Source organism: Acinetobacter sp. GRABPA_MV_2, assembly GCF_056725885.1.
Genome location: NZ_JBWZNA010000025.1, coordinates 1 through 40,813, shown reverse-complemented (window position 1 = coordinate 40,813; position 40,813 = coordinate 1). Strand labels below are relative to the sequence as shown.

The 40,813-nt window shown below is 39.9% G+C and carries 39 protein-coding genes; 32 read left to right on the top strand and 7 right to left on the bottom strand.

Annotation, left to right across the window (positions count from 1 at the left end):
• The 15 genes from ACXM0J_RS16995 to ACXM0J_RS16925 form a co-directional block, all read left to right on the top strand.
• A partial coding sequence (locus ACXM0J_RS16995; RefSeq protein WP_304457339.1) for an acetyl-CoA C-acyltransferase occupies window positions 1–724 on the top strand: 724 nt, incomplete at its 5' end.
• Between the two features lie 2 nt (window positions 725–726).
• Complete coding sequence (locus ACXM0J_RS16990; RefSeq protein ID WP_086265688.1) at window positions 727–2,082, top strand: 3-carboxy-cis,cis-muconate cycloisomerase; 1,356 nt, start codon at window positions 727–729, stop codon at window positions 2,080–2,082.
• Window positions 2,079–2,864: a 3-oxoadipate enol-lactonase gene (pcaD, locus tag ACXM0J_RS16985; RefSeq protein ID WP_086265687.1), complete on the top strand. Its 786-nt coding sequence runs from the start codon at window positions 2,079–2,081 to the stop codon at window positions 2,862–2,864. The genes ACXM0J_RS16990 and pcaD (ACXM0J_RS16985) overlap by 4 nt, the downstream gene beginning before the upstream one ends.
• A gap of 42 nt (window positions 2,865–2,906) precedes the next feature.
• The gene (gene pcaK / locus ACXM0J_RS16980; protein WP_032006318.1) at window positions 2,907–4,262 is read left to right on the top strand and encodes a 4-hydroxybenzoate transporter PcaK; all 1,356 of its coding nucleotides are present in this window, start codon (window positions 2,907–2,909) and stop codon (window positions 4,260–4,262) included.
• A gap of 15 nt (window positions 4,263–4,277) precedes the next feature.
• A complete protein-coding gene (gene pcaC / locus ACXM0J_RS16975) occupies window positions 4,278–4,691 on the top strand; it encodes a 4-carboxymuconolactone decarboxylase (protein ID WP_086265686.1) in 414 nt (137 codons plus the stop codon).
• Window positions 4,692–4,701: 10 nt separating this feature from the next.
• Window positions 4,702–5,427, top strand: coding sequence for a protocatechuate 3,4-dioxygenase subunit beta (pcaH, locus tag ACXM0J_RS16970; RefSeq protein WP_086265685.1), 726 nt, complete (start codon window positions 4,702–4,704; stop codon window positions 5,425–5,427).
• A 14-nt stretch (window positions 5,428–5,441) separates the two neighbouring features.
• A complete protein-coding gene (gene pcaG, locus ACXM0J_RS16965; RefSeq protein ID WP_002121089.1) occupies window positions 5,442–6,071 on the top strand; it encodes a protocatechuate 3,4-dioxygenase subunit alpha in 630 nt (209 codons plus the stop codon).
• Window positions 6,072–6,140: 69 nt separating this feature from the next.
• Window positions 6,141–6,968, top strand: coding sequence for a type I 3-dehydroquinate dehydratase (aroD, locus tag ACXM0J_RS16960; protein WP_086265692.1), 828 nt, complete (start codon window positions 6,141–6,143; stop codon window positions 6,966–6,968).
• Between the two features lie 19 nt (window positions 6,969–6,987).
• Complete coding sequence (locus ACXM0J_RS16955; RefSeq protein WP_086265684.1) at window positions 6,988–8,439, top strand: right-handed parallel beta-helix repeat-containing protein; 1,452 nt, start codon at window positions 6,988–6,990, stop codon at window positions 8,437–8,439.
• A 65-nt stretch (window positions 8,440–8,504) separates the two neighbouring features.
• Entirely contained in the window at window positions 8,505–9,824 is a 1,320-nt protein-coding gene (locus ACXM0J_RS16950) for a carbohydrate porin (RefSeq protein ID WP_086265683.1), read from the top strand.
• 82 nt (window positions 9,825–9,906) lie between these two features.
• Complete coding sequence (locus tag ACXM0J_RS16945) at window positions 9,907–12,336, top strand: glucose/quinate/shikimate family membrane-bound PQQ-dependent dehydrogenase (protein ID WP_086265682.1); 2,430 nt, start codon at window positions 9,907–9,909, stop codon at window positions 12,334–12,336.
• Between the two features lie 621 nt (window positions 12,337–12,957).
• Window positions 12,958–13,416, top strand: coding sequence for a DUF6438 domain-containing protein (locus tag ACXM0J_RS16940; RefSeq protein ID WP_080759698.1), 459 nt, complete (start codon window positions 12,958–12,960; stop codon window positions 13,414–13,416).
• Window positions 13,417–13,551: 135 nt separating this feature from the next.
• Complete coding sequence (locus ACXM0J_RS16935; protein WP_086265681.1) at window positions 13,552–13,965, top strand: YeeE/YedE family protein; 414 nt, start codon at window positions 13,552–13,554, stop codon at window positions 13,963–13,965.
• A 4-nt stretch (window positions 13,966–13,969) separates the two neighbouring features.
• Window positions 13,970–14,383: a DUF6691 family protein gene (locus ACXM0J_RS16930; RefSeq protein WP_086265680.1), complete on the top strand. Its 414-nt coding sequence runs from the start codon at window positions 13,970–13,972 to the stop codon at window positions 14,381–14,383.
• A 4-nt stretch (window positions 14,384–14,387) separates the two neighbouring features.
• Entirely contained in the window at window positions 14,388–15,254 is an 867-nt protein-coding gene (locus ACXM0J_RS16925) for an MBL fold metallo-hydrolase (RefSeq protein ID WP_086265679.1), read from the top strand.
• A 94-nt stretch (window positions 15,255–15,348) separates the two neighbouring features.
• Here ACXM0J_RS16925 and pcaU read toward each other — a convergent pair whose 3' ends face one another.
• Window positions 15,349–16,161, bottom strand: coding sequence for an IclR family transcriptional regulator PcaU (gene pcaU / locus ACXM0J_RS16920; RefSeq protein ID WP_086265678.1), 813 nt, complete (start codon window positions 16,159–16,161; stop codon window positions 15,349–15,351).
• A 42-nt stretch (window positions 16,162–16,203) separates the two neighbouring features.
• Window positions 16,204–17,124, bottom strand: a complete 921-nt coding sequence (locus ACXM0J_RS16915; protein ID WP_017481013.1) for a LysR family transcriptional regulator — start codon at window positions 17,122–17,124, stop codon at window positions 16,204–16,206.
• 89 nt (window positions 17,125–17,213) lie between these two features.
• Between ACXM0J_RS16915 and ACXM0J_RS16910 the strand changes: the two genes are divergently transcribed.
• The 4 genes from ACXM0J_RS16910 to ACXM0J_RS16895 are packed head-to-tail and all read left to right on the top strand — an operon-like array spanning window position 17,214 to window position 21,049.
• A complete protein-coding gene (locus ACXM0J_RS16910; protein WP_086265677.1) occupies window positions 17,214–18,455 on the top strand; it encodes an acyl-CoA dehydrogenase family protein in 1,242 nt (413 codons plus the stop codon).
• Between the two features lie 17 nt (window positions 18,456–18,472).
• Window positions 18,473–19,594, top strand: a complete 1,122-nt coding sequence (locus ACXM0J_RS16905) for a phosphotransferase family protein (protein WP_086265676.1) — start codon at window positions 18,473–18,475, stop codon at window positions 19,592–19,594.
• Entirely contained in the window at window positions 19,591–20,289 is a 699-nt protein-coding gene (locus ACXM0J_RS16900) for a histidine phosphatase family protein (protein ID WP_086265675.1), read from the top strand. The genes ACXM0J_RS16905 and ACXM0J_RS16900 overlap by 4 nt, the downstream gene beginning before the upstream one ends.
• A 16-nt stretch (window positions 20,290–20,305) precedes the next feature.
• Window positions 20,306–21,049 carry an SDR family oxidoreductase gene (locus tag ACXM0J_RS16895; RefSeq protein ID WP_086265674.1) on the top strand — a complete coding sequence of 248 codons (744 nt, stop codon included), beginning with the start codon at window positions 20,306–20,308 and terminating at the stop codon, window positions 21,047–21,049.
• Window positions 21,050–21,083: 34 nt separating this feature from the next.
• Here ACXM0J_RS16895 and ACXM0J_RS16890 read toward each other — a convergent pair whose 3' ends face one another.
• The 3 genes from ACXM0J_RS16890 to ACXM0J_RS16880 all read right to left on the bottom strand — a co-directional run bounded on the left by ACXM0J_RS16890 (window position 21,084) and on the right by ACXM0J_RS16880 (window position 24,667).
• Window positions 21,084–22,340, bottom strand: a complete 1,257-nt coding sequence (locus ACXM0J_RS16890; protein ID WP_086265673.1) for an OprD family outer membrane porin — start codon at window positions 22,338–22,340, stop codon at window positions 21,084–21,086.
• Between the two features lie 109 nt (window positions 22,341–22,449).
• On the bottom strand, window positions 22,450–23,799 hold the full coding sequence (locus ACXM0J_RS16885) for a spinster family MFS transporter (protein WP_086265672.1): 1,350 nt from the start codon (window positions 23,797–23,799) through the stop codon (window positions 22,450–22,452).
• 400 nt (window positions 23,800–24,199) lie between these two features.
• A complete protein-coding gene (locus tag ACXM0J_RS16880; RefSeq protein WP_017481020.1) occupies window positions 24,200–24,667 on the bottom strand; it encodes a MarR family winged helix-turn-helix transcriptional regulator in 468 nt (155 codons plus the stop codon).
• Between the two features lie 150 nt (window positions 24,668–24,817).
• Between ACXM0J_RS16880 and ACXM0J_RS16875 the strand changes: the two genes are divergently transcribed.
• From ACXM0J_RS16875 to ACXM0J_RS16815, 13 genes are all read left to right on the top strand, one after another.
• Entirely contained in the window at window positions 24,818–25,927 is a 1,110-nt protein-coding gene (locus ACXM0J_RS16875; protein WP_017481021.1) for an amidase, read from the top strand.
• A 36-nt stretch (window positions 25,928–25,963) separates the two neighbouring features.
• On the top strand, window positions 25,964–27,112 hold the full coding sequence (locus tag ACXM0J_RS16870) for an acyl-CoA dehydrogenase family protein (RefSeq protein WP_086265691.1): 1,149 nt from the start codon (window positions 25,964–25,966) through the stop codon (window positions 27,110–27,112).
• A gap of 25 nt (window positions 27,113–27,137) precedes the next feature.
• Window positions 27,138–27,497: a hypothetical protein gene (locus ACXM0J_RS16865; protein WP_017481023.1), complete on the top strand. Its 360-nt coding sequence runs from the start codon at window positions 27,138–27,140 to the stop codon at window positions 27,495–27,497.
• 4 nt (window positions 27,498–27,501) lie between these two features.
• Window positions 27,502–28,035, top strand: coding sequence for a nuclear transport factor 2 family protein (locus tag ACXM0J_RS16860; protein WP_086265671.1), 534 nt, complete (start codon window positions 27,502–27,504; stop codon window positions 28,033–28,035).
• Between the two features lie 29 nt (window positions 28,036–28,064).
• A complete protein-coding gene (locus tag ACXM0J_RS16855) occupies window positions 28,065–29,342 on the top strand; it encodes an aromatic ring-hydroxylating oxygenase subunit alpha (protein WP_005069110.1) in 1,278 nt (425 codons plus the stop codon).
• A 10-nt stretch (window positions 29,343–29,352) separates the two neighbouring features.
• Complete coding sequence (locus tag ACXM0J_RS16850; RefSeq protein WP_002120925.1) at window positions 29,353–29,838, top strand: aromatic-ring-hydroxylating dioxygenase subunit beta; 486 nt, start codon at window positions 29,353–29,355, stop codon at window positions 29,836–29,838.
• 10 nt (window positions 29,839–29,848) lie between these two features.
• Complete coding sequence (locus tag ACXM0J_RS16845) at window positions 29,849–30,586, top strand: SDR family NAD(P)-dependent oxidoreductase (RefSeq protein ID WP_086265670.1); 738 nt, start codon at window positions 29,849–29,851, stop codon at window positions 30,584–30,586.
• Window positions 30,587–30,620: 34 nt separating this feature from the next.
• Window positions 30,621–31,574: a PDR/VanB family oxidoreductase gene (locus tag ACXM0J_RS16840; protein WP_086265669.1), complete on the top strand. Its 954-nt coding sequence runs from the start codon at window positions 30,621–30,623 to the stop codon at window positions 31,572–31,574.
• 45 nt (window positions 31,575–31,619) lie between these two features.
• On the top strand, window positions 31,620–32,576 hold the full coding sequence (locus tag ACXM0J_RS16835; RefSeq protein ID WP_086265668.1) for a p-hydroxyphenylacetate 3-hydroxylase reductase component: 957 nt from the start codon (window positions 31,620–31,622) through the stop codon (window positions 32,574–32,576).
• A 194-nt stretch (window positions 32,577–32,770) separates the two neighbouring features.
• Window positions 32,771–33,685, top strand: a complete 915-nt coding sequence (feaR, locus tag ACXM0J_RS16830) for a transcriptional regulator FeaR (protein ID WP_086265667.1) — start codon at window positions 32,771–32,773, stop codon at window positions 33,683–33,685.
• A gap of 209 nt (window positions 33,686–33,894) precedes the next feature.
• Window positions 33,895–36,210, top strand: a complete 2,316-nt coding sequence (tynA, locus tag ACXM0J_RS16825; protein ID WP_086265666.1) for a primary-amine oxidase — start codon at window positions 33,895–33,897, stop codon at window positions 36,208–36,210.
• A 144-nt stretch (window positions 36,211–36,354) separates the two neighbouring features.
• Window positions 36,355–37,572, top strand: a complete 1,218-nt coding sequence (locus ACXM0J_RS16820; protein ID WP_086265690.1) for a hypothetical protein — start codon at window positions 36,355–36,357, stop codon at window positions 37,570–37,572.
• 33 nt (window positions 37,573–37,605) lie between these two features.
• Window positions 37,606–39,093 (top strand): NAD-dependent phenylacetaldehyde dehydrogenase, encoded by a 1,488-nt coding sequence (locus ACXM0J_RS16815; RefSeq protein WP_086265665.1) that lies wholly within the window; start codon window positions 37,606–37,608, stop codon window positions 39,091–39,093.
• Between the two features lie 56 nt (window positions 39,094–39,149).
• Here ACXM0J_RS16815 and pcaD (ACXM0J_RS16810) read toward each other — a convergent pair whose 3' ends face one another.
• Both pcaD (ACXM0J_RS16810) and ACXM0J_RS16805 read right to left on the bottom strand, forming a co-directional pair.
• The gene (gene pcaD / locus ACXM0J_RS16810) at window positions 39,150–39,929 is read right to left on the bottom strand and encodes a 3-oxoadipate enol-lactonase (protein ID WP_086265664.1); all 780 of its coding nucleotides are present in this window, start codon (window positions 39,927–39,929) and stop codon (window positions 39,150–39,152) included.
• Window positions 39,930–39,939: 10 nt separating this feature from the next.
• The coding region (locus tag ACXM0J_RS16805) for an acetyl-CoA C-acyltransferase (protein ID WP_304457341.1) at window positions 39,940–40,813 on the bottom strand (874 nt) is incomplete at its 5' end.

The window sequence follows — 40,813 nt, the reverse complement described above, 5'->3', positions numbered from 1 at the left end:
CACCATGCCCCAGACTGCCGAAAACGTCGCTGAACAGTTTAACGTCAATCGTGCAGATCAGGACCAGTTTGCCTTGGTGAGCCAACAACGCACCGCAAGCGCGCAAGCCAAAGGCTTTTTTTCTAAAGAAATCGTGGCAGTTGAAGTCCCTCAGCGTAAGGGTGATGCTGTTGTGATTGATACCGATGAACATCCTCGTGCATCAACCACCCTTGAAGGTTTGAGCAAACTTAAACCTGTGGTTAAAGCAGATGGCACGGTCACTGCGGGTAATGCTTCAGGCATTAACGATGGTGCAGCAGCTCTACTGATTGCTTCTGATGAGGCAGTTCAAGCTTACAACTTAAAACCACGTGCCAAAATCATTGCTTCAACAGCAGTGGGTGTAGAACCACGTATTATGGGCTTTGCTCCAGCACCAGCGATTAAGAAATTACTTAAACAAGCCAACCTGACTTTAGATCAGATGGATGTGATTGAGCTTAACGAAGCGTTTGCTGCACAGGCTTTGGCCGTGACCCGTGATTTAGGTTTACCAGATGATTCTGACAAGGTAAATCCAAATGGTGGTGCAATTGCATTAGGTCATCCACTTGGTGCATCAGGTGCACGCTTAGTCACGACAGCCTTAAACCAGCTTGAACAGACAGGTGGTCGTTATGCGTTGTGTTCAATGTGTATTGGTGTGGGCCAAGGCATTGCTTTGATTATTGAGAGAGTCTAATCATGAGCCAGTTATATGCCAGCTTGTTTTACCAAAAAGACGTCACTGACATCTTTAGTGACTCATCTTTAATCACATACATGATTGAGGTTGAAGTTGCGTTAGCTCAAGCACAGGCACAAGTTGGTGTGATTCCTCAAAATGCGGCTAATAGCATTGCCCAAGTTGCTGAGCAGGCATTAGACAAGTTTGATTTTTCCGCTTTGGCTGTAGCAACAGGCTTAGCTGGTAATATCGCAATTCCATTTGTAAAGCAGCTTACGGCAATTGTTAAAGATGTTGATGAAGATGCTTCGCGTTATGTGCATTGGGGTGCAACGAGTCAGGATATTTTAGACACAGCTTGTATTTTGCAATGTCGTGATGCGTTGAACATTGTGGAAGCTCAACTTCAACAATGCTATGCGACTGCATTACAGCAAGCCAAGCAATATCGCCATCAAGTCATGATTGGGCGTACATGGTTACAGCAAGCTTTACCCATTACTTTGGGGCATAAACTTGCTCGTTGGGCTTCTGCATTTAAACGTGATTTAGACCGTATTCAAGCTATGAAGTCACGTGTACTGACTGCTCAGTTAGGTGGTGCTGTGGGTTCATTAGCTTCTTTGCAAGATCAAGGTTCACTTGTGGTTAATGCATTTGCGAAGCAACTGAATCTGACTGTACCGACAAGCACATGGCATGGTGAGCGTGATCGTATTGTAGAAATTGCAAGTGTGCTTGGCATGATTGTCGGGAATACGGGCAAGATGGCACGGGATTGGTCACTCATGATGCAAACTGAAATTGCAGAGTTGTTTGAGCCAACCGCCAAGGGGCGTGGTGGTTCATCAACCATGCCTCATAAGCGTAATCCAGTTGCGGCGGCATCCGTATTAGCCGCGGCGAATCGTGTACCGGCACTTATGTCTAGCATCTATCAAAGTATGGTGCAGGAACATGAGCGTAGCTTAGGTGCATGGCATGCAGAATGGTTAGCAGTTCCAGAAATCTTTCAGCTTTGTGCTGGAGCATTAAGTCGTACTGGTGAAGTCTTACAAGGTTTTGAAGTTAATGCTCAGCATATGCAACAGAATCTTGAATGTACGAATGGATTGATTATGGCAGAAGCTGTAATGATGGCACTTGCTCCTAAAATTGGACGTTTAAATGCTCATCATTTAGTTGAAGCTGCATGTAAAACAGCGGTAGCACAAAACCAGCATTTGTTTAATGTTGTTAGCCAACTAGAAGAAGTGAAAGGACAGTTTAGCCAAGCAGAAATACGGGATATTTTCAAACCGGAAAACTATTTGGGCAATATTCAGCAACAGATTGATGCAGTTTTGCAAGAAGCACAAGGAGAGTCAAAGTGAATCAGACTATTAGCAATCGCCAAGGAAAACAGCTAGCTGTTTATATTGACGGTTTAAAAGATGCTCCTGTGCTTGTGTTCTCTAATTCATTAGGCACAGACCATGGTATGTGGCAGTCACAGGTAAGTGAATTAAAAAGTCATTTTAATGTCATTACATACGACACACGTGGTCATGGTGAAAGTGGTGTAATTAGTGACACCACATTGCAAAACTTAGCTGAAGATGTGGTTGATATTTTAGATGCCTTGAGTGTTGAAAAAGCTCATTTTTGTGGCATTTCAATGGGTGGAATTACTGGGCTTTGGTTGGGTATTCATCATCCAGAGCGCTTTTTAAGTATTACTGTTGCGAACTCGGCAGCCAAAATTGGTCAGGCGGAGGCTTGGTTGAGTCGTGCTGACTCGGTAGAACAAAATGGTTTAGCTGAGTTAGTTAAAACCACGCATACCCGCTGGTTCAGTGAAAAATTCGACTATCAACATAATGTTGTTGCGCAGACGACGATTCAAAGTCTTGCAAACACACCAGCACAAGGTTATGCAAATGCATGTCGTGCTTTAGCGTATGCCGATTTAAGAGATGAAATCGCACAAATCCAAATTCCGGTATTGCTCATTGCAGGAACGGCAGATCCAGTGACAACAGTAGCGGATGCTGAGTTTATGCAGAATGCTATTAAGAACAGTCAAGTTGCTAAATTGGAAGCATCTCATCTTTCTAATATTGAGCAACCGCAAAGATTTACTCAGGAATTGACTAGGTTTATTCAGCAAATCTAATAGCTTAGTAGTTTAAAAGGAATTGGCCTTAAGGAGGCAAATATGGCGTCTCAGGATTACGCTGCACCAAATAAAAGTATCGATGCTCAAGCATTAATTAATGATGCTCCACTCAGTAAGTATCAATGGATGATTGCAATCATCTGTTTCTTAATTATTTTTACTGATGGTATCGATACTGCTGCAATGGGTTTTATCGCTCCAGCTTTGGCTCAAGATTGGGGTGTTGATCGCTCTCAGTTAGGCCCAGTGATGAGTGCTGCACTTGGTGGAATGATTATTGGAGCTTTGGTTTCTGGCCCAACAGCTGACCGTTTTGGTCGAAAAATCGTTTTAGCTTTTTCGATGCTTGTATTTGGTGGTTTTACTTTAGCATCTGCTTATGCAACCAACTTAGATAGTCTTGTCGTTTTACGCTTTTTGACAGGTATTGGTTTGGGTGCAGCTATGCCAAATGCCACTACATTATTTTCTGAATACTGCCCAACACGCATTCGTTCATTACTCGTGACCTGTATGTTCTGTGGTTACAACTTAGGTATGGCAACAGGTGGTTTTATCAGTAGTTGGCTGATCCCGACTTATGGTTGGCACAGTCTGTTTTTACTTGGCGGCTGGTCACCTTTGATCTTAATGATTTTAGTGATTTTAGTTTTACCTGAGTCTTACCGCTTTTTAATTGTAAAAGGTAAGAACCCAGAGAAAGTACGCAAAATCTTAAATCATATTGCACCAGCTCAGATCCAAAATGCGACTGCATTTCACGTACCTGAAGAGAAAACCGAGACAGCTCAAAAGAAAAATGTCTTTGGAATTATGTTTTCTAAACCATATGCAAAAGGAACACTTTTGCTTTGGTTGACCTATTTCATGGGGCTCGTGGTTGTTTACTTGCTTACAAGCTGGTTACCAACGCTTATGCGTGAAACAGGTGCCTCAATGGAGCGTGCTGCATTTATCGGTGGATTGTTCCAGTTTGGTGGTGTGGTAAGTGCTTTGTTTATTGGTTGGGCGATGGACAAATTCAACCCGAACCGAGTGATTGCTATTTTCTACTTTGCTGCAGGTCTATTTGCGATTGCTGTTGGTCAAAGCTTAGGAAATTCAACATTACTTGCAGTATTGGTGCTTTGTGCGGGTATCGCAATTAACGGTGCGCAATCTTCAATGCCTGCGTTAAGCGCTCGTTTCTATCCAACGCAGTGCCGTGCAACTGGCGTGTCTTGGATGACTGGTATTGGACGCTTCGGTGCGGTATTTGGTGCTTGGATTGGTGCTGTACTACTCGGCAATGATTGGTCGTTTACCGCCATTCTTAGTTTATTACTAATTCCAGCGACTGCTGCGGCTGTTGCTGTATTTGTTAAATCAATTGTTGCGCATACCGATGCAACTTAATAGAGGTCTATCACAATGAATGATGAACAACGCTATAAACAAGGCATTGAGGTGCGGACTGAAGTTTTGGGCGAAAAGCATGTTGGTCGGTCTTTGCAGAACTTAAATGACTTTAACCAAGATTTTCAAAATTTTATTAGCCGTTACGCATGGGGTGAGGTGTGGTCTCGTCCGGGCTTACCGCGTCATACACGTAGTTTAGTCACTATCGCAATTTTATTGGCGCTTGGTCGTGAAGACGAACTACGCATGCATTTACGTGCTTGCTTTAACAATGGCGTAACTAAAGAAGATTTAAAAGAGCTGATCTTACATAGTTCACTCTATGCAGGTTTACCTGCTGCAAATGCTGCAATGCATATGACTGAAGAAGTCTTTAAAGAGTTGGGGATAGAGGTAAACCCAATTGCAGCGAAAGAACAGGATTAAGGAGATAAAGATGTCACAACATAGCTGGGGTGCTTACGCCCAACGTAATACAGATGACCATCCACCAGCGTATACGCCAGGTTATAAAACAAGTGTATTACGTTCGCCAAAAAATGCATTGATCTCAATTAATGAGACTTTAACTGAAGTTACTGCACCGCATTTTTCTTCAAATCTGTTTGGCTCAAAAGATAACGATTTGATTTTGAACTATGCCAAAGATGGTTTACCAATTGGTGAGCGTGTCATTGTCCATGGCTATGTTCGTGACCAATTTGGTCGTCCTGTAAAAAATGCACTTCTAGAAGTATGGCAAGCCAATGCTTCTGGTCGTTACCGTCATCCAAACGACAAGTTTATTGGTGCAATGGATCCTAACTTTGGTGGTTGTGGTCGTACCTTAACTGATGAAAACGGTTTTTATATTTTCCGTACCATTAAACCGGGTCCGTACCCATGGCGTAACCGCATTAATGAATGGCGTCCTGCACATATTCATTTTTCTTTAATTGCTGATGGTTGGGCTCAGCGCCTGATTTCGCAGTTTTATTTTGAAGGCGATACGCTCATTGATACTTGTCCGATCTTAAAAACGATTCCTTCTGAAGATCAACGTCGTGCATTGATTGCACTAGAAGATAAAAACAACTTTATCGAAGCTGATAGCCGTTGTTACCGTTTTGACATCACTTTACGTGGCCGTCGAGCGACTTACTTCGAAAACGAATTGACTTAATCGGGAGCACGAGCATGAATAACTGGAATTTTCAGGAACTAAAAGAAACTCCATCTCAAACAGGTGGTCCTTATGTTCACATTGGCCTATTGCCACAACAAGCAAATATTGAAGTGTTCGAAAACAACTTTAATAACCAGTTAGTACAAGACCAAACCAAAGGCGAGCGTATTCGTCTTGAAGGCCAAGTGTTTGACGGATTGGGTTTACCGCTGCGCGACGTGCTGATCGAAATTTGGCAGGCCGATGCGAACGGTATTTATCCAAGTCAGGCAGATACGCGTGAGCAAAAAGCTGATCCGGCCTTTCAAGGTTGGGGCCGTACAGGTGCCGATTTTGAAACAGGCGTTTGGAGTTTCAATACGATTAAACCGGGCGCGACAGCAGGCCGTAAAGGTTCAACTCAAGCACCTCATATTGCATTAGTCATTTTCGCTCGCGGTATTAACTTAGGTCTTCATACACGTGTTTATTTTGACGATGAAGCTGAGGCAAATGCTAACGACCCAATTCTAAATAGCATTGAATGGGCACCACGTCGCCAAACACTTATTGCAAAACGTTTTGAAGAAAATGGTGAAGTTGTTTACCGCTTTGATATTCGCATTCAAGGCGATGACGAAACTGTATTTTTTGATATTTAAGAAACACTTAAGGCTACACCTGATTATTCAAGGATGCGTGTAGCCTTTTTAAGGATGAACGATATGAACATGAAAACATTATTAAGCCTCAGTTTGCTTGCACTCCCATTTTTTACAGCACAGGTGAATGCTGAACCTGTTGCTTTAGCCGCTCAAACACAACCTGCCGCTACAGCCGTTAAAACGATTGTTCCGATTACCGCAAAAACTAAAGAACAAGCATTGGCACAAGCTCAAGTTATTGCAAATACAGCAGATGCTGATTTGGCAGAGTTTCGTATCGATTTACTCAGTTTTGCGAGAGATACAAAACAAGTGATTGCTTTGGGGCATGAGTTAAAAAAGATTTTAGGCAATAAGCCAATGATCGCCACAATTCGTACCAAAAACGAGGGTGGCCAGCTTGAAATTAGTGATGTGGATTATGGTAAGACTTATCAGGCTTACTTAAAGAATCCGTTCATGGACTGGTTAGATGTTGAAATGTTCCGTGATCAAAAAGTAGTTTCAGACATTGTTCAAAAAGCACATCAAAAGAAAGTGCTCGTTGTCATGTCTAATCATGACTTCCAAAAAACACCAAGCCAAGATGAAATTGAAAAACGCTTGTTAAAACAAGATCAAATGGGCGCAGATATTCTCAAAATTGCTGTAATGCCTAAATCTAAACAAGACGTTTTCACCTTAATGAACGCAACTTTAAAGGTAAGCCAGCAAACCACTAAACCTTTATTGACGATGTCAATGGGACAATTAGGTACGATTTCTCGTGTTGCGACTGCCAACATGGGCGGAAGTTATAGCTTTGGCATGATTGGTCAGGCTTCTGCACCGGGTCAAATTGATGTGACCAAGCTCAAACAGATTTTACAAACCGTTCAACCAACAAACCCATAAATCATAAGGATATGATGAAATGAATACATTACGTTTAACTACTCTTGCATTAGGTTTGATGGTTTCAGGAATAGCTGCGGCTCAAACTTATGTGGTTGATCGTTATCAAGACGATAGCAATAAAGGCTCTTTACGCTGGGCCATTGAACAAGCCAATGCAAACCCAAGCGAAGCTAGCGACATTTTGATTCAAGCAGTAGGCAAAGCACCTTATGCAATTAAATTAAACAGCGCACTTCCTGAAATTAAAGCTCCAGTTAAAATCATTGGTACACAGTGGGATAAAACTGGTGAATACATCGCGATAGATGGTTCAAACTATATTAAAGGCGAAGGGGCGAAAGCTTGCCCAGGTGCAAACCCTGGGCAGTATGGCACCAATGTACGTACTATGACTTTACCGGGGTTAGTACTACGTGACGTCAACAACGTTACTTTAAAAGGTTTAGACATCCATCGCTTCTGTATTGGTGTATTGATTAACCGCTCGAGTAATAACCTGATTCAACATAACCGTATTAGTAATAACTACGGCGGTGCTGGTGTCATGCTTACTGGTGATGATGGTCAAGGTAACCCAACCGCAACCACCACCAATAACAACAAAGTTTTAGACAATATTTTCCAAGACAATGGTGATGGTCTAGAGCTGACACGTGGTGCTGCGTTTAACTTAATTGCGAATAACCATTTTGTTTCAACCAAAGCAAACCCAGAACCATCACAAGGTATTGAAATTTTGTGGGGTAATGATAATGCGGTAGTTGGTAATAAATTCGAAAACTATTCAGATGGCTTACAGATCAACTGGGGTAAGCGTAACTATATTGCCTACAACGAAATGACCAATAACTCGATTGGTTTCAACATGACGGGTGATGGCAATATTCTTGATAGCAATAAAGTACATGGTAATCGTATTGGTGTAGCCATCCGTTCTGAAAAAGATGCAAATGCAAAAATTACATTGACTAAAAACCTGATTTGGGACAATGGTAAAGATATTAAACGCTGTGAAGCGGGTGGTTCATGTGTACCAGATCAGCGTTTGGGTGCAATTGTATTTGCTGTGCCTGCACTTGAGCATGCCGGATTTGTAGGTTCTCGTGGTGGCGGTGTGGTTGTTGACCCATCTAAACAACAAAAAACATGTACTCAGCCAAATGAACAAGGCTGTAATGCTCAACCTAATCAGGGTATTAAAGCTCCTAAATTAACTGCAAATAAAGGTTCAGTTGCTGTAGAAGTCAATGGCTTGCCAAATCAACGCTATCAAGTTGAATTTTTTGGTAATCAAAATGCGTCATCAAAAGAAGCTGAGCAATATTTAGGAGCAATAACTGTTGCTACAGATGCACAAGGGATCGCAAAAGCGAATTGGAAGCCGACTGTAAAAGTTGCCTCAATTACAGCGAATATTACTGATCGTTTTGGCGCAACTTCTGAGCTTGGTTTTACAAGTGTTAAATAACAATAAGGAAAGCGCCTCATATGAGGCGCAGCATAGAAATATAGAAATGATAAAAGGGACTTGAAATGCCAAATTTAATGAAATTGAGTGTTTTAACGCTCGCTGTATTAGGTAGCCAATTTGCGCTCGCGAATGAGCCTTGGTCACAAGACCGTCAATGGTTGCTAGGTGACTGGAATGGAAAACGCCAGCAATTAGAGCAGCAGGGCTATAAATTTACAGCTTCTATTATGAGCCAAAGTGCTACAAATTTAGATGGTGGTTACAACGACAGCAATACTTTTGAAAATGCTGCACAACTTTCTTTAGGTGCAAACCTAGATTTAGAAAAAATTGCTGGATGGAAAGATACAACAGCGAGCCTAGTCGTGACCAAACGTGACGGAAATGCGCTTACTTTGGAGCGTATTAAAGACCCACGTTCTAGCCAATTGGGCAATGCTCAAGAAATTTATGGTCGCGGTAAAATCTGGCGTCTGTCTCAAGCATGGGTGAAAAAGGGCTTTGTTGATAATACTGTACAGGTCAAATTTGGTCGTATGGGAATGTCAGAGGACTTTAATAGTTCTCAATGTGAATTTCAGAACTTATTGCTCTGCGGTGGGCAGTTAGGAAAATCAATCGGTTCAATTTGGTATAACTCACCAGTAGGTGTTTGGGCGACAAACGTTAAATATCAGTTTGCGCCTGAATGGACTTTGGGATTGGGTGTGTATGAGGTCAATCCAGACAACATTAAAACCGAATCAAATAGTGATGGTTTTAATCTGGATATGAACAATGTGAAGGGCGCCTCCATACCAGTTGAACTTGCATGGAAACCAAAACTTGCTGTCTTTAATGGCTTGCCGGGTGAATATAAAGTAGGTGCACTGTATTCAACCGCCGAAGCAAATGATATTAAAACTGCCGGTAAAGTGCATGACGGGAAACAAAGTTTCTGGATTAATGCACAACAACAACTGACGAATAAAGGCGAAGATCCGAAACGCGGTTTATATGTAAGTTTTAATGGCGTTGTAAATGATAAGGCAACGACTTTTGTTCAAAGTACGCAACAACTTGCTCTTTGGTATAAGGGGCCATTTGATAGCCGTCCAAATGATTCGATTGGTTTTGGTATAGCCAATTATGTAGTTAATGACCGTGCTAAAGATAAACAGATCGCAACAAATGAAAGTCGTGGATATTACAGCTATGATCCGTTTGCATCTGACTATATTCCAATTCAAGACGACGAGCTAAATGTCGAGTTGAACTATACCTATCAATGGTCTCCGGCCGTCATGTTACGTCCAAACATTCAATATATTCATCAACCTGCTGGTGTAAAAGAAGTTGATGATGCTTGGGTGGCTGGTCTTAGTGTGAAAGTCAATTTTTAACAATATTGATGGCTGGTTAGACATAGTTTAACTGGCCCAAATGCTTGAACTATTCGGGTTCAGTATATGTGGAGTAGGATCTATGTCTGAGTCAGATTCTAAGTTTCATATCTTATTCAAAATATGGTGTTTTATATTAGGTCTAGTTTTATTGGCTACTGGTGTTTTTTATATCGTAGGTGGTGGAAAACTAGTATCACTCGGCGGTTCTTGGTATTTCCTTATCTCAGGACTGTTTATAACCATTTCGGCAATTAGTATTTTCCGTAAAAAAGCACTGGGTGTCTGGATTTTTGCGGCTGTTTTTGTTGGTACCGTAATTTGGTCATTTGTTGATGCTGGATGGGAATTTTGGCCGTTATTTTCGCGCTTAATGTTTCCTGCTGGTCTTTTTGCTGCCTTGCTATTTACTTTGCCTTCAATTCGACGTTACCAATTTCAAACGAGCTTGGCATCTTCATCCTATGCGGTAGGTGGATTAGTTGTTGTAGGTATGTTGATTGCGCTCTATCAAATGTTCCAACCGCATCCAACAGTAGCAAGTTCAGGTGAAAAACTACCTCTAGTACCAGTTGATCCTGCAAAAAAACAGGTAAATTGGGAAAATTATGGTAATGATGCAGGTGGTAGCCGCTTTGTTGCTCTCGATCAAATTAACCGAGATAACGTTCATAAATTAAAAGAAGCTTGGCGCTTTAGAACGGGCGACTTTACAACGGGTAGCGGTAATGGGGCTGAAGACCAAATGACCCCGCTACAAGTGGGAAATAAAGTGTTTTTATGTACACCACATAACAACATTTTTGCCATAGATGCCGACTCGGGCAAACAACTCTGGAAAGCTGAGGTGAACTCTACAGCCGATGCTTGGGAACGTTGCCGTGGTGTTGCATACTTTGATTCAACAAAACCGCTTGTACAACCAACTTTAGCTGGTGCAAATGCAGTAACTGCGGTTGCAACCAATACGGTATGTCCACGCCGTATATATACCAATACACCTGATGGTCGTTTAATTGCAGTGAATGCAGATAACGGTCAGCGCTGTGCTGATTTTGGTGTAAATGGAACGGTTGATTTGCTAGAAGGTCTTGGTGCTGGAACAAAAGCTCCGCGTTTTGAAGTGACTTCTGCACCGACTATTGCTGGAACAACCATTGTGGTGGGTAGTCGTATTGCCGACAACGTGGCCGCAGATATGCCGGGTGGTGTTATCCGTGGTTATGACGTGATTACGGGTAAACTTCGCTGGGCATTTGACCCGCGTAATCCAAACCCGAACTATGTTCTTAAACCGGGTGAAACCTATAAACGTAGTTCTGCAAACTCATGGGCTGCAATGTCATATGATCCACAAATGAATACGGTGTTCTTACCTATGGGTAGTTCATCTGTCGACATTTGGGGTGGTAACCGTAATCCATTAGATCACAAATACAATACTTCTGTGTTAGCACTTGATGCGACAACAGGTAAAGAGAAGTGGGTATATCAAACTGTTCATAACGATTTATGGGACTTTGACTTACCAATGCAACCGAGTTTGGTTGACTTCCCATTAAAAGATGGTACGACTAAACCAGCTGTTGTCATTGGAACCAAATCAGGCCAATTCTTTGTTCTTGACCGAGTAACGGGTAAACCGCTGACTAAAGTAATTGAACAACAAGTTAAACCTGCCAATATTCCGGGTGAACAATACAGCTTAACTCAACCACGTTCTGTTGAAATGCCTCAAATTGGTAATCAGACTTTAACTGAGTCGGATATGTGGGGTGCAACGCCGTTCGATCAACTGATGTGTCGTATTAACTTCAAGTCAATGCGTTACGAAGGCCTATTTACTGCACCGGGTACTGATGTTTCATTAAGCTTCCCAGGTTCTTTAGGTGGTATGAACTGGGGTAGTATTGCTTTTGACCCGACTCATCGTTATATGTTCGTGAACGATATGCGCCTTGGCTTATGGATTCAATTGATGGAGCAAACTCCTGAAGATATTAAGATTCAGGCGAATGGTGGAGAGAAGGTAAATACAGGTATGGGTGCTGTACCAATGAAAGGTACACCATATAAAGTGAATAAAAACCGCTTTATGTCAGCACTAAGTATTCCTTGTCAAAAACCGCCATTTGGTACCATGACTGCGATTGATTTGAAAACTCGTCAGGTTGCATGGCAGGTACCATTAGGTACAGTAGAAGATACTGGGCCTATGGGAATTAAGATGGGCTTAAAAGCACCGATCGGTATGCCAACAATTGGCGGGCCGATGGCAACTCAAGGTGGTTTGGTTTTCTTTGCTGCTACACAAGATTACTACTTACGTGCATTTGATTCATCTACAGGTAAAGAACTGTGGAAATCACGCATGCCAGTAGGTAGCCAAGGAACACCTATAAGCTATGTTTCACCTAAAACAGGTAAACAGTATGTGGTTGTTACCGCAGGTGGAGCACGCCAATCACCTGATCATGGTGATTATGTGATCGCTTATAGTTTAGAACAATAATTAAGTTAGGCAAAAGAGAGTATTTCTCTTTTGCCTTTATATTTAATATATTTTTTGTATAAAACGATAAAAGTAATTTCTATATTTTTAACTAGATAGCTTTACCAAATAGTAAAAAAGTGCTTGATGTTGTTGCTAAACTTAAAATAGCTTTATGGTCATTTCATCCTGAACGCTAGATGTAGCTTAACTATTGATCAGTTTCTTAGGATGTTTTACCTATAAATAAAAGCTTAACTTTTATTAAGTTTTGTTTAACTTAACATTGTGAATTTTAATTAAAAATAAACATTATTGAGCTTTTAATCTTGTAAATCACGTTTTTTTTGTTGGAAAAACGAGCGTAAATATATACTTATATTATATTTATATAATTTATGGTGTTGCGCTAGAATGGTCGACGCAGGTTATTACTACCCAGTAATAATTTGTATTTCAGGAATTTAAGCTCTTATGGCTTAAGGCTCATCGCAAGATGGGCCTTTTTTTATATGTTTATATAAAATAGCCTAAGTAGAAATAAGGCCCAAGAAAATCACAAAAAATAGTGTTTAATGACAAGAAGTGTATGATTTGATAAATTAAAGCCACTTGATAATAATAGGTGATACGATGAGATTTTTGGTTCTTGCAACTTTATCTAGTTTAGCTTTGATGGGTTGTGCTTCTGTTCAGCAAGCACCGAATACACAAGAGACAATACGCTATGCTTCTAGCCCATGCTTTGGTGCATGTCCAATTTATTCGGTAGAAGTGGCGCCTACAGGGTTAATTCGTTTTGAAGGCAAGCAATATACAAAAACAGTTGGTGTTAAAGAGATTCAAGGTAGCGTAAAAGATTATCAAAAACTTGCAAAGGATTTAAAAACTTATCGTCCTGAGACAGGTACTCAATCGAAAACTGCTGGTTGTCAGCAAACAGCGACCGACATGTCTAGCTATTACATTACTTGGATTCAACCAAATGGTACTGAAACAAAATTAAGCCATTACACAGGTTGTATCTCTCCAGCAAATAATAGATTGAATAAAGTTATGGAAAAGTTACCTGAACAGTTAGGCATTAAAGATCTAATTTAATGATAAAAGCCCCAAAATCTTGGGGCTTTTTCTTGTTAAGAAGAATTATATACTTAAGAGTTTTATTTTAAGTATTTCTAAAAAAATCAGCGTATAATACATATTATAAAAACATATATTGTTGAGAGTGGTTATATGTCAAATATTGTCTATGCCTTTTTGGGTGGTTTATTACTAGGCATCGCAACGGTTGGGTATTTATATGTAAATGGCCGTATAGCCGGAATTAGTGGTTTGCTTGCTCAAGTCATCAATCCTACTAAAGACACCTTTAAGAGTTCGGCATTCTGGTTTATTGCGGGACTCGTGATTACACCTTTCATATATGGTTATTTTTATCAGCCTGAAATTGAAATCAAAGCTAACACATTTGCACTTATTCTAGCAGGTGTACTTGTAGGCTTTGGAACACGGTTAGGGTCGGGTTGTACAAGCGGTCATGGTATTTGTGGTATGAGCAGGTTATCAAAACGCTCGATGATTGCGACAGCAGTTTTTATGTTTGCTGGCATGTTAACGGTTTATATCATTCGTCATGTGTTGGGGTAATCTTATGAAAAATATTTTTGCTTTTTTATTTGGTAGCTTATTTTCATTGGGTTTAATGATCTCTGGCATGTCTAATCCAGAAAAGGTATTAGGTTTTCTAGATATCTTTGGGCAATGGGATATCAGCTTAATGTTTGTAATGTTGGGGGCTATTGCTGTGGCATTTATCCCTTTTCAAAAGGCTATAAAAAGCCCTAAAACACTCTTTAATGAACAAATTCAATTACCAACGAATACACAGATTGACCAAAGGTTAATTGTAGGCGCTTTTATTTTTGGTATAGGCTGGGGAATAGTAGGTATATGTCCAGCACCCGCTTTAACACTTATAGGATTAGGACATTTTGAAGCGCTTTATTTTATTGTCGCAATGTTATTAGGAATGTTTATTTATCGAATTTTAAATAAAGGAAATTAAGCCTATGCAACAACCTCTAGTAAAAGATTTTTTTGATGAAAATACTAATACTTTTAGCTATGTTGTCGCGGATTTAGCGACTCGTCAATGCGCTATTATTGATAGCGTGCTTGACTACGATCCCGCATCGGCCACTACAAAAACAACTCATGCTGATCTGATTATTGATTATATCTTGGCTCAAAACTTCAAAGTACAATGGATTTTAGAAACCCACGTACATGCCGACCATATGACTGCGGCTCAATATTTAAAATCTAAATTGGGCGGTACAATTGCAATTAGTCAAAAAATTTCAGTAGTACAAGAAACATTTTCTGCTATCTATAATTTTGATTTTAAGAAATTTAATGAAAATCAGCCTTTTGATTATTTATTTGAAGATTATGAACAATTCAAAATAGGGGAGATAGAAGCTTATAACATTCCTACACCAGGGCATACACCCGCTTGCTTAAGCTATGTGATCGCTGATGCTGTTTTTGTAGGTGATACTTTATTTATGCCCGATTATGGCTCGGCCAGATGCGACTTTCCTAAAGGTAGTGCTGCTGAGCTGTATGATTCGGTACAAAAACTTTATACACTTCCTGACCACATGCGCATGTTCTTATGCCATGACTATAAGCCCGAAGGCCGTGATGAATATATCTGTCAAACAGATATAAAAACTCAAAAGCAAAGCAATATTCATTTAAATCGACGAGTTTCCAAGGACTCATTCATCAAAATGCGTCAAGAAAGAGATGCTACTTTGGCAATGCCAAAATTAATTTTGCCTTCAATTCAAATTAATATGAATGGTGGAAATTTTCCGGAACCTGAAGCGAATGACATCCGTTATTTGAAAATCCCTTTCAATTACTTTTAGAAATAGCCTAAGCATTTATTCAGGAGCGTTCAATCTATTCAAATAGCCTAAGTAAATAATAAAATTGATCCTATCAAAATAGCCTAAGCAAGATTTAAAGAACTTGTCTTAAATCGCGCGCGGTTTCTTGCAATAGCGGCAGAATGTGTTGAACTAAATATTCTTCAGTTGTTTTCATGGTCGGAGAAACAATATTAAGAGCTGCAACCACTTTAAAGTCTTGCCCATAAATCGGTACGGCGAGCGCATGAACGCCTAATTCGTGTTCTTCACGCGAATAACACCAATCTTGTTCTCGAATTTCTTTTAATAACTCTAAAAATTTATCATTTTCCACATGCGTATATTTAGTTAGACGCTGAAGTGGATATTTTTGGAGCCAGTCTAATTGTTCTTCTTGGCTTAAATGTGCCAGCAAAATTTTACCCGCCGAGGTTGCATGTGCAGGTAAGCGGTTACCCAAGTGCAAACCATATGGATTTACACGGTCAGTTTGTTGGTGGGCAGCACTACGGGCAATGGTAATGGCTTCATAACCATCAAGTACCATCACCGAATAAATGAGAGAGGTTTGGTTAGTTAACAGATTTAATAAAGGCTGGGACACTTTCGGAAGCTGAGCTGCACCTAAATAAGCTCCTGAAAATTTGAGAACTTTTGGGGTTAAATAATAATAGTGGCCATCTGATTCAAGATATCCTAAATATTCTAATGTTAATAAATGACGTCTTGCTGCCGCTCGGGTGAGTCCAGTTTTTTCGGCTGCCATAGAAATGTTTAAACGATGTTGATTACTACTAAAGCTATCTAAAATCGCCATGCCTTTACCAATGCCAGCAATGTAATCTTCATGACGAATCGTTTTTTTGTTGTCCTGATTCTGGATTATACGTTCATCTTTACTCATTACTGATCCTTGTACGATAGAAGCTTAGTAGATCAATTTGCTTTACTGAAAAAGTTTAATAATTTCATGTCGCAAAAATTGATGCCTTAAATTATCCCTTAAATCTTCATGCCAAAACATACCCATTTTAATATTGGTTATCTCAAAAGGCAGAGAATGTAAGCGAATTGCAGCACTATAAGACAAATGCTGCAAAATCATTCGAGGCATAGTAAGTATTGCGTCGGCTTGAGCTCCCAAAACTTGTAACGCTGTTGAGTAGTTTTGACAGCGCATAAATACATTTCTTGAAATTTTTTGGTGTTGATTTAAATAAATATCTTCAAGTAAAGCGCCCGTACGGCGTGAGGAAACACCAATATGCCGACCACTGATGTAAGTAGATAAATCGACTTCTTTAAGTTGACTGCAAATGACGAACTCGTCTGTTACCAAATGATCAAAGATAATTTTGGGTGATAAATATTGTTCTAGGTCAATCACGAAATCGAGCTGCTGTGTCGCTAAGTCAGTCATAATATGTTTTCGATCTAGCTTCATGCTCACAAACTGCAAATCTAAATTAAGATTTTGAAAATGTTGAGCCAGTCTTGGAAGAATAATCGGCTCAATTTCATCATGCACGGCGATTTTTAAGTTTTTTAAGCTTATTGGATCGAACACATGCTTCTGCTGGCTAATATTTTGAATGGTTAAAAGTGCTTGCTTCACAGTTGGGTAAATCTGCTCAGCAAAAGGAGTGGCAGACATTTTATTGCCTACTCGTATAAATACATCATCTTCAAGTTGCTGACGTAAACGCTGCAAAGCATGACTTGCCGCTGACTGCGTAATATTAAGGCTACTTGCGGCATTCGAAATGCTTTTTTGTTCATAAATCGCGATAAAAAGCGGATATAAATTGATATCAATCCGGTGGAAAAAACTTAGGTCTAGGCCATGTAAGTTATGAATATTATTCATGAGGTATTATTTAATAAAATCATTTCATTCATATTAAGTTTCAAGTTATGTTGATGTAAAGACCAGATAATGATGTGAAGGAAAAAAGAATGTTTGAACTTTCAAAGAAAGCTCAAGATTTTGCTGAGCGAACAAGAAAATTTATTTTAGAAGAAATAGAACCTGTCGAAGCAAAATTTTGGGAAGAGGTTCATGAGTTAAATCCAGATGGAAACTGGAAAAAATGGCAGTGGCCTGAACTGTTAGAAACTCTGAAAACTAAAGCTAAACAAGCTGGTCTTTGGAATATGTTTTTACCCGATGAAAAGTTGGGTGCTGGGTTAACTGTTCAGCAATATGCGCATATTGCTGAATTGACTGGCCGCAGCTTATTGGCACCTACCGTTTTTAACTGTAATGCACCGGATACCGGAAATATGGAGGTGTTATGGCGCTATGGTAATGAACAGCAAAAACAACAATGGTTACAGCCTTTATTGGACGGAAAAATTCGCTCTGTTTTTTGTATGACTGAACCAGATGTTGCGTCAAGCGATGCAACCAATATGCAAGCGACTGCACTCATCGACGGTAATGAAATTGTTTTAAATGGCAAAAAATGGTGGTCGTCTGGTTTAGGTGATCCAAATGCTAAAGTCATTATTTTTATGGCGCATACCCCAGATGAAACCAAAGACCGCCACCATCAACACTCTATGGTTTTAGTACCGATTGATACGGCAGGTGTTGAAATTCAACGTATGTTACCTGTGTTTGGTGACTACGATGCACCGCATGGACACGGAGAAGTTCACTTTAATAATGTTCGAGTGCCTCTTGAAAACTTTATTGGTGGTGCGGGGCAAGGTTTTGAAATTGCCCAAGGTCGTCTAGGACCAGGGCGTATTCATCATTGCATGCGCTGTATCGGAGCTGCTGAAAAAGCGCTAGAACTCATGATTGATAGAGGCATGTCTAGAACGGCGTTTGGCAAAGAAATTTTAAAACTTGGTGGAAACCTCGAACGCGTAGCCGATGCACGGGTAGCCATAGATCAAGCTAGACTTTTAACCTTGTATGCTGCTTATAAAATGGATACTTTAGGAAATATGGCTGCTTTAACAGAAATATCTGCAATTAAAGTAGTCGCTCCAAGCGTTTTAGAAAAAGTAGTCGATATGGCGATTCAGCTACATGGTGGTGCAGGTGTTTCAAGAGATACGCCATTAACGGGTTTCTTTGCCCAAGCACGCAGTTTACGTTTAGCTGATGGTCCGGATGAAGTGCATAAAGGCATGATTGCCAAATTAGAGTTAGCCAAACGTGGTTATGGTCGTCATAAGAAAGTATAAGTTTAAAGGAAATAAATATGTCGGTAATTGATGTAGGCGGTGAAGTACGTGAAGGTGAAGAACTTGATATTGGGGCAGTTGAAAATTGGTTAAAGAACCAAGATGTTGAGCTGGTTGGTCCAGCAGTTGTTACTCAATATACGGGCGGTGCGTCGAATTGGACTTATCGTTTAAAATATGAAAATACCGATTTAATTTTACGACGTCCTCCTAAAGGAACAAAAGCGAAGTCGGCCCACGATATGGCCCGTGAATATATGGTGCAGAAAAACCTTGCACCGTATTATCCGGTGCTTCCTAAAATGGTGGCACTTTGTCAGGATGAGTCGGTCATTGGCTGTGATTTTTATGTCATGGAACGCATTGAAGGTATTATTCCTCGTGCAAAATTACCGCCTGAGCTTGGTTTTAATGAAGAAGATGTTCATCAACTTTGTGTAAACGTTATTGATAAGCTCATTGAGCTGCATCAAGTTCCATATGAGAACACCCCTTTAGCTGAACTAGGCAAAGGTACAGGATATTGCCGTAGACAAGTTGAAGGTTGGGATAAACGCTATGAAAAAGTCCGTACTATTAACGTTCCTTCATTTAAATATGTTCGAAAATGGCTAAACGATAATATCCCTCAAGACTCTACGACTTGTATTATTCACAATGATTGGCGTTTTGATAATGTGATTTTAGATCCAGAGCACCCAACAGAAGTGATTGGTGTGTTGGATTGGGAAATGGCGACTTTGGGTGATCCATTAATGGATTTGGGTAGCGCTTTGGCCTATTGGGTGGAACCTACGGATAATATGATTTTTAGATCGACGCGCCGTCAGCCTACTCATCTAAAGGGAATGTTCTCTCGTAAAGAAGTCGTTGAATATTATTTGCAAAAAACAGGTCTGGAGCCTCAAAACTGGGCTTTTTATGAAGTCTTCGGTGTATTCCGTTTAGCAGTGATTGCCCAGCAAATCTATTATCGCTATTACCATAAACAAACTCGAAATCCTGCTTTTAAAGATTTCTGGATTGTCATTCATGCGCTACATATTCGAGCTTTAAAACTTATCGCGCAACAAAAATTGCAAGAATCTGAATTTGCTCAGCAATCTCTACAGAAAATACAGGGTATTTTAAGAAAATGACCACAATTTATCTGGTAAGACATGGACAGGCATCATTTGGTAAAAGTAACTATGATGAACTGTCTGAAAATGGTGAGGCTCAAGCGACGTTATTAGGACAATATTTTAAGCAAATATTGAAAGAACAACCTTATGTGATTGCAGGAACCATGCAGCGTCATGAACAAACCGCACAACTTGCACTTAATGAATGCTTCCCAGATACAGTAATTCATCATAATAATTTATGGAATGAGTTTAACCACCAACAGGTTTTTGCACGTTATGAGCCACGTTTTGAACAGCCTGAGTTGTTAAAAGCTGACGTAGCGCAAGAACAGAATCCTCGTGCGTATCTAGCCAAAATATTTGAAGGCGCTATTGGACGATGGACAGATGGAGATTTTCATCATGAATATGATGAGTCTTGGCCACACTTTAAAGAAAGAGTCGAAACAGCATTGCAGCAACTTTGTGATGAGTTAGCAAAAACCAAACCTCGCTATGCAATTGTTTTTACATCTGGTGGTGTGATTTCTGTAGCAATCGGCAAATTGCTTGAACTTAGTCCCAATCGAACTTTTGCGTTGAATTGGGCAATTGCTAATACAAGTCTCACGACTTTGCGGTTGGTTGGAAATGAAGCTCAGGTTTTAAGTTTAAATGAACATCATTTTATAAAAGCTGAGCGTCCAGATTTACTGACATGGATTTAAAAATAAGGATAAAAGCATGGCAAAGACAATTTTAATTACAGGTGCAAGTTCTGGTTTAGGCGCTGGTATGGCGCATGAATTTGCAGCCAAAGGTTATAACTTGGCGATTTGTGCACGCCGTTTAGACAGATTGGAAGATTTAAAAACTGAACTTGAAAATGAGTACGGTATAAAAGTAATTGCAAAAAGTCTGGATGTAACTCATTACGATCAGGTTTTTGAAGTATTTCGCGCTTTTAAACAAGAATTTGGCTATTTAGACCGAATTATTGTAAATGCGGGAGTCGGCAATGGCCGCCGTATTGGTAAAGGTAATTTTGAAATTAACAGAGCCACGGCTGAAACAAACTTTATCTCTGCTTTAGCACAGTGTGAGGCAGCGATTGAAATTTTTAGAGCGCAAAATGCAGGTCATTTGGTGGTGATGTCATCCATGAGTGCGATGCGTGGATTACCAAAACATTTATCGACCTATGCAGCAAGTAAAGCTGCGGTCGCTCACTTGGCCGAAGGTATTCGTGCTGAATTACTGGATACACCAATTAAAGTCTCAACCATTTTCCCAGGTTACATTCGCACTGAAATGAATGAAGGTGCTAAACATTTACCTTTTGAAGTAGATGCTAAAACAGGATGTAAAGCTTTGGTCAAAGCGATCGAAAAGCAACCTGTAAAAGCTTATGTGCCACAGTGGCCGTGGTTACCTATGAGTATTGCCATGAAGGTTTTGCCTTTAAAGTTGGTCAATAAATTAGGATAAATATTACCCCCTAAAATTAGGGGGTAATATTTATTTAGAACTTTTTGGTGTAATTAACAAATAAACGGTCTTCACCAAAGTCATTGCCGTGTTTTACATTGTAATCAATACGAATATATTGCAGAGCCACGCCTTTTAAGAATGGCTGTTGAAATGCATAGTTTAAAATCACATTAGACTCGGTTTCATGGTTCTTTTCACCATTGGCTGCTTTAAAGTCATGGCCGTAAACATATTTCACCATCGCATTTAGGCCCGGCACATAGTCTTTAAAGTCGTAGCCGTACATGACATGGTAAGACTTTTCATCTTCTTTAAAGAAGCCAGTGGCATTCCAGTTAATGAAATAGGTTTCTGGTAAGAAGCCATCCGGTAGCGGGTAAGCCGACTCTCCAATAATTTGTTGGTAACCCAAACCAAAGGTATGGTTTTTTACTTTGAGCGTTTCTAGTACCCCGATGTTTTGCGCATCAATATCAAAAGTGTTGCCATCATCTTGTGCATTGAAGTATTTAAACTTAGACGTAAGAGCGAAATTAGGTTGTTTCCAATTATGCTCAAACCCTACATAGTGTTTATTGTAGAGGTCTTCCAAATTACCGAAGTAATATTCACCCTTGAGTGACGGCGTGAATTGATAGCGCAGATCTATGTAGTTCAGGCCATCAGATTCTTTAGTAATTCCATTTGATGTGAAAGAAAACTTTTTAAAGTCTTCTTCATTTCGTGGCGACACTTTTTCCACTCGGCCAATTTCAGCATAGAGTTGATCTGAAAGTTGTGACTTTAAGTTAGTTCCCCAATACGAAGTGAGTAACTGACGACTAGCATCGACTGCCGTTACAGGTAAATCGAGCCAGAGTTCACCGACACTTAAAAGTGTTTTGTCATAGCCGAGTTTTAAGGTCGCGCCGTATTTTAAATAGTCTGAAGCCTGAGATTGCGTTTCTTTATTAAAAGGCAAAACTGTGTCAGCGACATGTTTGTCTGAACTCAAGCGCACGGCGTATTGAACCGATGCATCGGCCCCAATTGTGATTGGCTTGTCTGCTATGACTAACGGAGTGTCATGCATTTTCGATTTATAAAATAAAGACGCTGCCTGAGACCAACTGCCAGTATCTTTTAAGGCATCATTATCAAAATCACGGTTGATATAGGCGTTTTTTAAAGTGAATTTCCATTCATCTTCAGTTTGCTGATTTGGATTTGCGGCCCATGAGTTGCTACACATCAGTAATAAAGTGGCAACAGCTAAAGTGTGTGGTTTAAAACGGTGAAATAATTCCATAATCCATTTTCCAGATGTATGCCAATCCTCGGCACTACGCAATTTTGAGTATTTTGGTACTCTCTAAGCGTTTAGTTAGAGAGTACATTTTTGCAATTGGTGAGACCTATTAATTTAATTTTTCAACCTTCATGCTTTCACTAAAGAATTTGCAGCCTTTAAAAAGCAGAATTAGAGCCAGTACACACGACAGACCACCTACAATAGATAAAGAAGAACCCACCATTAACGGACTACCAAAAACTTTATCTGTGATAATGGCCACCAATGTTGTACCAATGCCGAGCCCAATTAAGTTACTCACCAAAAGGAAGAGGGCAGAAAGGCGTGCTCTAAATTGGTTTGGGGCTAACATTTGCAAAGCAGTTGCTGAAATTACTAGAGGGAAAGATGCAAAGAACATTGCAGGAATCAGTAAGCTAACTGAAAGCCAGAGTTGATCTGTTTGGGTAAAAAATGCAATTGGAATAATCAGGCCAACAATACCAATTACACCAGTGAACATTGGTGCATCTTGGCGACCTTTTTTAATAAACCAGTCATTTAGCCAACCTGCACAAAATACGCCTAATGTATTTGCGACTAACAGAATGGTACCAAGCATATAGCCTGTTTCCGTCGGCGCGAGTTGAAACTTTCGAATATAAAATGCAGGTGTCCAGCTAGTTAGGCTATAAAGTGCCATTGCATAAAAGGTAAAACCTAAATAATGACAAGCAAATGTTTTCGAATGTTTTTTAATAAACTGAAGGCATTGTGTGAATTTAACTTGGTCAACTTGTCCATTTTGGTTGAGTTGCTGGCCTTTACGTGCAGGGTCTTTAACGGTGAGGATAAAGAGCAAACCAATAATAATGCCGGGTAAACCCACCACTAAAAAGGCAATTTGCCATGCTTTAAGGGCACCTAATAAAGGAACCTCAATGAGTGTCACGCCTTTAAGCAGGTTAATCACATAACCGCCAACTAAAAAGGCGATACCTCCACCTAAGAAAGCGCCAATTGAATAGATCCCAACAGCGCGGCCTAGTTTGTCTTTACTAAACATGTCGCTAAACATTGAATAAGCCGCTGGCGATAAAGCCGCTTCACCGACACCTACCGCCATACGGCTTAAGGACAGTTGAATAAAGTTTTTACTTAAACCACAAGTTGCTGTTGCCAGACTCCAAACAATAATCCCGATTGAAATCAGTTTTGGTCGGGAAAAACGGTCGGCAATGTAGGCTAAGGGTAATCCCATCACCGCGTAAAATAGCGAAAAGGCCAGCCCATGTAACAAACTAAATTGGGTATCTGAAAGTTGGAGATCTGCTTTGATGGGTTCAATCATCAGTGCCAGAATTTGGCGGTCAATAAATGAAAATATATATGCCAACATACAAAGTATGACCACATACCATGCATAGGCATTGCTTTTCTTTTGTGTCCTTTCAACAGCGATATTACTTTGGTTCATACACTTAATCCTTATGTATAAAACGCTTTAAAGAAATTGATCTCTAACTTTTATTATTCCTCTGAAGTTTTCGATATTTACCCCTTTTAGATAAGAATAATAAATAGGCTAGAAATGAGTAATTTGGTCTCGTACAGACCGGAAGAGTGCGTCTAACCCAATTCAGAATTAATGGGATTTTCAAGATCATGGAATTATTATTTTCTTTTTATATGTAAAATTCCATTACTTATTGAGTATGTTAGAATACCTAAAAAGTATGTTAAGTAATTATATATAGATAAGCTTGTGATATAAAAAATTGATTTTATTTATTTTTATTGTTTTAACGAAAGAGCAGTTATAGAAAAATAAATTTTTAACTGCTCTAAGAAAGCTAATTTATCATAATGAGAAATATTTAACTGGATGGCATCAGGTCAAATAATTTCTTTAACTGGTTATTTAAATTATGTAGCTCGTCTTCTGAAAAAGCGTTAAGGATGCCTGCCAAGGTAACCACACTAATCTGATTAATCTGTTCAACCAGATCAACACCTTTGGCCGTTAATTTCACCATCGAGATTCGTTCATCAGAAGTAGAAGAGTAGACCTCGACAATTCCATCTTCTACCAAGCGATATACAGCTTTTGTTGCCGTTGTTAACTTTAAAGTAGAAAGATTAGCAATGTCGGTAATACTGGCTTCCCCAAGGGCATTAGTGCTTAAAATAATTTTACGGCGTGTATTATCAATACCTAGCTTTTTTATTGATTTTTCAATCAGTTGTGAATACTTTCCATTCACTTGGGAAACCCAAAAAAAAGGAAAATTTTGAATACTCGACGGTTCTTTATTAGGAAGAAATTGTTCTAAATGATCAAGCATAGCTAAGCAATAACTTAGTGAAAAAAGGGTAATCCTATTATAAACAAAATTTTGCATATTTCCTTGAGAACAAATTATAAAAAAATACTTGACAATTCCATTAAATTTTCCCATATTTTGATTAATGAATAAAAATACATGGAAAAGTGAATGAATATTGTTAGCCAAAGCGTGCACAAAGGAAGTGGCAAGCTCAAGGTCATGGTTAAGGACACAATTGATATTCAAGGTCTAAAAACCATTGCTGGCAGTCGAGCTTTATTAAATGTTGAACCTGCTCAAGATGATGCTGAAGTGGTTAAAAACATTTTAAAAGCTGACTGTGAAATTATTGCGAAAACGAACTTGCACGAATTGGCTTTTGGTATTACAGGCATTAATCACGCTTTTGGTACACCGATTAACCCTAAATATCCTGAACTTATTCCAGGCGGTTCTTCGAGTGGTTCGGCTGCGGCAGTTGCTGTTAAACAAGCTGATTTTACTTTAGGTACAGACACGGGCGGCTCTATCCGTATGCCCGCTGCGTGCTGCGGAGTTTTTGGATTAAAGCCATCTTTCGGTCGCGTGAGCAGAAAAGGCGTATATCCGCCATCGAGTTCTTTAGATTGCGTTGGCCCTTTTGCAAATTCAGTCGAGATGATTGAAAAGGCCATGCAAATTATTGATCCAACTTTCAAACCTACTGAATTTACTCGTACACCAAAAATTGCTGTTCTCGATGTAAGCGCAGATGAGGTTGTTTGGAACTGTATCCATCAAGCACTTCAAAAAGCTAATTTACAGACCACTTCAGAAAAAGTTGAACATTTTGAAGCAGCCTATGATGCAGGAATGCAGATTATTAATTATGAAAATTGGCAAGCTTTTGGTGAGTTAACTCAAACCGGCTTAATTGGTTCTGATGTAAATGGTCGTTTATTAAAAGCGGCACACACCACTTTAGAGCAAGTAAAACAAGCGGAAGCTGTAAAAGAGCAGCTCACCCAAGAACTCGATGCTTTATTAGAAAAATATGATGCATTGGTTTTACCGACACTTCCACAAATTCCACCGAAAGTTTCTGAAGCTGAAAACACAGTCGCTTTTTTGAATCTTACAGCTTTAGTTCGACCATTTAATTTATCAGGTCATCCAGCCATTTCAGTGCCACTTGAAACCAGTGAAGGTTTACCTGTGGGCCTACAGATCGTATCGAAGCATCAAAAAGATGAGCAATTATGCGCTATAGCTAAATTTTGTGTTGATGCAATGCAATAAATTACAAGGAGTTAGATGATGAATAAGTTATCTAAAATGGAGTTTGCTTCTCAAGACAAAACAGTTGACTTAGAGGCTTTGTGTCAAGAAATTCGTGAGCGTGCCTGTACAGGTGAATTTGATAATCAGGCGTATGTGAGTCAAGACATTATCGAAAAACTTAAACAAATTGGTGTTTATCGTGCCTTGGTGCCTAAACGTTTTGGCGGGGAAGAATGGTCACCACGTCAGTTTTGTGAGTTGATCGAAACTTTATCTAAAGCTGATGGTTCAGTGGGTTGGGTGGCAAGTTTCGGGATGAGTCCTGCGTATTTAGGAAGTTTGCCTGAAGAAACACTTAAAGAGTTGTACCAAAACGGACCAGATGTCGTATTTGCTGGAGGTATTTTTCCACCTCAACCAGCTGAAATTACCGATGAAGGTGTAGTGGTTCGTGGGCGTTGGAAATTCTCAAGCGGTTGTATGGGAGCGGACATTGTTGGTGTGGGGATTTCACCGCTTAAAAACAATGAAATGCAAGGCTTACCACGTATGGCAGTGATGCCTGCCAAAAAAGCCAAAATCGAAATGACTTGGGACACCGTTGGCCTAAAAGGTACGGGAAGCCATGATTTGGTGGTCGAAGATGTATTAGTCGAAAAGAAATGGACCTTTGTACGTGGTGAACCTTCGAAACTAAATGAGCCATTTTTTAAATATCCGTCACTGTCTTTAGCGACGCAAGTATTAACCGTGGTGGGTATTGGTGTTGCAGCTGCTGCATTAGAAGAGTTTGAAAAATTAGCACCGGGTAAAGCATCTATTACAGGCGGTTCAGAAATTGCAAACCGTCCAGTGACTCAATATGAGTTTGCTCAGGCAGATGCGGAGTTTCAGGCTGCAAAATCTTGGTTTTATCAAACCATGGATATTGTCTGGAATGAAATTGTTGCGGGTCGTGAAGCAACTGCTGAACAAATTAGCGATATGCGTTTGGCATGTACACATGCAGCGCGAGTTTGCGCCAAAGTCACCCGAAAAATGCAAATGCTAGCAGGCATGACAGCAATTTATACCAACAATCCATTTAGCCGTTTTGTGAATGACACCAACGTGGTGACTCAGCATGCATTTATGGGCGATGCGACTTTACAAAATGCAGGCTCAATCAGTTTCGGGTTAAAACCAACCCCAGGTTATTTATAAGTTTAATTTTTAAAAGGATATTGAAATGGAAGCTAAAAAATCATTACGCGTCTTGTTCTGCATGGGTATTAACCAAAACTTTTTTGATGCAGAACCTGCTGAAGCAAAAGCAGTTTGGGCAGCGTTTGGTGAAATGTGGAATGGCATTCATGACTTACCGGGCGTACATGTTTTTGGAAATCTTGATGATGACCAAAGCATGGTTGGCCCAAGTACGGGATGGCCTTGGACAACTTACTTGCTTGCAGATGTTCCGGATATTGAAACCGTACACGCGGCTTGTAACTTGTTTAGAACGACCGTGGTGGGTGAAGGGCCATACAAACTTTGGAAATATTGCAAAGTTGAAGCTCGTGTTGGGCGTGAATTGATTATCCAACGTTAAGGCGATGGCAATGACTGACAAAGTGAATATGGCAGAAATCATAGAGCGGCTAGAACAGTTAGAAGCGCACAACGCCATTCGTAATTGTCTGAACCGCTATATGGAAATCTGCGACGAGCTCAATGCAAATACAGACCTTGACGAGCTGATGAATCTTTTTGATCAGGACTGTATTTGGGAAGGTATTGGCGAGAAATATGCCAAATCTTTTGGTCGTTATGATTCTTGGCAGTCGATTTACGACATGTTTAAAAGCTATACCCAAAAAGAATCTCACTTTGTTATGAATGCCCACTTTGTAAATTCAGAACAAATTCATGTAAATCAAAATGATGCAAATGCTTCTTGGCTGATGTTGCAAACTTCAACATTTAAAGATGGCCGTAGTCATCTGAATACAGCAAAGCTCAACGTGAAGTTTCAAAAGCAAGCAGATGGAACATGGAAAATTAAACATTTCCAAACACAGAATATTTTCAGTCGTCCCGTATCGCATTGGCACAGCGAAGCCGAATTGCCGGTACCTTCCCATGAATGACCCAGGACATATTTAAAAGGACTATTGATATGAACAGTATTATCCCAACGCATAACATTGGCATTGATTACGATGCTTTGGTTCAAAGTGACCGTGCCCATACTTCTCTTTATAAAGATGAACGCATTTTTGATGAAGAAATGGAAAAAATCTTTTATAGCACTTGGGTGTGGGTTGCACATGCGAGTGAAATTCCGGAAGGTGGAAGCTATAAAACCATTAATATCGGTAAACAGCCTGTTGTTGTGGTGCGTGACCGTAAAAAGAAAGTCCATGTACTTTTAAATCGTTGTCGTCATCGTGCAGCAACCGTATGCGAACATAAAAAAGGAAAAACTAATAGTTTTGTATGTCCGTACCACGGTTGGAGTTATGCACTTGACGGTAGTTTACGTGGTGTGCCATCTCCGGAAAGCTACGGCGATTGTTTAGATAAATCAGAATTACCACTGGTGAGTCTACGGGTAGAAGAATATAACGGCATGATCTTCGCTTCATTTAAAGAAGACATTCAACCGCTTGAAGAGTTCCTTGGGCCTGCGAAAAAATGGATTGACCTGTTTATGAAACAAGGTGCGGGTTATCCAATTAAAGTGTTAGGTGAACACCGTTTCCGTTTTCCGGGTAACTGGAAAATCCAGCTTGAAAATACTACCGATGCATATCACTTCCCGTTGGTACATAAGTCATTCTTAAGTTCTGTAGATGAAAAAACCGAAGAACTCTTTAACTTCGAAAACCAACCGGGCTTTGTTGAAGACTTAGGTAATGGTCACAGTGTCATGGTGATGATTCCTGAACTGGTCGATTTAGACGAAGAACTCATGGAACGTCCAATTCAAGAGCGTTTCGAAGACTTGGCTCAAGCTTTGCGCGACGAAGGCCATGAAGAGTTAGAAGTACGCCGTATTGTTCGAGCAGTTGGTGGTTCTGGCTTTAACTTAAATTTATTCCCGAATATTGCATGTTCGATGGCGTTCTTCCGTGTGTTACAGCCAATTTCAGTTGCTGAAACAGAAATTCATCACTCGGTAATTACGATGGATGGCGGTCCACAAATTGCCAACCAATATCGCTTACGTTTGCATGAACATTTCCAAGGTCCATTTGGTTTCGGTACACCAGATGACTCAGAAGCTTGGGAACGCGTACAACATGGTGCCAATGCCGGTAATGATTTATGGATCATGCTCAACCGCGGTTTACCAGGTGAAGTCAAAACTGAAGATGGCTTAAAAAGTGATGTCAGTGCTGAAACTGGTATGCGTGCAGCATACCAGCAGTGGAAAAAGATGATGACGGCTTAAGGAGAGAGCAATGAATATGAATCTGCAATTATTAAATGAAGTCACTGCTTTCATCTGGGCTGAAGCAGATATGTTAGACCACAGTGAATATCGTGAATGGCTCAATTTATGGAATGAAAAAGGCGTTTATATCATTCCAATTGACCCAAACCTAACGGACTACGAAAACAACTTAAATTATGCCTATGACGATAATCATATGCGTACTTTACGTGTACAGCGTCTTGAAAATGGTGAAGCTATTTCTACAGCGCCTAAAGCAAATACTGTGCGTAGCATTTCTCGTGTACGAGTGATTCAAGATCAAGATGATGAAATCGTTTTACGCTGTGCTCAAAACTTACGTGAGTTTCGTAAAGAAAACCTCAAGCATTACACCGCTGATATTACTTACCATTTGACTCGTGATGCGGCTACAGGCTTTAAGATTAACCGTAAAATCATTAACTTGGTTAACTCAACCGATACCTTAGCTGGTATTAGCTACATTCTTTAGGAGCGGTAACATGAAACAAGTTGTTTTAGTGACAGGTGCTGCTTCTGGACTCGGTAATGTGATTGCTGAATATTTTGCGAGCCAAGGCCATCAAGTGATTTTGTCAGCCAGTACGCTTGAAAAAGCTGAAAACGCCAAGGCACAAAGTCAATATGCACAAAATATGCTTCCCTTGAAATTAGATATTTCGGTTGAAGCAGATTTTTATGCAGCAGTGCAATGGATTGAAGAGAAATTTTCTAAACTTGATGTGTTAATTAACAATGCTACCGTCACAAAAGCAACGCCAGTATTACAAATTACCGCAGCCGATTTTGATTGGGTGACCCAAGTCAACCAACGCGGTACCTTCCAAGCTTGCCAAATTATTGGTCAATATATGGCTAAAAAGGGCTATGGGCGCATCATTAATATGGCGTCTCTAGCAGGACAAAACGGCGGTACTGCAACGGGTGCACACTATGCAGCAACCAAAGGCGCCATTGTGACGTTAACCAAAATCTTTGCCAAAGAGTTTGCGGCAAAAGGGGTAACGGTCAATGCAGTTGCTCCGGGTCCGATGGAATCACCAATTGTTCATAGCGTGGTGCCAGACGAAAAAATGGAACAGTTCATCCAGAATATTCCAGTTAAAGCCTTAGGAAGTATGCATTTTATTGCTGAAACTTGTGGGTTGCTTGCGAGTCCAAATGCGGCGTTTGTGACTGGTGCAACGTGGGATATTAACGGTGGTTTATTCATGCGTTAAGCAAAGAGCTTACACATGAAAAGGGAGTTAAATCATGACTACACTTTATGATGTTGTCGTTAAAAATCGCCATGTGGAAGGTGGAAATATTGCAGTCATGGAATTTGAATCTGCAACTTCTGCAACATTACCAAAAGTTGAAGCGGGTGCGCATATTGATGTGCACTTACCAAATGGCATGGTGCGCCAATATTCGCTTTGCCAAAATCCAAATGACGAAGGTAAGTTTCGCCTTGGAATTTTACGTGACCCTGAATCACGTGGTGGCTCAATATCCGCTTTTGATGAAATTAAAGATGGCATGCAAATTCAGGTCAGTGAGCCAAAAAATTTATTTCCACTTTTAAAAGCCAAACACAGTGTTTTGATTGGCGGTGGAATCGGGATTACGCCATTAATCACGATGGCGTATCAACTTGCACATGAAGGCGAATCATTTGAGCTTCACTACTGCGGGGCTAGCCCAGAAAACTGTGCTTTTGTTGATGAAATTAAAAATGGTGAGTTAGCAAAACACACAACTTTTCATTTTAAATCGGAAGGTGCAAGCCACCGAGCATTTTTTGAATCTGCCATTAAAGATATTGATCTTGAGAGCCATATTTACACCTGTGGTCCAGTCGGTTTTATGGATTGGGTGATTAACCTTGCTACGACTCATAATTTTCCTGAGCAGCAAATCCACAAAGAATATTTCCAAGTCGAAACTGACACCTCGGGAGATTCATTTGAAGTGGTGGCTGAGCGTAGTGGAAAAATCATTATGGTTGAAGCTGGCCAAACCATTTTGCAGGCTTTGGCGAAAGAAGGCATCGAGATTGAGATGTCTTGTGAACAAGGCGTATGCGGAACCTGCATGTGCGATGTAATTGAAGGTGAACCTGATCATCGAGATGTTTACTTTACTGACGAAGAAAAAGCCAGCAATGAGCAAATATTGGTGTGCTGTTCACGCTCTAAAACATCGAGATTAGTTTTAGATATCTAATGCTCTCGCGATTTATATGGATATAAGAGAAGGTTTAGGAGAAAGATGATGAATGTATTACAACAAATAGATGAGTTTACGGTCGATCCATTACAGTTCCGACGGGCATTAGGAAATTTTGCAACAGGCGTTACCATTGTTACCGCACAAAATGCACAAGGTGAGAAAGTCGGTGTAACCGCAAATAGTTTTAACTCGGTGTCACTCGATCCACCGCTTATTTTGTGGAGCATTGATAAAAAATCGTCAAGTTTTTCAGTATTTGGAGAAGCGACACATTTTGCAGTCAATATTTTATCAGGCACGCAAATTGAGCTGTCTAATAAGTTTTCGAGACGCAATATTGATAAATTTGCAGACACAAACTTTCAACTTGGTGCAGGAAGCGCTCCCATTTTAGAAAATTGTTCTGCGGTATTTGAGTGCGAACGCTATCAAGTGATAGAAGGTGGTGACCACTGGATTATTGTTGGTAAAGTGGTTCGTTTCCATGACCAAGGCCGAAGCCCGTTGGTCTACCATCAAGGCGCATATTCTTGTGTCATGCCGCATCCGAGCCTTCAAGTTAAACAAACTGAAGAGAACGGCGTAGATCAAACACATTATGGGCACTTATATAATAATGTGTGCTATTTGATGAGTCGTGCTTTTAAAGCTTATCAAACCGACTATATCCCTAAGCAAATGGCTTCGGGTTTCCGTACCAGTGAATCACGTCTTTTGCTCGTTTTAGCCAGTGGTACTGCTTCAAGTAAGGAAGATTTACCGCGTGATATTGCTATGCCAATGCAAGAGGTTGAAAGGTCGGCTGAAATCTTAAAATTTGAAGGGTTATTGGTTGACCACGATAATTTGTATGCATTGACCGAAAAGGGTAAACAAACAGCGCAGTATTTATTTGATATTGCCGACAGCCACCAAAATGAGGTGTTTAAAAAGTATTCTGAGGAACAAAAAGATATTTTTATTACCATGCTGCGAGACTTTGCAGGAGTAGCATAAGTCCCATTAAGCTGATAAATTAAATTGATTTATCAGCTTCTTTACATCTAGCTGACTATCATCAAAACAATTCCAAGGATAAGGAATTTTTGGCACACAATTTGTTTATCAATAAAACAAGATTGCAAGCCAAGACAGTGCACCACCACAGAAGCAAAATCTTGAGCGGTTGCACATGTATAGAGAGGTAAGGGATGAACCAATATGTAAGTGATGCATTACTCACATGGACGCACCATATTAAAAGTGTGTGCGGTAATTTTGAAACCGATTTTGACGGAACCCGTAATTTATTCATTGGTGAAGTTCAGTGCTTTTTATTGGGTGATACCGAAATAGCTTTTATTAAAAACAATGCCAATAAAATTGTCCGAAAAGCCGATGAAATTGATCGAGTGAATAACCGTTTTTGTTTTTTGATTTTGCAGTATTCGGGAAAAATGCTGCTCGAGTATAAAAATGAAACGCTAAGCCTGAATGAAGGCGATATTGTGTTGGTCGATCCGGTCGAAACCATTTCAATGTATCCGCAGGGATTAGTCAGCCAGATTTCAGTCCATCTCTCACGTGAAAAATTACTGAAAGAAAATATTAGTACCGAATATTTTGGAAAACTGATTACGCAAAATATGAGTGGCTTTTTACTTAAAAATATTTTGAAAAATATGTCTGCTGAAAATATCAAACTTTGGTATGCAACCGAAGATGGGAATGCTTTTGAAGATGCGCTGATTGCCTTAATCAAACCCACAATTAATTATAAAAATATAAATAGCTCAAATAATCTAATGGAAAAAGCCGAGCGCTATATTATAGAAAACTTAGCAAAACCCGATTTAACACCTAAATTAATTGCAGAGCACATTGGGGTGTCGCTACGTCATCTCTACCGTTTATTTCTTCAAGAAAAATTATCGATTAACAAATATATACAGCTCAAACGCCTAGAAAAAGTCAAAGCAGATTTGCTTGATAAAAAGAACAAACAAAGCTCAATTACCCAAATTGCCTTGAAGTGGGGTTTTTGGGATGGGGCGCATTTCTCAAAGATCTTTAAAAAGACTTATGGTATTTCTCCTAAAGAATTTAGAGAGGGTATCTCGCTTTAAAACTTTCATCTCTCAATGTCATTTTTAGACAAGTTCGACGTCATTCTTGAACAAGCTAGTCCTATGTAACTGTGTTGAAATTAAATTCATTAGAGCAGGCTAGATAAGCTTAATAATCACAAAACTATTAAGTTAATCTAATTAATTTCACTCACAGGAAAGTGCATTTTAACTGTCTGATTCAGATAGTTCAGGGATAGATGAAAAGGATGAAACCAATGCGTAAACAACGATTATTGAATGACATACAAAAAATACTGGCACTTAACTTATCAATCGCTGCAAGCTTTTGGGGACTCAATACTCAAGCGTTTGCTCATGGTGGAAAGGCCGAAATGGTCTCACTTTATCAAAATATGAGTGAGCAAGGTGCTAAAGTTGTCAAAGACGATTTTACTAATACTTATATGATCACCAAAGGTTCTATGGTGGTTCGGGCCAAACCCAATTCAGATCAGGTTTTGATAAATGGTAAACCTTTTAAACTCAGTGTCCCTTTATTAGTCAAAGATGGTAAACCTGTTATTGGAAAAGATTTTTTTAATGAAGTTTTCCAGTCTGGGTTAGATCAAACCTTTAAAATTGAAAATACGTTTCATCCACTCAATAGCTTAAATTCCGATGAAATTAAAAAGACATTTGATGTGATTAACCGCTCAAAATATGCCTATAAAAATATGCGTTTTGCCGAATTAAAGCTTAAAGAACCTGAAAAAGCAAAAGTTTGGGACTACTTCATCAATCACAAAGAATATAAAGACGCTCGAATTGCATCTTTCATTTTGTTAAAAGGTACCCAAGCGATTGAAGGTGAAGTTAATCTTAATACTCAGCAAGTCACAAAATGGAATGTACTTAAAAACACTCATGGAATGGTGTTGCTCGATAATTTTGAAGCCGTACAGCGTGTAATTGAGACGAGTAAAGAATATCAAGACGCGTTACGCAAACGTGGCATTACCGATGTGAAGAAAGTGATTGCTACTCCACTAACTGTTGGATATTTTGGCGGTAAAGATGGTCTGGATAAACAACTTAATATATTAAAAGTCGTTGCTTACCTAGATGTAGGCGATGGTAACTACTGGGCGCATCCTATTGAAAATCTAGTTGCTGTAGTTGATTTAGATAAAGAAAAAATTATTAAGATTGAAGAAGGTGCCATCATTCCTGTACCAATGGCAAATCGACCTTATATGTCGAATAAGCCCGTAGCAAGTAAGCTAAAACCACTCAATATTTCTGAACCTGAGGGTAAGAACTTTAGCATTACCGGTCAAACTATACATTGGGGGAACTGGTGTTTGCATGTGGCGTTAGACTCTCGTGTTGGCTTGCAGCTTTCAACTGTGACTTATAAAGATAAAGGCGTTAAGCGTAAAGTTATGTATGAAGGTAACCTTGGTGGAATGGTGGTTCCATATGGTGACCCTGATATTGGATGGTACTTCAAATCCTATTTAGACTCTGGCGAATATGGTATGGGAACACTTACCTCATCTATTCTTCCGGGAACTGATGCACCAGAAAATGCGGTTTTACTTGATGCTGTGATTGCAGACTACAAAGGCCAGCCACAAGTAATTCCAAATGCCATTGCTGTATTTGAACGTTATGCAGGACCTGAATATAAACATCACGAAATTTTTGGCAATCAAGATGCCAGTGAAGCCCGCCGTGAACTTGTCATCCGCTGGATTAGTACGGTTGGAAACTACGATTATATGTTTGACTGGGTATTTGCCCAAAATGGTGTAATTGGAATTAATGCAGGTGCTACAGGTATTGAAGCTGTTAAAGGTGTTAAATCACGTACTATGCATGACAGCACTGCCAAAGAAGACACCAAATATGGCACTTTAATTGACCATAATATTGTGGGTACAACGCATCAGCACATCTATAACTTCCGCTTAGACATGGATGTAGATGGAGAAAACAACAGCTTTATGCATATGGACCCTGTAGTAAAGGCCAATGACAAAGGTGGTGCTCGTACAAGCACAATGCAAATCGATAGTAAAGTCATTACTAATGAACAAAATGCAGCTGAAAAATTTGACCCATCTACCATTCGATTACTCACGAATTTCAACAAGGAAAATAAATTAGGTAATCCGGTTTCTTACCAATTGATTCCATTTGCAGGAGGAACACACCCTGTGGCAAAAGGAGCCAATTTCTCGAAAGATGAATGGTTATTTAAACGTTTGAATTTTATGGACAAGCAAATTTGGGTGACTCAATACAATCCAGATGAACGCTATCCTGAAGGGAAATATTCAAACCGTTCGACTCATGACACAGGGTTAGGACAATTCATTGGCAACAATGAAAATATCGAAAATAAAGACCTTGTGGTGTGGATGACAACAGGTACAACCCATGTAGCACGTGCTGAAGAGTGGCCAATCATGCCAACAGAATGGGTGAATACACTCATCAAACCTTGGAACTTCTTTGACAGCACCCCGACTTTAAATTTGGGTGAACAAGAGCAAAACACACAGCACGACCATCACTAAACGAGTAAATGATCTAGAGTGGGTAATGAATCGGTTACCCACACTTGAGCACGGTTAGGCCGTTCGCAAAAAAGGAATTTCTCAATGAAAAATTTATTTTCTCAGGTTGTGAGAGGGACTCTCTTTGTCTCATTTTTTTCAACTGTGCATGCCGGTGAGTTTGAAATTAAGCCAACTTTTGAAGCAACTTTTGGAGCTTTTAGTAGTGGTAAAAGCTATAACGGCGAAAATCTAGAGGATGAAAGAATTAATTGGCAAGAAGGTCATCTTAAATATGGTGCTAAAGGACAGTACACCTTTAAAAACAATCAGCTCTATGCAAGTTTGAGCGGTATTAGCTCGGCAACATTTGGTGATGGTGACGCAGGCCAAAATAGTAATGGCAAAGAACATAAAACAGATGTGAATGAATGGATCATTGGTTTTAAAGACGGCACCAATAAAGATGAGTTGACCACCTATGATTTAAGTATTGGTCGGCAAAATATCATGATTGGTGACGGGTTCTTCATTGCAGGTGATGCATTAAATCTCGGTAAAGCACCTGCGGAGGGCACACTAGATCGGGGCGGGGCATATTATCTGGCAGCTCGTCGAAGCTTTGATTTTACAAGTTTGCTTCAATACAAACCGCAAGAGAACACAACTTTAAAACTGGCTTATTTAAAGTCCGACAATAAAGCACAATTTTCCCCAGAACTGTTTGTGACTGATCTGATGTATCAGCTTAAAGATAAGGGCATTGGGTTTACCTATTTAAATGTATTAGATCATAAAGATGCTGAAAAGGTTTCAGGGCGTGAAGATCTTAAAAACTATGCTTTACGTTTGAATTATCAACCTTTACCAGAATTACAGCTCAAAACTGAGTTTGTGGTGCAAGATAAAAAAGATAGCCAAGAAAATGCTGGCTACTTAGCACTGAACTATAACTTTTTATCTTCAAAATATACGCCCTCATTAGGCTATCGTTTTAGCCATTTCTCAGACCAATACGACCCTATGTTTTACGGGAATACGGTCGGCTTTGGCACATGGTTTCAAGGTGAAGTTGCCGGAAATTATGCTGGGCCATTCAATAAAAATGCAGATATTCATCAAATCTCTTACATGATGAACTTGAAAGAAAATTTTATGTTGGGTGCTTTGGCCTATAAGTTCAAAACAGTAAATAAGTCTTTAAGCAATGTGGATGGACATGAACTGGATGTCTTTTCGGTCTGGTCAGTCAATAAAAAATTCAATGTTATTCCTTTAGTTGGGCTTTATAAACCGAAACACGATATCCATAGTGGCGGTACACAAAACTACGATGACAAAACCAATGTCTATGCGCAGTTAATTTTGCAATACATCTATTAATAGATCCTTTTAAATGAATTGAGAGAAATAAAAATGAGTGAAGTTCAGATTTTACAAAGCGTGCAGCAATTTATGGCACGTCAACATGGACATTTTATTGATGGAAAGTTAGTTGCTGCTGAGCTTTTGGATAAAGTGGATATTGTGAATCCATCGACTGAACAAGTTGTTGCTCAAATTAGCATGGCTAGTCAACAAGATGTCGTAAGCGCCGTTAAAAGTGCTGAACATGCTTTTCAAAATGCTTGGGCTGAAACTACGCCGTATGAACGTGGCGTTAAACTAAATAAGTTGGCAGATTTAATTGAGCAACATGGTGAAGAACTTGCACAGCTTGAGTCGTTGTCTACTGGAAAACTTATCAATATTTCAAGACATCTTGAAGTCGCACAATCTGTTATTTTCTTAAGATATTTTGCAGGGTGGGCAACTAAAATTAATGGTCAAACCATGCAGCCTTCTATTCCTTCTATGCAAGGTGAAAAATATACAGCTTTTACTTTAAGACAACCAGTGGGTGTGGTTGCAGGTATTGTGCCTTGGAATTTCTCGCTGATGATTGGCGTTTGGAAAATCGGTTCAGCTTTAACAACGGGCTGTACCATTGTGCTTAAGCCAAGTGAGTTTGCCAGCTTATCTTTATTACGTTTAGCTGAACTTGCCATTGAGGCAGGTATTCCGGCAGGTGTGATTAATGTAGTGACAGGCAAGGGGGAGACTGGACAATATTTAATTGAATCGCCGCTTGTGAAGAAAGTCTCATTTACAGGTTCAGTACCAACTGGCATTGCCATTGGTAAGCTCGCGATGAGCAGTGATTTAACCCGTGTAAGTCTGGAGCTGGGTGGTAAAAATGCGATAGCTATCTTGGCTGATGCAAATATTGATGAGATTTTACCAACTTTGTTGCAAGCAACTTTTGTACATCAAGGTCAAGTTTGTGCATCCCCAGAGCGTTTTTTTGTACACCGTACAAAATATGATGAACTTGTCAAGAAACTCTCTAAAGCACTCTTTAGTTTCAAAATTGGATCGGCTATGGATGAGGGAAGTATGTTTGGTCCACTCTCTAATCAGCCACATTTTAATAAAGTAAAACATTATTTAGATATGGCTAAAGCCAACAACCAGATTATTGCAGGGGGTGAGGCTCTAGATCAGACAGGATATTTTGTACAGCCGACTTTAATTTCCTTTAAAAATACAGATGATCCTTTATTTTCTGAGGAAACCTTTGGTCCAGTGGTCGGGATAATGCCATTCGATACTGATGAAGAACTCGTTCAACTTATGAATCAGTCACGCTTTGGTTTAACCGCAAGTATCTGGACAAATGATTTATCTAAAGCATTGCGTTTAATTCCTAAAATTGAAGCAGGGACTTTGTGGGTCAATATGCATACGTTCTTAGATCCCTCAGTTCCATTTGGCGGAGTAAAAGCTTCGGGAATTGGCAGAGAGTTTTCAGATGCATTTATTGAAGATTACACTGAATTAAAATCGGTCATGATTCGATATTAAGTTTCTACGAGATATAAAAAAATGGCCTTTATAGGCCATTTTTTTGAATCATTAAATTAACCTAATAAAAAATCCTTTAGGATTTTATTAAAAGCTTCTGGTTGCTCTACATTGGAAATATGAGAGGCATCTATTTCTGCAAGTTTTGATTGTGGAATGCGTTGCTGCATAAACTCACCATCTGCAACAGTCGTTACAGGGTCTTGAGTGCCAGCAATCACCAATACAGAAATTTTAATGTCTTTTAACTGCTCACGGACATCCGCTTTAGCCAAAGCCTCACAACAATTGGCATAACCCATTGCGCTGCCAGCACTTAAGTCGTTACATAGGTTGTTGACGATTGAAGCATGACTTTGGATAAAGGGATCTGTAAACCATCGCGAGGCTGCTGTAGCTGCGATCGGTTGTAAACCTTGCTCACGTACTAATTTTGCACGGTCAAGCCATGCTTGTTCTTGTCCAATTTTAGCGGCAGTATTTGCCACAACCACATGATTAAAACGCTCAGGGTAGTGAATTGCCAGCCATTGACCGGTTAAACCACCCATAGAAATTCCACAAAAAGCAGCTTTGTTAATATTCAGATGATCCAGTAAACGAACAACATCTTCACCTAATTGCTCTACAGTGTATGGACCGTCAGGTGTAGATGACGAACCGTGACCACGAGTGTCATAGCAGATCACAAAAAATTGATCTTTTAACTCATTAAACTGTTTTTGCCACATGCCATAGTTGGTGCCCAAAGAATTGGAAAACACCAGAGCAGGGGAAGATGGCTGGCCAAAGGTTTGATAGTTAATTTGTGCATCGGCAGATTGAAAAGACGCCATTTGTTTCTCCTTAAAGTGCTTCAACACGTTCAATAATCAAAGCAATGCCTTGGCCTACACCAATACACATTGAACACAAGGCATAACGGCCACCTGTTTGCTCAAGTTGGTTCAAGGCTGTCGTCACGAGGCGTGCACCTGATGCACCAAGTGGATGACCCAAAGCAATTGCACCACCGTTTGGATTTACTTTGTTGCTATCATCTGGCAAGCCTAAATCACGGGTCACTGCCAAAGCTTGTGCAGCAAAAGCTTCATTGAGCTCAATTACATCCATCTGATCTAAAGTCAGGTTGGCTTGTTTAAGTAATTTCTTAATCGCGGGTGCTGGAGCAAAGCCCATAATACGTGGTTCTACACCCACTGCTGTTGAAGCAATGATCTTGGCACGTGGTTTTAAGTTGTAAGCTTGAACTGCTTCATCAGATGCAATCAGCAGAGCGGCTGCACCATCATTAATACCTGAAGCATTGCCTGCTGTTACTGTGCCATCTGCTTTAACCACAGGTTTAAGTTTGCTTAAACCTTCAAGGGTGGTTGATGCACGTGGATGTTCATCGGTATCAATCACAACAGCATCACCCTTACGCTGAGGGATTTCAACTGCCACGATTTCTTTAGAAAAAAAGCCTTTGGCTTGCGCGCTTGCGGTGCGTTGTTGGCTCACCAAGGCAAACTGGTCCTGATCTGCACGATTAACGTTAAACTGTTCAGCCACGTTTTCGGCAGTCTGGGGCATGGTGTCTACACCATACAATTCTTTAAGTTTTGGGTTAATGAAACGCCAGCCCATGGTGGTGTCTTCAATCTTCTGGCTACGGCCAAAAGCACTGTCTGACTTACCCATCACATAGGGTGCACGGCTCATGCTTTCTACACCACCG

Coding starts and splice junctions, on each gene's coding strand:
- ACXM0J_RS16990 (WP_086265688.1), top strand. CDS start 727: ATGAGCCAGTTATATGCCAGCTTGTTTTACCAAAAAGACGTCACTGAC.
- pcaK (WP_032006318.1), top strand. CDS start 2,907: ATGGCGTCTCAGGATTACGCTGCACCAAATAAAAGTATCGATGCTCAA.
- pcaC (WP_086265686.1), top strand. CDS start 4,278: ATGAATGATGAACAACGCTATAAACAAGGCATTGAGGTGCGGACTGAA.
- pcaH (WP_086265685.1), top strand. CDS start 4,702: ATGTCACAACATAGCTGGGGTGCTTACGCCCAACGTAATACAGATGAC.
- pcaG (WP_002121089.1), top strand. CDS start 5,442: ATGAATAACTGGAATTTTCAGGAACTAAAAGAAACTCCATCTCAAACA.
- aroD (WP_086265692.1), top strand. CDS start 6,141: ATGAAAACATTATTAAGCCTCAGTTTGCTTGCACTCCCATTTTTTACA.
- ACXM0J_RS16955 (WP_086265684.1), top strand. CDS start 6,988: ATGAATACATTACGTTTAACTACTCTTGCATTAGGTTTGATGGTTTCA.
- ACXM0J_RS16950 (WP_086265683.1), top strand. CDS start 8,505: ATGCCAAATTTAATGAAATTGAGTGTTTTAACGCTCGCTGTATTAGGT.
- ACXM0J_RS16945 (WP_086265682.1), top strand. CDS start 9,907: ATGTCTGAGTCAGATTCTAAGTTTCATATCTTATTCAAAATATGGTGT.
- ACXM0J_RS16935 (WP_086265681.1), top strand. CDS start 13,552: ATGTCAAATATTGTCTATGCCTTTTTGGGTGGTTTATTACTAGGCATC.
- ACXM0J_RS16930 (WP_086265680.1), top strand. CDS start 13,970: ATGAAAAATATTTTTGCTTTTTTATTTGGTAGCTTATTTTCATTGGGT.
- ACXM0J_RS16925 (WP_086265679.1), top strand. CDS start 14,388: ATGCAACAACCTCTAGTAAAAGATTTTTTTGATGAAAATACTAATACT.
- pcaU (WP_086265678.1), bottom strand. CDS start 16,161: ATGAGTAAAGATGAACGTATAATCCAGAATCAGGACAACAAAAAAACG.
- ACXM0J_RS16915 (WP_017481013.1), bottom strand. CDS start 17,124: ATGAATAATATTCATAACTTACATGGCCTAGACCTAAGTTTTTTCCAC.
- ACXM0J_RS16910 (WP_086265677.1), top strand. CDS start 17,214: ATGTTTGAACTTTCAAAGAAAGCTCAAGATTTTGCTGAGCGAACAAGA.
- ACXM0J_RS16905 (WP_086265676.1), top strand. CDS start 18,473: ATGTCGGTAATTGATGTAGGCGGTGAAGTACGTGAAGGTGAAGAACTT.
- ACXM0J_RS16900 (WP_086265675.1), top strand. CDS start 19,591: ATGACCACAATTTATCTGGTAAGACATGGACAGGCATCATTTGGTAAA.
- ACXM0J_RS16895 (WP_086265674.1), top strand. CDS start 20,306: ATGGCAAAGACAATTTTAATTACAGGTGCAAGTTCTGGTTTAGGCGCT.
- ACXM0J_RS16890 (WP_086265673.1), bottom strand. CDS start 22,340: ATGGAATTATTTCACCGTTTTAAACCACACACTTTAGCTGTTGCCACT.
- ACXM0J_RS16885 (WP_086265672.1), bottom strand. CDS start 23,799: ATGAACCAAAGTAATATCGCTGTTGAAAGGACACAAAAGAAAAGCAAT.
- ACXM0J_RS16880 (WP_017481020.1), bottom strand. CDS start 24,667: ATGCTTGATCATTTAGAACAATTTCTTCCTAATAAAGAACCGTCGAGT.
- ACXM0J_RS16875 (WP_017481021.1), top strand. CDS start 24,818: ATGAATATTGTTAGCCAAAGCGTGCACAAAGGAAGTGGCAAGCTCAAG.
- ACXM0J_RS16870 (WP_086265691.1), top strand. CDS start 25,964: ATGGAGTTTGCTTCTCAAGACAAAACAGTTGACTTAGAGGCTTTGTGT.
- ACXM0J_RS16865 (WP_017481023.1), top strand. CDS start 27,138: ATGGAAGCTAAAAAATCATTACGCGTCTTGTTCTGCATGGGTATTAAC.
- ACXM0J_RS16860 (WP_086265671.1), top strand. CDS start 27,502: ATGGCAATGACTGACAAAGTGAATATGGCAGAAATCATAGAGCGGCTA.
- ACXM0J_RS16855 (WP_005069110.1), top strand. CDS start 28,065: ATGAACAGTATTATCCCAACGCATAACATTGGCATTGATTACGATGCT.
- ACXM0J_RS16850 (WP_002120925.1), top strand. CDS start 29,353: ATGAATATGAATCTGCAATTATTAAATGAAGTCACTGCTTTCATCTGG.
- ACXM0J_RS16845 (WP_086265670.1), top strand. CDS start 29,849: ATGAAACAAGTTGTTTTAGTGACAGGTGCTGCTTCTGGACTCGGTAAT.
- ACXM0J_RS16840 (WP_086265669.1), top strand. CDS start 30,621: ATGACTACACTTTATGATGTTGTCGTTAAAAATCGCCATGTGGAAGGT.
- ACXM0J_RS16835 (WP_086265668.1), top strand. CDS start 31,620: ATGATGAATGTATTACAACAAATAGATGAGTTTACGGTCGATCCATTA.
- feaR (WP_086265667.1), top strand. CDS start 32,771: ATGAACCAATATGTAAGTGATGCATTACTCACATGGACGCACCATATT.
- tynA (WP_086265666.1), top strand. CDS start 33,895: ATGAAACCAATGCGTAAACAACGATTATTGAATGACATACAAAAAATA.
- ACXM0J_RS16815 (WP_086265665.1), top strand. CDS start 37,606: ATGAGTGAAGTTCAGATTTTACAAAGCGTGCAGCAATTTATGGCACGT.
- pcaD (WP_086265664.1), bottom strand. CDS start 39,929: ATGGCGTCTTTTCAATCTGCCGATGCACAAATTAACTATCAAACCTTT.